We start from the raw sequence: 54,411 nt of genomic DNA, 5'->3' as shown, positions 1-54,411 counted from the left end.
ATTGATGCGGTGCAGGCCTGCAAAGCACGTGGTAATAAAGTGATCGCGGTAGGGACTACCTCGGTGCGGGCGCTGGAGAGTACGGCGCAGCATGCTTTAAGCCAGCAGCAGCCATTGGCACCCTTTCAGGGGGATACCCAGATCTTTATTTACCCTGGTTATCAATTTCAGCTGGTGGATGCCCTGATCACCAACTTCCACTTGCCTGAGTCGACCTTGATTATGCTGGTATCGGCCTTTAGCACACGAGACTATGTGATGCATGCATACCGGACGGCAGTGCAGCAGCAATACCGTTTTTATTCCTATGGCGATGCCATGTTTATTAGCTAAAACGCGGCCAAGGCAGGATGCCTTGCATCGCATTTTGCTGCCGGACAGGGTATGATAGCGCCGGCAAAGCCGGACTGTTTTTCCGGTGTACGAGGTAAGCTGTGAAATTTGAATTGTTAGCGACTGACGGCAAGGCCCGTCGAGGTCAGATGATGTTTGAGCGGGGCGTGGTCGATACGCCTGCTTTTATGCCGGTGGGCACCTATGGCACCGTTAAGGGCATGACACCGGAAGAACTGGAACAAACCGGGGCGCAAATTTGTCTTGGTAACACCTTCCACCTAATGCTTCGCCCTGGTACCGATATTATCAAGCTGCATGGCGACTTGCATGATTTTATGCACTGGCACAAACCCATACTGACGGATTCAGGCGGTTTTCAGGTATTTAGCCTGGGAGAATTGCGCAAAATTACTGAAGAAGGGGTGCTGTTTCGCTCACCTCTGAATGGCGAGAAAATCATGCTGACACCGGAGCGCTCGATGGAAGTGCAACAGGCTCTGGGCTCTGATATTGTGATGATTTTCGACGAATGCACGCCGTATCCAGCCACTGAGCAGCAAGCCAAAAAATCGATGGAATTGTCGTTGCGCTGGGCAGCCCGCAGTAAAGCAGCCCATGGTGAGAACCCCTCGGCCTTGTTTGGTATCATTCAGGGTGGTATGTACCCCGGGCTGCGGGATGTCTCTTTGCAAGGTCTGGAAGACATCGGTTTTGATGGCTACGCCATTGGTGGTTTATCGGTGGGTGAGCCCAAAGAAGACATGATCAACATTTTAAACCACACCACCGATCAAATGCCGGCGCACAAGCCGCGTTACTTGATGGGCGTGGGTAAGCCGGAAGATATTGTTGAAGCGGTGCGCCGTGGCATCGATATGTTCGATTGCGTGATGCCAACCCGCAATGCCCGCAATGGTCATTTGTTTGTTAGTGATGGTGTGGTAAAAATTCGCAATGCCAAGCACAAGGCCGATACGGCGCCTTTGGATAAAAATTGTGATTGCTACACTTGTAAAAATTATTCCAGAGCCTATCTACATCATCTGGATCGTTGCAATGAAATTCAGGGCGCTCGTCTGAACACCATCCATAATCTGCATTTTTACCAGAAGTTAATGCAGGGATTGCGTGAAGCCATTGCCACTGGTACTTTGAACCAATTTGTTGCTGACTTCTATGCCGCCCGAGGTATGGATGTACCAGCGCTTGATTGATTACGTTTATTTAAGGGGATAGTTATGAGTCTGTTTATTGCAAATGCACATGCGACAGGTGGCAGTGCACAAGGTGGCGGTGGTATGGAACTGGTCATCATGTTATTGGCCTTTGGTTTGATTTTTTATTTTCTGATCTACCGGCCACAAGCCAAACGGGTGAAAGAACATAAGAATCTGATGGGTGCATTGGGGAAAGGGGACGAGGTGCTGACTCAGGGCGGCCTGGTTGGCCGTATCAGCAAAATCTCCGAAGAAAAAGACTTTATCGTGCTGGCACTGAATGACAGCACCGAAGTCACGGTACAAAAAGCGTCTGTGTCGGCAGTATTGCCAAAGGGCACCCTGAAATCGCTGTAATCTGAACTGCAATCGATGCAAAAGGACAGTTGAGTGTTAAATCATAACCCAGTATGGCGTTATCTGTTGGTCGTCTTGGTGCTGTTGGTCGGCACCTTGTATGCCCTGCCGAACTTATACCCGGAAGATCCCGCCATTCAAGTGAGCGCCACCCGTGGTGGCGAGGTGCAGCAAGGCAGTTTGGTGTTGTTGCAACAGCGTTTTGAAGAAGAAAATATTGCACTGAAAGATATCGCGTTGCAGGATGGCCAGCTACTGGCTCGCTTCTTCAATACGGAAGATCAATTGCGTGCCCGTGAGCTGGTCAGTCGCAGTCTTGGCAATAGCTACGTTACTGCACTGAATATGGCACCTACCACGCCAGCCTGGCTTAGAGCCATTGGCGCCAGCCCGATGAATCTGGGTCTGGATTTACGCGGCGGTGTGCATTTTTTAATGGCCATCGACATGCAGGCGGCCATTGACAAACAGCTGAACGATTTAGCGCAGATTTTCCGTACCGATATGCGTGAAGCCCGTATTCGCTTTGGCAATGTTCAGGCCGATACCGATACCGGCACTGTGCTGGTGCAGCTGCGTAATGCTGAGGATTTAGCGGCTGCCCGTCGTCTGATTAGCCAGGACCGCGATTTGGAAGTGAGCGCTGGCCCTGTGGAATTCAGTCTGCAAGTGCGGATGAGTGACAGTAAAATTGCTGAAATCCGTGATTATGCACTGCAACAGAACATCACCATCATCCGCAATCGGGTGAATGAAATTGGGGTAGCCGAGCCGCTGGTACAGCGGCAGGGCGAGCGCATCATCGTGCAATTGCCTGGTGTGCAGGATACCGCTCGTGCGAAAGAGATCTTGGGGGCTACTGCCACGCTGGAATTCCGGCTGGTGGATGAGAATGTTGACCTGAATGATGCATTGGCCGGGCGCATTCCTCCAAGTGCAGAGCTGTACTATGATCGGGATGGTCGTCCGGTTGTGTTGCAACGCCGGATCATGCTCACCGGTGATCGTATTACCGGCGCTAACTCCAGCTTTGATGAGTACGGCCGGCCGCAGGTCAATATTTCACTGGATGCCCAAGGCGGCAATATGTTCTCCCAGGCCACCCGTGATGCGATAGGTCGCGGCATGGCGACCGTCTTTATTGAATACAAGCCAACTGAAGAAATTGGCCCGGATGGCAACCCTGTACTGGAAAAAGTAGAGGAAGTGATCAACGTGGCTACCATTCAGGCGCGACTGGGCCGCAGCTTCCGCATCACCGGTATTGCTAATCCGGGTGAAGCGCACAATCTGGCTTTGCTGTTGCGGGCTGGTGCTTTGCTGGCACCAACACAAATCATTGAAGAGCGTACCATAGGTCCAAGCCTGGGCCTGGAAAATATTGAACTGGGCCAAACCGCCATTATGTTGGGTCTGGCAGCCGTGCTGGTATTTATGGTGCTGTATTACAAAGCCTTCGGCCTGGTTGCCAATGCTGCTTTGGTCGCCAACCTGGTGTTGATCGTTGGTGTGATGTCGATGATCCCGGGGGCAACGCTAACTCTGCCGGGCATGGCAGGTATTGTGCTTACCGTAGGTATGGCGGTCGATGCCAATGTGTTGATTTTTGAGCGGATACGCGAAGAATTGCGCGATGGCCGCAGTGTGCAGCAGGCCATTCATCATGGCTACGACAGAGCGCTTTCTACCATCGCCGATGCCAACGTCACTACCTTGATTGCTGCTTTGATTCTGTTCGGGGTAGGTACCGGCCCAATCAAAGGCTTTGCCGTGACGCTGATGATCGGTATCGTCACCTCGATGTTTACCGCCATTGTCGGTACACGTTTGCTGGTCAACATGATCTGGGGCGGACGTCGCCTGCAGAAGTTGCCAATTTAAGGGGGCCATGATGATCGCAATTAACTTTAACAACACCATCAACTTTATGAAGTTGAAAATGCCGGCCCTGATTTTATCCGGTATTTTGATCATTGCTTCACTTGGCATTATGGCCACCAAGGGCATGAACTGGGGGCTGGACTTCACCGGTGGTACCGTGATCGAAGTAGGTTACGAGCGAGATGCAGACTTGTCTGCAGTGCGCTCTGTGCTGGCTGAAGCCGGTTACCCGGACGCAGTGGTACAGTACTTTGGTTCCAGCCGTGAAGTCTTGATCCGCATTGGTCCACGCGATGATATCGAGCAGGTAACGTTGGGCGAGCAGGTTCTGAGCTTACTGGCCGACAACGAAAGCGGTAGCGTAGATATGCGCCGAATTGAGTTTGTCGGTCCAAGTGTGGGTGCTGAGCTAAAAGAGCAGGGTGGCCTTGCTACCCTGGCAGCCCTGATTTGCATTCTGATCTATGTCGCTTTTCGCTTTGAGTGGCGCTTTGCGTTAGGTGCCGTGGTTGCTTTGGCACACGATGTGATTATTACCCTTGGCCTTTTTGCGTTATTCGGCCTGGAGTTTGACTTGACCGTGCTGGCCGCAGTACTCGCCGTGATTGGCTACTCGCTGAACGATACCATTGTAGTCTGTGATCGGATCCGTGAAGGCTTTCGCCGTATCCGCGACAGCGAGCCGGTCGAGGTGGTGAACGAATCCCTGACCGGAACCATGAGTCGTACCATCATTACCTCTTTAACGACTATTCTGGTTTTGCTGGTACTGTTTTTCAAAGGCGGTGCCTTGATCCATGGTTTTGCTACCGCCTTGTTATTCGGCGTGATTATCGGAACTTATTCGTCGGTTTATATTGCCAGCTCCATGTCGTTGTTGCTGGGCATTAGCCGTGAAGATCTGATGCCACCACCGGTAGAAAAAGAAGGCGAAAATACCGAGCCCTTGCTATAAAAGGCCGAACCTTCCACAATGCCAGTCTTCTGACTGGCATTTTTTATGGAGCTTGTTATGCAGCACTCCCCAGCTTTTCTCGCATTGGTCAACGCCGCCAAAGCCGTTATCAAGGAAATGGACATTGCGAGCCTGCAACAGCGCACTACCCCCTATGTGTTGATAGACACCCGGGAAGATCACGAATGGCAGCAAGGGCATTTGCCTGGGGCCATGCATCTTGGCAAAGGCATTATCGAACGGGATATTGAGCAAACCGTGCAAGATAAGCAGCAGGTGATTATTTTGTATTGCGGTGGCGGTTACCGCTCGGCATTAGCAGCGCAGGCGCTGCAACAGATGGGGTACCAGCAGGTATTTAGCCTGGCCGGTGGTTACCGTGCCTGGAAAGAACAAGGGTTGCCTGTTGAGCTACCGTAAAAAAATGCAGCCGTAAAACAGTGGCCAATAAAAAACCCGGCCAGGCCGGGTTTGGTAGTAAACCTTGCTTAGCGCATCAAATCTTCGGTCAGGTGTGGCCGCATGGTTTTTAGCATACCCTGCAGCACTTTCGGGCTGGCAGCGACTACATTACCACTTTTCAGTTGGTTGTTGCCGCCGGCAAAATCAGTCACCATGCCACCTGCTTCGCGCACAATCAGCTCACCGGCGGCGATGTCCCATGGTTTTAAACCAATTTCCCAGAAACCGTCTAAACGGCCTGCGGCGACATAGGCCAAATCCAAAGCGGCCGAGCCAGCGCGGCGCATATCAGCGACCAGCGGAAACAGGCTGTTAAACACACTGCTGTATACCGGCAGCAATTGCTTTTGCTTGAACGGGAAGCCAGTGCCAAGCAGTGCACCAGTCAGTTCTGGCCGGTTGCCAACCCGAATACGGCGGCCATTGAGCTGGGCGCCACGGCCACGGGAAGCCGTAAAGAGCTCGTCACGCAGCGGATCGTAGATCACGGCCTGTTCAAGCTTACCCTGAACTTTTAACGCAATGGAAATCGCTACATGCGGGATGCCGCGGATAAAATTGGAAGTGCCATCGAGTGGGTCGATGATCCATTGGTGATCGCTGTCTGCCGGTCCCTGCACGCCCAGCTCTTCACCAACCACACTGTGGCCTGGGAAGGATTTGCGCAAGGTTTGCACAATCAGTTGCTCGGCTTCACGGTCGATGTTGGTGACAAAGTCGTTGCTGGATTTCTCCGTCGATTTGACAATATCCAGTTGCTCACAAGAGCGGGCGATAAGTGTTCCAGCACTGCGGGCAGCACGGATGGCGATGTTCAACATCGGATGCATAGCGATTACCTTATTGGAAAAAGAGCGGTTAAAACTTACACAAAAGTGCGGCCGCTATTGTAGCGACTTGGCTGGTAAAGTAAAGGGGTTTTCGGCGCGGTTGTAGCTCGTAGCAGGTAATGCTCAACGCTAATGGCTTTAAAAAAGCCAGGCTGGCTAAACTAGCCAGCCTGGCAGGCAGTTATTTCGACAAGATCACTTGCTTTTGTGTTACTGGATCAAGTTGTTTTAGTGCAGCCTGACCAAGGGTTAAGAATGTACCATTGTCCAGCGGCAGTGCGTTGAAATACTCAGAGCTGTGTCCAACAATTTGACATTGGCCGGTGACGAAATCGTAGCTGGCGATTTGGCTGGCCAGAATCAATAGCCGATTGGCTGTCGCGTCGAAATTGATCTTGGATATGCCTGATGTATCAATATCAAGCACATTCTGCCCGATGCTATTTTCACAGCTATCCAGTAGTAACACCGTTTCCAGAGTTTCCAGATCCAGCCGATAAATGCTGCTTTGACTCTGGCTTGCAAGGTACAGCTGATTGGCGCCTGCATCCAAGGCAATAGCATTGAGGCCGGTAATGATGCCTGCTGGTCCTGCGCTGCCATCAAACTGCAGTAAACTTCGATCACCGCTGATAGCATCAATTTGCAAAATAGCGTTTTCTAATGGGGCTTGGGCCATGTACAGTGTTTGCGTTACTGTATCGAAATCTCCACCATTCAATGGGGCAATAGGGCTCCCTGCGCCTGTTTCAGCATCACTGATGACCGTTTTACTGTTATCGCTCAAGGAGACAGACCAAATGGCATCGCTTAGGCCAACTAATAGCGTATCATTAGTGGCATTGTAGAAAAGCCCGCTGGGGTAGGTATTGAACTCCCGATCGATTTCAATCAGTTGTGTTCTGTTGCCAGTACTCAGGTCTATTGCAAATAGCGACTCGGCTGCATTTTGGCCATCGTCCAGAACGTAGAGAGTATCGGCAGTGTTGGCAAGAGTCATAAACTGTGGTGATAGCAAACCTCTGCCAGAGCCAATGCCAGAACTTAACAGCGATGAACGTTCTCCACTACTGGTATCAACCTTCAGTACTACTTCAAAGCTGGAATCCGCAACCAGCAAAGTTGCGCTGTCCTGCAGAACCACGTCGGAAATCTGGGAGGTGGGAAACTGCGAAGATGGGCTTTCTTCCGAAATGATGGTTACTTCACGCTCCAAAAGTGTGAGTTTGGAAATATTAGTAAACCCAGCGATGAAGAGCTCATTATCCGTTGCGCCAGCCGCTAGTTTGAATGGTGAGTTCGACAGGGAAAAAATTTGATTGCGATCACCGGTTACGGGTTCAACTTCAATCAAGAGACCATTGATGGATAACCCCATTAGGCTATTATTATGCCAAATGATTTCACTAAGCGGCAGGAAAAGAAGATCATCAACCTGACTTCTAGACAGCAAATAAATGGTCTCAGCTTGCATGTCTACTCGATACAGTTTGTCGGTAAAGAAATCTGTATTGGGCTCGCTGAGACCCAGTGAGATATAAGCAATTTGGTTGTTGAAATTGATCTGAGTACGCACATGGGTGATCATTGTGCCCTCAGTTAGTTGCGGCTGATAGCTAACAATAGGGCCGATTTCACCATTGTTAAGATCCAGCTCAATCAGAAACAGAGTATCATTCATAAAGCGGCTGTAGAATAACCGTGAACCATCGGGTGCCAACACAAATTGAGAGACTTCTCCTACCGTTCTAATCACCTCGACACTAAGATCCGCTGCATCAATTGCAACTACATCACGGTTGTCCATCATACCAATATAACGTTGATTGACAGCATCGTAAGCAATGTAGCGCGGAGCTTGTTGAGTATTGGTTCGCACTTTAGCTGCTTCATCATCCTGATTACCGGATAAATCACTGACAGAGACTACCAGCTCCACATCCGTGTAAGCTTCTATTTGAATCTCTGCCGTCCAGTCGTAGGTTTCTGCACCATCAACATCATCACTTTGAGTACTAACGCTTTTGCTGCTTACACGCTGAGCCAGCACTGCTGGATTTTGGATGGATGCAGGAATACCGTTTACATTAAGTTGGCTAATACCATTCCGGCTGGTGGCAGTACCACGAACAGTAATAACTCCTGCAGATGTTTTGGACTGACTCCAGGGAAAAATGACGGTCGCCTCAGGTGGGGTGTCATTTCCAACTGGAGGAGACTGGCTACGAGTCGTGGTAACAAAGTTAGCGCTCACACCGCCAATAACCAAAGTAGTGCTTTGGCTGGTTGCAAACTGACCAGATGCCTGATGCCGTACCCGGATTTGTGCAGCGTTATTCACTGTTGCTGAATTGGAGGTAAAGTCAGCATTGTTAATTGAGTATTCACCATTTTGAATACTGATAGTTGTGGCGGTATTGATACCAGAGACAGTAATACTGTTTGAGGTGATCATTGTACCCGGCTCTACATCTGATTGGGCAGTAAAGCTGAATGGATCTGGCTGTGTTTTTACCTGAGGTGGTGAGGTCGACCCAGAATCAGAGCCGCCGCAAGCAACTAAAATTACGGTAGATAGCATCAGCAAGCATGCCCGACCAATGCGCAAAAAACTTCCCATAAGACTTCCCTTTATCAGTGTAATTATGCATGGCTAATTTATTACCAAGTGAACAATAAAGCAACAATTTTCACCTGGTTGGATTTTTGTTTTTTTATTGTAGGTTTGGTGTTTTTGGGGTTGGTAAGATGGTGCTAAGGAGCTGTATCGTTTACAGCGACCACCCTTGCCTGTGAGTTATAGCGTCAGAGGGAGAAATAGCTATTGCTTCGACGCCATGGGCAACCAGACGCATCAGTACAACAACGGCAGCCTGGTGCGTCAAATCAACTACAACGCCATCGGTAAGGCGAGTTACATTCGAAGTGAGGGCGCCGAGGCCGCCAGTGGTCGCAGCGCCGGCGAAACCCGCTTTACCTACGATGGCAGTCGCAATCAGGTACGGCGCCACAGCACCGAGCAGGGCACCACCAGCACCATCATTCAGCAAGGTGGGGTGGAGCTGATTATCGAAGGCGGTGCACGGCGTTATCGCAGAAACCTGGGCAATGCCATTGTTGAGCGCAGCGGTGACAGCATCACCACCCGATACGTCTACACCGACCATCTAGGCAGTGTCGATGTCATCACCAATGCCATCGGGCAGTTGATTGAAAAGCTGAGTTTTGATGCATTCGGGAAAAGAAGGGCAGTGTTTACCAGCTCAGGGCAATCCATCGCACTGAACCTGTCCACCCTACTGGCAATAACCCACCAGGGCTTTACCGGCCATCAGCAGGTGGACCATGCCGGTATTGTGCAGATGGGCGGGCGGATTTATGATGCACACATCGGCCGGTTCTTACAGGCTGACCCGTTCGTGCAGTCGCCATCCAACAGCCAGAACTTTAACCGCTACAGTTATGTGCTGAATAATCCGCTTAGTTATACCGATCCTAGTGGGTATTTTCACAACCCGCTCAAAAAAGTTGGCCGAGGGCTAATTCGTGGTGCCGTGAAGGTCTTTGGTGCCGATGTAGTGAACTTTGTGGGCTCTGCAGTATCGATGTTCTATGGCGGTGCTTGGGGCGCAGCGGCCTGGAACTATGAGTTTAATCGCGCCATGGGCGCATCCAGCTCGGCAGCGTTTAAAAGCGCAGCCATTGCCGGAGCCAGTGCCTGGGCATTTTCCGCGATAGGGAGTTATTACGAATTAAATGCTTCTGGCAGCATCAACTTTGGGGGCAATATGCTAACAGCAGGGCAAGTGGCCGGGCAAATCACCGCCCATGCGATGGTGGGTGGTGTGGCGGCCAGCCTGCAAGGCGGTAAGTTTGGGCATGGGTTCTTTAGCGCTGGGGTAACCAAAGGATTGGGCGGAGCTTTCCTGCCTGGTGGCTCGGAGTTATCCGCAAGCGAAGTGATGTACGGCACTGTGGTATCCGCTATGATAGGAGGCACAGCTTCTGTGGTTGCTGGTGGCAAGTTTGCCAATGGGGCTCAAACGGCTGCTATGCAGTATTTGATGAATCAGGCGGCACGAGCTGGATCTAGGAAGAGGAGTAGGGTTTGGAACCCGGTTAAACAAGAGTTTCAAACCCTGGATGCTGGCATGGTACCTAGATATATGGATAATGATTTATTGCTAGATCCTCACACTCTTGACGTTGTCGGGTGGCACGTTGACTTTGCATTTTTAGAGGCTGTTTATGGTGAAAATGCAGTGCTTTTGTCATGTCAGGCTATGATTGATACATGTAGAACAATGACAACACCTGTAACCAACTTAAATAAACCCAGAGTAAAAGTGCCCTCCGGAGGTAATGTTCCTAAACACGCAATTATTCAGGGCGCTGGTTGGAGAATTATGGCTCCTATCCCAAGCGCGGTTATGTCTGTAGGGATTGAAGGCATGACGCAAGCCTGGTGTTCAAATAATAATGCTATTGTATCTGCATGCGGAGGGTGATTTATGTCTGTAATAGTACCATATGTTGCAGTCGCACTTCTTTTTCATTCGGCATCGTTTGATATAGTTGATGCTGGTGGTTATAAAGATGTGACTCTTAGTGTCAAAAATGGGAAACCTGATCTGTTTGATGGAGTTCCTGCTGTGATTTACTATTTATCTTTGCCGGTCAAGTATGACTCTGATGTTTTAATGGCATATGAGAGAAGCGGAGGTGGGTATGAATATGTGTCGGAATTTTCTAATGCCGTTTGTCAATATGGCCATAGAGATAATATACTTTTCTTTATGAGTAAGATTGGCTATAAAGATAAATTTGAATTTGGTGGCTTGAGTAAAAATTGTGTTGATTTTATAATTGATAGGGGCGATGTTGAGCTTTTTATTGAATATGTGAATAATCAGATTATACATCATGGCTGCTCTTATGACCCAAAAATGTTATTGGATGAAGTTAATTCTAGAATTTATTTGATTGAGAGGTTTCTTGAATGATATCTAGGGTGTTCCTTGCTTTTACCTTTTTTTATTCGGTGGCCTGTGTTTCTATGGGATTTGATAAAATTCATGAAGCTGTATCTTCTGGGGAGGTTGAGAAATTTGGAATGCTTATTGATTCTGATGAGATGAAAAGTGGTCGTGGGAAGTATGTGGTCCTGCATAATTATCTTTTAGCTCATTATAATGAAGAGATGTATAACGTCTTCTACCCTGTGTTCTTTAATAACGAAGAGGCAGGGTTTATGAGTGTTTCATTCAATTACTGCTTCTCTAGCTCGCCTGTTGATTACGATGTTTATGTGAAATTGTGGGGGGTTATTGCAGAGAATTACAATGACTCCCTATCTGTTAAAGATGATGTTTTTTATTGTATTAATAAACTGTCTGATGAGGGGCGCTATCTCGATCTTTACTATTCAAGAGTGTTTTTTGAAAATTTTTCTTGGTATTCGGATTATCTTCTACATGAAAAGAATGCTCTAGAGTCAAAAATAATAAAGCTACGTGATATGAAAAAAGGTATCGAGTCTATCATATCAGCGCGCAGCAATTGTCCCGTCCAGGTGTCCAAGTAGAGTAGCCTGGAGTTTTTGGCAGCTGTTCTGTTGAAAAAAACCAGCAGTCCAGCTGTAGTTTAGGTGTCCCGTTCATACCGTTCGCATACGGATGACCGGTTTAAGCGGCCAGTTTTTGCTTTGTTTTTAAGCAAATTCTGGTTGCCAGCAGTAAAAAGTAGGCAGTTTTAGCCAGCTTTTTACTGCTTTGCTCTTTTACAACCTCGTTTTCTGTTTTTCAGGCAGGGGAAGGCGGCATTCAGTATGAACGCTGCTTTTTCCCTGCCGGAAGATGGTGGCTGCTAATCCAGCATATAATAGCCACATAACACCCCATGCTTTAAAAGGAGCATGCAGGACCCGGACAGTGGCAATTGGCAGCAATCAAGGGGTCAGAGTTGTTGAATCTTCAAAATAATCTATGCTCATAATTCGTTTTGACTATTTTACGATAGGTGTAGGCTATGGCACGCCGTCCAAGATTAAATCTTCCTGATATACCGCAGCATGTGGTGCAGCGTGGTAATAATCGACAGGTTTGCTTTTTTATGGAGCAGGATTATACGGTTTACCTGGATAAACTGAAAGAATACAGTCGCCAGTACAAGGTGGCGGTGCATGCCTATGTATTAATGACGAACCATGTGCATCTACCGATGACGCCTGAAACAGCCAGCGGTATTAGCAAGTTGATGCAGTCGTTAGGCCGTTACTATGTTCGTTATGTAAATTCGACTCACGGACGAAGTGGCACTTTGTGGGAGGGTCGCTACAAATCGTCATTGGTGGATAGTGAACATTATTTTTTGCTGGTCAGTCGGTATATTGAACTTAATCCCGTGCGTGCTGGGATGACGGAGCATCCGGCAGCATACCCATGGTCGAGCTATCAGCATAATGCCTTGAGTCGGACCATTGAGCTATTAACAGCGCACCCAGCCTATCTGTCCTTAGGTCAGGATGGTGAGACAAGAAAGACGGCTTATCAGTCATTATTCAAGCACCATATTCCAGAGTATTCACTCAAGGAGATCAGGGATGCTTTGCAAAAATCCTGGGTATTAGGTGAAGGGCGCTTCAAGCAGCAGATCGAGCAGCAACTGGGCCAACGCATAACAATAAGTACTCATGGTGGTGATAGGAAGTCCGAAACCTTTAAAAAGACAAAACTTGAAGTTTCAACAACTCTGACCCCTTGATTGCCCTTGATTGGTTAGCCATTCATATCCTTGTTAACTTGCGAAAATATATCCAGTGCGTTTCGGTCAGAGGTTGTTCCTGTCGAGAGTTGCTGGAAACCTTTAGCGACCTCTTGCTTCAGGATTTCCAACTGCTGTTGTTTGGACATATCCTTTTCAAACAACAGGCGCAGGCCATCTCTGATTACCTCGCTAGCGGAGGTATACAGACCTGAAGCCACTTTTTCATTGATCCGTTTTTCAAATTCGGGGCCAAGGGTAATATTCATAATGATACCTTAATTCATTTAATACGCATATTATGCATGTATTATGCGCATATTAGAAGTGCTCTGCGTTAATTATAGTTGCTGGGTGGCAGTAGTGAATTGCTATGTGCCGTGGCCTGTAAGTTAGCGGTATAAACTCAGCTGGTGTTGCAGCAGTCGCAGGATCTCCTCATTGCGTTTGAGCAGCCGCAGTTGGCTAAATAACTCTGCTGCCTCTGGATACTGTAGCTTTAAGTAGCTGAACCATTGTTTGATGCGGTTACTGTAGTATTTGCCTTTATCGCCGATCACTTCAAATTCTGAGTACCGCATTAGTAACTGCAGCACCTCTGGCCAGGGCATGGCGGCTTGGCCACTGCGGATGCATTGTGCCAGATTGGGTAGCGCCAGAGCGCCTCGGCCCAGCATAATATCCTGCGTAGCGGCCTCCTGTTGGCATTGCCTGGCCTGGTCGGGTGTCCAGATTTCGCCATTGGCAATGACCGGTATGGCGATGCGTTGTCGGATACGGCCTATCCAGGGCCAGTAAGCCGGTGGTTTGTAGCCATCGCTTTTGGTGCGGGCATGCACGGTCAGCACCGAAGCACCAGCGGCTTCGATGGCGCTGGCATTGTCCAGTGTCAGGGCTGTGTCGTCGTAACCCAGCCGGATTTTGGCACTGACCGGGTACTCAGCGGGAACAGCCTGGCGTACCGCCTTGACGATCTGGTACAGCTGCTCGGTTTCTTTTAACAGCACGGCACCACCGCGGCTTTTATTCACCGCTTTGGCCGGGCAGCCAAAATTCAAATCAATACCGGGTGAACCCAGCTGTACTGCCCTGGCAGCATTCTCGGCCAGCCAGTGTGGCTCTTGCCCCAGAAGTTGCACCCGCACCGGTACACCGGCTGGTGTTTTGCCGCCCTGCGCCAGTTCGGGGCAAAGCCGGTGGAATACCCGCGCCGGCAAGCGCTGATCAACCACCCGAACAAATTCGTTGATGCACAGATCAAAGCCGCCAATCTGGGTTAGCATATCGCGCATCAGATGATCAACAACGCCTTCCATCGGCGCCAACACAATCTGCATCACAGGCTCAGTTTGGGAAGTGGGCGGCAGATTATAGTGAAAGCTCTGGCAGGAATACAGTAAAATGCCACTACTGTGTGCATGAAAGGATAAAGGACAGGCATGAAATCAGGAAGCCAGGCTTTACTGGGGATGGGGTTGTTGCTGTTGATGAGCGCCTGTGAGCCTATACAGTCGCTGACGGAGGCAGAGCAGGTTGAGCGGACCATTCGCCAGGAGGTTCGCCGTGATTTGCGTGGGCTGAATGCTTTAACGGATGCTGCTGATGCAACCGTGTTCGATGGTTTCGCCTGGCGACGAGGTGAGCGCTTGCAAATCCGTCAGCGGCAAGAAGGGGAGCTGGTGCTGCTGGAACAGGCTGAGGCACCAGAGATTATTGCTACAGCTGTGGCCCAGAATATCCCCAGTTTTAGTGTGGTACGTTATCAGCAAGGCTGGTTGGTGGTATTCACAACCTATGTGAGTCCGCAGTGCCAGGTGGTCTATGCCTATGCCTACCGCGGAGCTTTGCCAGATACGCCACAGTGCTCCAATGACATTTTTGGTGAACAGGCCAATGGCCAGTGCCAAAGCCCGATTAATGAGCAATGGCAGGTTTTTAAAGAATGGTTTTTTGCCGAGTCTTTGCTGGAAGAAGGCAACCCGGCCTGCGTGCAATCGGCTATCAGGTTTGCCGAAAGCAACGGCTAACTGCGGTACAGTGTTTTAATTAAGTGAAAGCCAAACTGAGTTTTGACAGGGCCGTGCACTTCCAGCACGGCTTTTTTAAATACCACCTCATCGAAAGCTCGTACCATCTGGCCCGGGCGGAACTCGCCCAAATCCCCGCCCTTTTTGCCGGAAGGGCAGAGTGAGTGCTTCTTGGCAAGCAGGCCAAAATCGGCGCCTTTCGCCAGTTGTTGCTTCAGCTTTTCTGCTTCCGCTTTGGTTTTGACCAAAATATGCAGGGCACAGGCTTTAGCCATGGTGTCTTTCCTCAACCGATTTGCGTTGTCGGCGACAGCGCTCAGAACAGTATTTTACTTCATCCCAGCACTGTTGCCATTTTTTACGCCAGGCAAAAGTACGCTGACAGACGGGGCAGATTTTTTCAGGCAAATGCAGCTTTTGATGGGCCATGCTGCTTAGCCTGTGTAGATGGTCGTTAGCTCATTTTGCCGCAGCACTTCGGCTAGTTCAGGAAGTTGGAACAGCTCCAGCTGCAATACATCAAGTATTGGTGGTGCAAACTGCTCCCACTCCGGGTCCAGGTTTATATCAAGCAATACCCGGCTCTCGCCACTCATATGCTCGGCCAGCTTCAAGATGGCAAACAGCCGTTGCTCCAACTCGTTGTCCGATTCTAAAATCAAGGCCGGGCTATGGTGATAAGCGATGACATTGCACAGCTCAGCGGGCAGCCCCCAGGATTGAGCAATCAAATAGCCCAAAATTTCATGGCAGGTGTGAAAGCGGTGTTCTTCGGCCTCGCTGTAGCTCTGGCCGGCTAGTACGCCCACTTTAACTAAGTCGGCGTAGTTTGGAGCCTGGGCCGTAATCAGGGCAATACCGGCATTACGAAATAAACCCAGCGTGTAGCAATCGTCGCACAACTCCTGTGGCCATTGCAGGTGCCGGGCCAGGCTGGCAGCACTGTTGGCAACCAGCAGGGCGTTGCTCCAGAGTTTTTGCGAGAAAGGATCTTTCTGCTGGCCCTGCTCCAGGGTGAAACGGAGTAAAACACTGCGTATCAATTTAACAACCCGGTTTAACCCAAGGAACTTACAAGCGTGCTCTATGGAAGTAATTTTGCTGCGTAAGCCAAAATAAGCCGAATTGACCACCTTCAGGGTAAAACCAGCTAAGCCAATATCCATATTAATCAGAGTAGCCAGCCGCTGAATATTTGGCTCTGGTTGTTGGATCAGTTGCTGAATATGCAACAATACATCGGGTTGAGGGGGTATGGTAAAGCCTTGCAGCGCCTGTTCGACGGCGTTCATATCCAATGGCTGAACCATCCTGAATTCTCCAACCTTAAAAGGGAATGCTGCCAGTATTAAAGCAAAGTCCGGAGGCTTTGCCAATATAGCTTGTTTAAGAATCGAGGTAGGGTCTGCCGCTAATAAGGCTGCGGGCTAGCTGCCACTCTGCATCCGGGTCATTTTGTTCATCACCACTGAAGTGCACTTCGAACTGCAAATACTCATCGTTGCTGTCCTGGCTGCTTACCAACTGCTCTGGTACCTGGCCAACCTGACGATAGGCATGAATGGCCACCTGAGCGGCCTGCTCCATCAAGCCAAGAAAGTGCCCCAACGGCAATTGCTGGAAAATGTCGGCTTCCAGATGAGCCCAGCCCAGTAAGTCGGCACTGATCTGGCCATCTTTATGGTCGGTGAATAGCATGGATACTGCGGCTGAGTCTGGATTTTCGCCACTCTGATAACTGGCCACATCCTGCTCATTAAATAGCATGACGTAGCCATAGGCCGGGCAGCCTTCGGCATCCATGTCGTCAAAGGATGGATCGTAAACCAGAAAAAAGCGCCGCTCAGACATCAATGCCCCTGTACAGAAACAAAACGCTATTGTACCGAACGAAACGTCAGAGCTAAAGTGCTAATTGCTGTGTTGTCTGAATCCTCGGCCATCTTAGCTTGGCAGATCCGGCTGGTAGGGGATTTCCAGCAACAGGGATAGCGCTAACAATTGCACCTGTTGCTGCTCCGATAATTGACCATCTGAGAGTGCAGAGGCCTGTATCCCTTGCCAAAGTTGCTCTTTTACCTTAGGGCTGGCGGCCATCAGTTTAGGCAGCTGAGCCTGGACGGCCCGGTAACTGCTATCCGGTTGCGCAGTATCCGCTGGCAGTTGCAAGCTGGCCAGGCCAGCCTGAAAGCTCTGCTGGCAGCCGGCACTATCCTGACTGGTAGCATTGGCGACCAGGCTGAGCAACTGCAGCGCTGCCGGGGTGATATCAGCAAACCTGGTGACCGAGGTGTGGCGCAGTACCTCGCTGCTGCGGAACTGACTGGCGACTATGTGATCGACCAATTGTGCGATGGCCCATTCCAGCAGGTGCAATTCACCATCAGCTTCGATCAACTGAGTCAGCAATTGCTCAAAGCGTTCAAACCGAATGCTGGTCAGGGTTTTCAGGCTAGGAATACTTAACTGGGCCAGCATCAGCTTTTGCCGCTCGGTTAAGGGCTCAATCTGGCTAAGTAAAGGATCCACATCCTGCAACAGGGCAACTGAGCCCTGCTCACGAATACAGAGCAACTGCTTTTGACGGCTGGTTTCGTCGTCACTGATAAGTAAAGCCAGCAATAGCGGCTCGGCTTGCAATGGTTGATGCGCACTTTGCAGCAGTAATACAGGTAAGGCGGCCAGTAAACGTTGGCCTGGGCTGCTGGCTTTGCTGGTATCTGTTGTTTCATTTTCCCGGGCAGGCTGTACCTGGTTGGCATCTTCACTGCGTGCTACGGGCAGCTTGCCATTCCAGCCGGGCTCCAGCCGCTTGATCCGATCGGTGAGGGGCGGATGGGTGGCAAAAATACTGGCCCAGCGGCTGATAGCTTCACCAAAGAACAGGTGGCTATTTTCATCCGCATTGTGATTGCTAATTTTGGTACCTCGGGAGCTGGCTGCAATTTGTTTCAGGGCTCCGGCAATGCCGGCTGGATTACGGGTAAACTGGACGGCAGAGGCATCTGCCAGGTATTCACGTTGGCGGCTGACTGCCGACTTGATGAGGTTGCCAAAGAAGGCGCCCAGATAGCCAAGAATGGTAAAACCTAACCCAAGCAGCAAAATAGCGGCAGCTCCGCCACCACCTTTGTTGTTGCGGCTGCTGCGGGCGGCGATATGGGCACCCCGGCTACCGCGTAGCAACAGATAGCCAACATGACCAACAAATAAAATGCCGTTGAGCACGGCAATCATTTTGATATTCATCCGCATATCGCCATTAAGAATATGGCTGAACTCATGGGCAATCACCCCTTGCAGTTCATCGCGGCTTAATTGTTCCAGGCAGCCTTGGGTCACACCTATCACGGCATCGGCCGGGCTGTAGCCGGCTGCAAAAGCATTGATACCTCTCTCCGGCAAAATATACACCGTAGGAACCGGCAGATTGGCCGCCAGCGCCATTTCTTCAACCACATTGAGGAGTTGGCGCTGCCTGGGATCAGCGGTATCGGGTGCAACCCGCTGTCCGCCCAATGATTCGGCAACCACACGGCCGCCCTTACGTAGCTGCATCCATTTGAACAGCATCGCGCAGCCAATGGCACCAAGCACTACCAGGCTGGTCCATAGCAATAGCTCGGGTTGAAACAGGCCGCGCTGCAAGCCGGATTGGATGGCTTCAGTATCGGCAAAACCAAACGTCAGCGCTACCAACAGATTGGTTAATATCAGCAATAACAACACAGCCACTGTAAAGAGGGCAATCAAGAGGCGGGTATTGCGTCTGGCCAGATCTTGCTGGCTGAAAAAGTTACTGGCCATCTGGTTTTAAAAGCTGACTTTCGGTGCAGCCTGTATGGCCTGAGAGTCTTCAAACTCAAGCAGCTTGGCATCCACGCCATGGCCAAAACTGGGTGCCAATACCACTTGCGGAAAGCTTTGTTTGTAGCTGTTGTAGCTGGTAACTGCGTCATTGAATGCTTGCCGGGCAAAGGCAACCCGGTTTTCTGTGCTGGTTAGCTCTTCGGAGACTTGCATCATGTTTTGGTTGGCTTTTAAATCCGGGTAAGCTTCCATCACCACATTTAAACGGCTCATGGCACCTTGCAGCATGGATTCGGCTCCAGCCAGTTGGCTCATGGCTGCGGCATCGCCTGGGTTATTGGCGGCAACTTTTAAGCCAGCCGCCGCGGCGTTACGGGCATTGATCACTGCTTCTAAGGTGTCCCGCTCATGCGACATGTAGGCTTTGGCGGTTTCAACCAAATTTGGGATCAGATCGTAGCGGCGCTTTAGTTGCACTTCTATTTGAGCAAACGCATTCTGATAGCGGTTTTTCAGTTTAACTAAGGTATTAAAAATACTGATCACAAAGAAAAGCAGGATCAGGATGACTGCAAATACAATCAAAGATGTCATGATGGGTCCTCGTCCAAAGCGAAAGCTAAAATTTTGCTGAGTGTAGTGTTAACTTTCCTTTAACCCTTTGTCCAGTCTTACCAGCCAAAAAGTGATAAAAAAACGATATTCTGCGTTTTTAGTCAATATGCGGCTGTCTCTGAATGGAACTTGCCATGGTATACTGCATGCAAGCAGCAACAGGAGTTTGTATGTCTGAATTTAAACATATCACGGTGGAGGAAACGGCTGAACGTTTGCAACAAAAGCAAGTGTGCATAGCCGATATCCGCGATGAGCAAAGTTACCGCAATGGTCATATCGAAGGCGCCTGGCACCTGACCTCAGCTAGTTTACCGCAGTTTATACAACAAGTGGGGGTTGCAAGGCCGGTGGTGGTGGTGTGTTACCACGGTAACTCCAGCCAGGGAGCGGCTCAGTATCTGGCACAGCAAGGCTTTGCCGAGGTGTATAGCATGGATGGTGGTATGGCGTTGTGGCAACAGCATCATCCGGTGCAATCCGGCCATGGTTAAACTGGGTGAGCTGAACTCAGTAAAGGCGGCCAGAGTTTTTGCTGATTATTGTGTGACTCAAGGCTGGTCGGTGCAGGCAGTTGTGGAAGATGCACAGCGGGCGGCTATTTATGTGGATGAAAGCCAGTTGCAACCGGTAAACCAGGCTTTGCAAGAGTTTTTACATAATCCTGGCCACCCCCGTTATGATGCAGCTGCCTGGCAGCGCAGCCAAACGGTGTCTGGTTTTGGCGGGGGGCAGTTGTGGTCTGGCTTGCAGTTTAAAGACGTCAGTGGGCCTTTTACCGTACTGGTTTTATTGCTGGCTCTGCTGGTGTATGGCTGGCAGCAAGTTGCACCACAACAGGCATCTGCAGCTTTAGGGATTTTTGTACAGTTTGCTGCCATTAATGTGCAGGAAAGCTGGCGCTGGTTCAGTCCGGCCTTGCTGCACTTTTCACTAACGCACCTGGTGTTTAATTTGATGTGGTGGTGGCTGCTGGCTGGGCAGTTTGAACGCCGTTTAGGGACTGGGCAATTGGTTTCGCTGGCCCTTAGCAGTGCCTTGATTGCTAATGTGGCGGAATATCTGTTGGTTGGGCCACATTTTGGCGGTTTGTCTGGTGTCGTTTATGCGCTGTTTGGCTATTTCTGGTGGGCAGGCCGCTTGAACCCGGCACAGGGGTTGTATCTGGAAAAGGGCATGGTGGCTTTTATGCTGATTTGGATGTTGCTTGGTTTTCTGGATGTACTCTGGGTATCAATGGCCAACTGGGCACACCTGGGCGGCTTGCTGGCTGGTTGTGGCTGGGCCTGGTTGTTGCGTCATAAAGCAGCCCGGCCTGACTAGTTCGGGCTGCTATCTAACCAGCGGTTACTGATACAAGTACTTGGTAAAGAGCAAATCATGCAGCATGTCTTTGCCGGTTTCGCGCTTTAGCACAACTTGTAACTCCTGCAGGATGGTTTGGCGAATTTCTTCGCGGCCGGTCAGGGATTTGATTTTGTCTTCGTGCTGCTGGTTAAAAATCCGGATAATGGTATTCAGGATCAGCGGCTCGTGGTGTTCAATATCCGCCAGGTGGCTGCGATCCGCCACCATCAGCTCGATGGTAACCCGGATATAGCCCAGTGAGCGGCGACCAGAGGTGACATAGTTGGTGACTATGTCTGGATCGAAACCATAATAGACAATATCCTGCTCACCACGTTGTGCCTGAGCTGGCGCTGTGTATAGGGTGCATGAGAGCAGTAAGCTGGCCAGAAAAAGTGCGGTGTACTTCATAAGTTTCTCATCCCCGATGAAACAGACCAGAGTCCGGTCTGATGTCGCTGTTGCTCAGATCATAGCAGTTTCTGTTCTATCGTCTATCGGCAAGATGCAGAATTACTGAAATCTGAGTATGAACTTGGTATCATGCGCCGGCTTTTATGACGATACGAGTGCTATGCCAATACCCACTGCGAACTATTTATTGCATGCCAACTGGCAGCTCCCTCAGACTGAGGAGCTGTCAACAGAGCAAAGCTCCTGGTTGCTGGAAACCGACTCATTGACGGCCCGGTTGAAAAGTCGTTGCCATCTGTTTCGCTTGCAATTACTGAGTGAGCAGCAGCTGGCACTGCCGTCATTGTTGCATAAGGAGCTGTCCTGTACAGGGACTGCGATACTGCGGGAAGTGATGCTACTTTGTGATGAGCAACCGATGATTTATGCACAAAGCTGGTTGCCGGCATCGACACTGGCGGCGATTGAACCCCTGGCGCAGCTGGGAGAGCAGCCGCTGGGTGAGTTTATTTTCCGTCATCCGGCCATTACCCGTGGCCCCATTCAGTTGGCTAAGCTTGATAGCCGTCAGTTGGCCCTTGGGGTGGCATGCCCGGAAGCAAGGATATGGGCACGACGTTCGGTGTTTCGGCTGGCGGAGTATCCTTTGCAAGTGGTGGAGGCTTTTTTGCCAGGGATTTACCGCTTATGAGCTGGCAATTACGCCGTACCAACTGGCCTTACTACCGACAGCTGATGCGGCTGGATAAACCTATTGGCATTTATTTGCTGCTGTGGCCTACCTGGTGGGCGCTTTGGCTGGCAGCCGAGGGAATGCCGCCGTTGTCGCTGTGGTTGGTGTTTACCCTTGGGGTGGTGCTGATGCGGTCGGCCGGTTGTGTGATCAATGATTACGCCGATCGAAACTTCGATGGTGCGGTCACGCGTACCCGGCTCCGGCCGCTGGCAGCTGGCAAGGTCACCTCTGCTGAAGCCCTGCAACTCTTTATTGTACTGTTGCTGCTGGCTGCAACCTTGTTGTTGTTTCTAAATTGGCAAACAGCCCTGTTATCTCTTGGTGCCGTTGTCCTTGCTTCACTTTATCCCTTTATGAAGCGCTATACCCACTTGCCGCAGCTGGTGCTGGGTGCTGCTTTTAGCTGGGGTATGCCGATGGCTTTTATGGCGATTCAGTTGCAGTTACCGGCACAGGTCTGGTGGCTTTATCTGGCAAATTTATGCTGGACTGTGGCCTACGATACTTATTATGCGATGGTGGATCAGCCGGATGATGAGCAGGTGGGGATCAAGTCGACAGCCATCCTTTTTGGTCGCCATGGCTTCAGCGCCATTTTGTTGTTGCAGGGGGCAACTCTGGCGTTGCTGTGGTATGTCGGTCAGTTGGCGGGCCTTGGCTGGCTGTATCAGCTGGCTTTATTGCTGTGCCTGCCACTGTTTGCCTACCAATTAAAGCTGGCAAGACAAAGCCGCGCTCGGTGTTTTCAGGCCTTTTTACACAATCATTACGTCGGTCTGGTGGTCTTTGTTGGCATCGTCGCGGATTTACTGCTGCTGGCTTAATTGCAGAGCCTGTTTAAAGGGGTGTGCGATCACAGCGAAACCAGCCCGCAATACTGTAGCGATCCTGCCTGGTGGGTAATACTTCGTGTGGAAAGCGATAGCTTTCAAACAGCACTAAGCTCCCCTGGCGCGGTGGTAGCTGCATCAAGGCTGTGTGTTGTTCATTGTACAGCACTAGCTCTCCTCCGGCCTCAACATCATTCAGGTAACAGACACTGGTCACCCGTCGGCTGGCTTGTTGGTTAAAGGCATCCAGATGGGTGCGGTAAAAGTCGCCTGGTTGATAATGGGCAAAATGGCATTCGTAACCAGTTAACCCAAGGAAAAAATGCCGGTTCAGAAGGGTCTGAATGCTATTAAGTTCCAGCATATAACGCTGCTGTGCCACGCTGCTCCCATTCAGCCAACTGGTTTTATCGCGCCGGATATCACTGGCATGCTGCCGTTGTTGGCCCCGGCCTATGGCTGCAGGAGTAAGCTCGGTTTGTTGTTGCACTTCCTGCAGCAACGCCTGAGCTAGCTCTGGGGCCAAATAGTTGGGTAGCAGCACCCAGCCTTCTTGCTCGAAGTGATGCAGCCAGGCCGGATCTTGTTCTGGCAAGTCAGGTTGCGTCTGTAACAGGGGTTCTGCCGGCAGCATAATGCGCTCCTTCAACTGGATGCGCTCTTATACTGTGCTAGTTCAGGGCTGTCTAACAAAGAAAACTTGTTCTGAGGATAAAAAAAATCACTGATTGAGCCAAAGTTGCTTCCTTATCGTATCAAGGGGGATAGGGGATACAGAGGAGAATAGGATGAAGCGACTAGGGTGTGTGCTACTGTCATTGACGTTGTTGTCTGCTTGTAGCCGGTCGGTGCTGGACTATCGGGCAGAGTTGCCCGAGTTACGGTTGGAGCAGTTTTTCCAGGGCTCTGGCCGTGCCTATGGCGTGTTGCAGGATTGGCGTGGTCGTCAGACTTTACGTTTTCATGCCGATTTGTGCGGTGTCTGGCAGCAAAACCGCGGAGATTTGTACGAAGTGTTCTATTTCAGTGATGGCCGGGTTGATTACAGGCATTGGCAGTTGCAGCTGCATGCCGATGGACGGGTCAGTGGCCGGGCGCATGATGTGGTAGGGGAGGCCTCGGGTCAACTGGCCGGCAACTCATTGTATTGGGAATATAGGCTGCAGATCCCATACCAGGGGGATACCATGGATGTGCAGGTACGGGACTGGATGTATCTGGTGACACCGCAGCAGATCATTAACCGCACCAGCTTGCATAAATTCGGCTTTAAAGTAGCCGATCTGACACTTTCATTGCAGCAACTGGATGTGAATGCTGACTGTACTGACTTACGTTTACAGCTTGAACAACTGGCCGAGGCCGCTGCGGTTTAATGCTCTTTTCTGTCTTGCATCGACTCCAGCTCAATGTTGATCGCATCGCAGGAAATCTGAATTTCATACAAAGATAAGGCGAGGCTAAGAAGTAAAGCAACTAAACTGGCTGCAAAGCTAAGCTGACCGGCCAGCTCCCACTGCAGAAACAGAAAGAACATCGACAAGGTACAGAGCAAAAAGCTAAGCACACCGTAAGCTTGCATTGAGCGTATAAGCACAATGCGTTTTTTTAGATTGGCAATCTGTCGAACCACCAACTTGCGTACTTGCTCTCCTTCCCGCTCATTCAGTTCCCGGATCAGTTGTGCTAAGACTAAAAAGCGGTTGGTGTAAGCCAGCAATAAGAGCGAAATGGCCGGAAAAAGTAGTGCTGGTGTCGTCAAAGTCATCGCTGAATACCCTCTGTTGGCAGATTCGCATATTTTGCCTGAAAGGATTACACTTAGTCGAATTTTAACGCAATGCGATCGCTCTGTCTGGCCGACCAGCAACAGAGTTTTTTTGTGTAGTAAAGAAGGCATCTTGGTTTGAATATGGCAATAAAACAAAAGCAACAAGCACCTGCAGTCCAGCCAGATACGCAACTTGAAACTTTGCTTGGTACCATGGAGACAGACTTAAGCAAGCTACTGGCAGATTTTTCAGCTCAGTTGGTGCAGCAGCAGCGACAGCAGTTGCAGCGGCTCAGCGACCAATTAAAGCAAAGCAGTCAGAAGCAATGGCAACAGCGCCTTATTGAGCAGGAGCAGGCCTATCAGAAGCTGTTTAAAGATTGGCAACAGGCAAGGCAGCAGTTGGATATGGCCATCCCCGAGGATCCGGCCCAACTGGAGACACTCAAGAAATCCCAACAGCAACTGGATCAGGCTATTCAGCAAAAAAAGCAGCTTGAGCAGCAGTTAAAGGAATTGCAGCAGGCGTTTGAAGCCCGGCAGCACAGCAGTAGCCAGGAACAGCAGCTAAAAAAGCAGTTGGATGAATTTAAACATCAGCAAGTGGCAGAGCAAGCGCAACTGCAACACAGCAAAGAGGATGTAAAAGCTTTACGTCAGCAACTGGCGGAAGAAAAAAAACTGCGGCAGCAGGCAGAGCAAGCATCGGCTGACCAGGAAAAAGCGCTGAAATCAGAGCAGGAACGGCACACCAGGCAGCTGCAACAAACTCAGTCCGAGCTACAACAACTTCAGAATAAACAGGCTCCGGTTGAGCAGGCACTGGCTGAAATGACACAACAGTTTGAGCAGTTGCGTAAGGCCTATGCGGAGTTGCAGACACAGCAAGATGCGCAAGCGGAAGCGCAAAAAGAAAAGCTGCAGGCGCTGGCAAAAGTGCAACAGGAGTTGCAAGACCTGAAGAAGCAATATGACCAGCTTCAGTTACAACACCAGCAAGCGACGGAACAGGCTGAGCAAGTCGCTGCAGAAAAGCTGCAGTTGCAACAGCAGTTGACAGCATTGCAGCCCGAACTTCAGGCCAGCCAGCAACAGCGACAAAGGTTAGAACAGCACAATGACCAGCTGCAGCAACAGATGCAGCAGCATTTGCTCCAGCAACAAGAGTTGCAGCAACGCTTTGATAAAACCAAAGAGCAACTACTGCATACGCAGAAACGGCTGGAAGTGCATGAACAGAAACAATTGGAGCAGGCAGACAATTCGCGCGAAACCATTCGGGAGTTGCGTCAGGAATTAGAACACAGCCAGCAAAACCAGCAAGAGCAATTGAACGCGCTGCAAGAGCAACTGATAGAGTACAAATTGAAGTTCGAGTACGCGCAGAAACAATTGCAACAAAGCACTTAAAAAAGGCCGGTGGATGCGTGAGCCCGATTGGCAACTGGTGTATCATGCCGCCTCCGAGTTTGAGGCGGCTCTGCTGGTTGGTTTATTAGCCAGCTATCAAATAGCAGCGCATTATCAGGGGCAGCTGTTGCTCGGTGCCGTCGGAGAGCTTGCACCTACCGATGTTCAGGTTGGATTGTGGGTGGCGCCACGTCATGTTGCACAGGCACAACAGATCTTGCAGCAAACCCGGCAATCGGGTGGCGCAGATTGGTGCTGCCCGTGCGGGGAAGACAATGCTGCAGGGTTCGAGTTATGTTGGGCCTGTGGTCGGGATAAAGATGAAAGCAAATAATTTTCAACGCTTGCGGGAGCTTGGTTTGTACCAGCAAGTAGCAGTTGCGGCTACGCTGATGGAGCGAATGCTGCCCAATTACCAGCTGTTTGCCGAGCTGATGAACTTTGGCAATAGCACATTGGTTCGTCATAGCCTGGACTTGGTCTGGGAATGGCTGGCCGTTAAAAAAGCCAAGATTAATTTTGCTCGCCTAACAGATGAGTTGGCCGAGGTGATCCCGGAAGTGAATCATTACGATTGTTTTGGCGTTTATCCGGCAGTGGATACCGCTACAGCGCTGGAAACCTTGTTGACTGGTATAGAGCAACGTGACAGTGCCGATATTATCAATGTGGCGAAAATTTCCCAGGCTTCAGTTGCCCGACTGATCGAGCATGAATCGGCTGAACTGGATATCACCAGTGAAGCTGAGTTGAAGCAACATGTCCGCAAACACCCCTTGATGCAGTACGAAATGGAGTGCCTGGCAGAATTGATTGATTGGGTGTCTGAAATTCGTCAGTTTGATTGGGAGCAGGTAAAAAAGCTGAAGCTTTGGGTTGCCGAGCAAGGGGTCAGTAATCTGGGGATGGAATTAACTGTTGAGGATGGCAGCGATGAGCAATGATTTTGTCTTTGGATTGCACGCAGTGCAAGCCATCGTAGAGCGCTCTCCTCAGGATGTGCTGGAAGTCTTTGTCAGCAAAGAGCGGGATGATAAACGGATGCATCCGCTGGTGCAGCAGCTGCGCCAGCAGGGTATTGCGGTGCAGTTTTGTCACCGCAAAACGCTGGATAACCTGGTGCAGGGCCAGCATCAGGGCATTGTCGCCAAAGTGCGGTTGGCGCAAGCCGGCAGCGATGCTGATTTAATGGCCATTGTTGAGCAACAAGCGGCCCCTTTATTGCTGGTGCTGGATGGTGTCACGGACCCGCACAATTTAGGCGCTATTCTACGCAGCGCCGATGCTGCTGGCGTGCATGCCGTGGTGGTGCCCAAAGATCGCTCGGTTAAACTCACCTCCGTAGTGCGCAAAGTGGCCTGTGGGGCAGCAGAAACTGTGCCCTTTATTGCGGTGACCAACCTGGCCCGAGCCCTGCGCCAACTGCAGGAAGCCGGTGTTTGGGTGATAGGTACTGCCGGTGAAACCGAGCAAACCCTGTACCAGACTGAACTGACTGGTCCGTTGGCTATTGTGCTGGGTGCAGAAGGCGATGGACTTCGGCGTTTAACCCGCGAAACCTGCGATGCGCTGGTGAAAATCCCGATGCATGGCAGTGTTTCCAGCCTTAATGTGTCGGTAGCCGCTGGCATTTGCTTGTTTGAAGCCGTGCGGCAGCGCCTATTGTCGTAGTTGATTCCGTCATCAGCACAGGTCTTGTACTTGTGTTTGATGGCATTCCCCGCTATAATTCGCGCCCTTCGGCCAACACCAATGTTCCTTGCCTCCATGCAGGTCCGGCCGAGCCTGATCGAGGCTAATTAACCGTAAGGAGCTGCAATGCGTCATTACGAAATTATTTTTATGGTCCACCCGGATCAGAGCGAGCAAGTCCCTGGCATGATCGAGCGTTACACTGGCTCTATCACTGAAGCTGGTGGTACTGTTCACCGTTTGGAAGACTGGGGCCGCCGTCAACTGGCTTACCCAATCGAAAAACTGCACAAAGCGCATTACGTGCTGATGAATGTGGAAGCTCCACAGAACGTGATCGACGATCTGGAAACAACGTTCCGTTTCAACGATGCTGTGCTGCGTAACATGATCATGCGTACCAATGGTGCCGTGGTTGAGCCGTCACCAATGGCTAAGGTTCGTGAAGAGCGCCGTGAGCGTGCTCCTCGTGATTCTGAGCATCAGGCTGCAGCGTCAGAAGAGTAAGGGGTCATGGACAATTTGCTGGTGTGTGCTGGGCAAATTTGCCGTCAGCCTGCGCGCAGTGAAAGTCCGGCCGGTATCCCGCAGTTGAGCCTGGTGCTAGAGCATCGCAGCCAACAACAGGAAGCCGGATTAAATCGCCAATGCTATGTTCGCCTTCAGGTGGTCTGCAGTGGGGATTTGGTACAACAAACTCAGCATTTATTGTTGGGAGATATGGTGCGGGTGCAGGGCTTTTTAAACCGGCATCAGCAGCGCAACGGCCAGGCAAAACTGGTGTTGCATGCCCAACACATTGAACAAATTCGTTAGGAGATCGTGTTATGTCACGTTATTTTCGTCGCCGTAAATTCTGCCGTTTTTCTGCAGAAGGCGTTAAAGAGATCGATTACAAAGATATCGCTACTCTGAAAAACTACGTCACTGAAAGTGGCAAAATTGTACCCAGCCGTATTACGGGTACCAGTGCGAAGTATCAACGTCAGCTGGCTCGTGCTATAAAGCGCGCTCGCTACCTGTCTTTGCTGCCTTACAGCGATTCACACAGCTAATCGCCTGGTTTAACCGAATACTGAAGAGGTATCCCAATGAACATTATTCTATTAGACAAGGTCGCTAACCTGGGTAGTCTGGGTGACCAGGTCGCAGTGAAAGCCGGTTACGCACGTAACTTCCTGTTCCCACAGGGTAAAGCTGTTCCTGCAAACAAAGCTAACATCGAAAAATTCGAACTGCGTCGTGCAGAGCTGGAAGCCAAATTGGCTGAAGGTCTGGCCGCTGCGCAAAAGCGTGCTGAGCAAATTGCTGCGCTGGAAGAGGTGACCATCGCTTCGAAAGCCGGTGATGAAGGCAAGCTGTTCGGCTCTATCGGTACCCGCGATATCGCTGACGCTATCACCGAAGCTGGTGTAGCGGTTGCTAAGTCTGAAGTCAAGCTGCCACACGGCACGCTGCGCGAGACTGGCGAGTTCGACATCGACCTGCAGCTGCATGCTGAAGTCACTGCAACCGTGAAACTGGTTGTTGTTGCTGAAGCCTAAGCCGTCTGGTTTGAAAAAACAGGCAGTCTCTTCGGGGCTGCCTTTTTTTATGGCTAATTTTTCCTGCCTTGCTTTTTATTCGCTGCACCTCGGGGTAGGATGGCAAGGTCACTTCATCGTATTTTGGAATTATGCAAAAGCAAAAAGATAAGCAGGTTGCTGCGATAAAAATGCCACCTCACTCCATCGAAGCCGAGCAGTCGGTGCTGGGTGGTCTGATGCTGGATAACGAAGCCTGGGATCGGGTGGCGGAAAAAGTGGTGGAGCAGGATTTCTACCTGCGTGCACACCGGATGATCTTTAATGCCTTAACCAAGCTGGCCGAACAAAACCAGCCGATGGACCTGATTACAGTGTCGCAGGCACTGGAACAAAATCAGCAACTGGACGATGTTGGCGGCTTTGCTTATTTGGGCGAAATCGCCAAAAATACGCCCAGTGCTGCCAATATTCTGGCCTACGCCGACATCGTGCGTGAGCGGGCGGTGATCCGTGACATGATAGGCGTGGCGCACGATATTGCCGATGCCGGCTATGATCCCCAGGGACGTACCAGCGCCGAATTGCTGGATTTTGCCGAAACCCGGGTGTTTAAAATTGCCGAGCAGCGGGCCAATGCCAACGAAGGGCCTGAGCCAATCCACGATATTCTTAGTAAAACCATTGAGAAAATTGATGAGCTGTTCAGTAAGCCACACGATGGGGTGACCGGGGTGTCGACCGGCTACGTCGACCTGGATAAAATGACCAGTGGCTTGCAGCCATCTGATCTCATCATCGTTGCAGCCCGTCCATCGATGGGGAAAACCACCTTTGCGATGAACCTGTGTGAGCATGCGGCCATCACCAGCGATAAGCCGGTATTGATTTTCAGCCTGGAGATGCCCTCTGAACAAATTATGATGCGGATGCTGGCCTCGGTAGGCCGTATAAACCAAACCCGCATTCGAACCGGTCAACTGGAAGATGAAGACTGGGCACGGCTGTCCTCAGCCATTGAACTGCTGAACACCAAAGGCAAGATGTACATCGACGATGCATCCGGCCTGACACCGACCGAAGTGCGCTCCCGTGCCCGACGGGTGGCGCGCGAGCATGGTGGTCTGAGCATGATCATGGTCGACTACCTGCAATTGATGACGGTACCAGGGCTAAGTGAAAACCGGACTCTGGAGATTGCCGAAATTTCCCGCTCCCTAAAAGCGCTGGCCAAAGAGCTGAAAGTTCCGGTGGTGGCGTTATCCCAGTTGAACCGAAGTCTGGAGCAACGGGCGGATAAACGGCCGGTGAACTCGGATTTACGGGAGTCCGGCTCTATTGAGCAGGATGCCGACCTCATTATGTTTATATACCGGGATGAGGTGTACAACGAAGACAGTGCAGATAAAGGCTCGGCCGAAATTATTATCGGTAAGCAGCGAAACGGGCCTATTGGCCGGGTGCGGCTCACTTTCCACGGCCAGTATTCCCGCTTTGATAACTATGCCGGCAGTTACCGCTTCGACGAGGATTAAGCATGCTGCGTAAACCGGTCGCTCGGATTGATGTATCGGCGTTAAAACACAACCTGGCGCGGGTGCGTGAGGTTGCTTCAGGCTGCAAGGTATTGGCGGTGCTAAAAGCCAATGCTTATGGCCATGGCATGCTCAACGTTGCTGAGCAGTTGCAACAGGCCGATGCCTTTGGTGTGGCCCGGCTTGATGAAGCGCTGGCGCTGCGGGCCGGTGGTATTGTGAAACCCATTGTGCTGCTGGAAGGATTTTTTGATGCCGACGAGTTGCCACAAATCGTTGCCAGCAACTTGCAGGTGGTGGTGCACCAGCAAGAGCAAATCGACGCCATTCTGGCCGCCGAACTCGATGCACCGATCCGGGTCTGGCTGAAAATGGATACCGGTATGCACCGGCTTGGCTTGCCGCCAGAATACTACCAGGCTGCGCATCAGCTCTTATCACAAAGCCCGAACTGCTCACCTGGTATCCGGCTGATGTCGCACTTTGCCTGTGCAGATGATCTGGCCTGTCCGGATACCACAGAGCAGCTGCAGCGCTTTCACCATTGGACACAGGGACTCCGTGGAGAGATCTCGCTGGCCAATTCTGCTGCAGTGCTTGGCTGGCCGCATAGCCATGGCGACTGGGTTCGCCCTGGGCTGATGCTGTACGGCGTGTCGCCTTTGCTATGCAAGCAAGGCGCTGAACATGATTTGCAGCCGGTGATGACGCTGTGTAGCCGGGTGATTGCCGTGCGCGATGTGGCGGCTGGTGAAACCGTTGGCTATGGCTCGGCCTGGCAGGCGCAGCAAGCAACCCGGCTGGCTGTGGTGGCGATAGGCTATGGCGATGGTTATCCGCGTAATGTACCCAATGGTACTCCCGTGCTAATGCAAGGCCGTCGCTTTCCGGTGGTTGGGCGGGTCTCAATGGATATGCTCACTGTCGATATCGGCGATGCCATGATCAGGCCTGGTGAGCAGGTGGTGCTGTGGGGGCAGGGCTTGCCGGTGGAGGAAATTGCGGCCCTGGTTGGGACCATTCCTTATGAGTTGCTGTGCAATATCACCCCAAGGGTAGATTTTAGTTATATGGGCGGTAATTAACCGCCCATATTATCGAAGCTGACTTCAATATGTACCTTGCCAAAATCAGAAGTAAAGGGCATTAAAATTTTGGGGCCATCGCATTTATGGGTAATGGTGTGTTCACGGCCTGAAACCACCACCGGTGTGGCCATCGAAAACTCATAGCCTTTCTCACCCAGGATCCGTTTGGCACCACCTGTCACCATATTGGTGATTTCGCCCACCATATCGGTCACTTCTTCGTTGATTTTTGCTGGCCGCTCGCCAAGCATGCGGAACATAATCTCCAATGCCAGTGACTCTTCAAAGGTAATGGAAAAAGAGCCTTTGGTTTCATTACCAACCATACCAATGAGACCGGAAACATCACCCCGCGCCACTTCATCTTTTTTAAGCCGTGGTTGGCCTGGGACTATTTTAGTGTTGGCCATGGTGCCCAGCACATTGACCAGGGACGATAGAAAAGGATTAACGAATTCAACATTCATGGAAAATAGGCCTGTCTGGTTAATTTAGATAATTCACAACAAGTTACTGATTAAGCGTAATAGAGTTTAGCCAATACACAAGTTTCCGTATACGGGAATACAGGACTAATGGTTTGCCTGGCAACGATGACAAATACCGTGTGCTTCTATCGTTTGTCGGCGGATACGAAAGCCTTCTTTAGCAGCTTGCTCGGTAAAAGCGTGATCCAGGCTGTGCGAGTGCAGTTCAGTGACATGGCCACACTGCTCGCAAATCAGCAATTGCGCCGGGTGTTGATGATCAAAATGCTGACACAGCATAAACGCATTGCTGGATTCAATCTTGTGAATAAAGCCCTGCTCAGTCAGGAAGTCCAGTGCCCGGTAGATGGTGGCTGGTTTAGCTCCCGGCTCGGTTTGTTTTAGCTCTTCCAGCAGCTCATAGGCGCCAACACCGCTTTCTGTTTTTGCCAACAGACGAAATACTTTCTCGCGGATAGCTGTAAAACGACTGCCTTTTTGCATGCAGACCAAACGCGCTTTATCAACCAGAACTTCAACCGACATTACAGGCTCCTGTAGATTACTTCATTCAGTTTAACATAGTGGGCTAAAGTTGCATCTGGCAATTTCATGACAAAGTGCAGGGTTAAAAGCAAAGGGTTAAGCTGCCAGGTATACAAGCAGTTATGAGCAGTGATGGTTTAAACGGCTGAGGTATTGTCTGATTGTGAAAAGCAGCAGGGGCCAGAGCCCCCTTAGCTTTATTATGGGTTGATGCGAATACCACCATAGGACTTGATGGCTAGGTTAGCATTACCTTTTAAACGTGCCGCTACTTCTTCTTCAAAGTCTGCCATGTATTGGTGGACATCATCGCGAAACTGTTCGTCGGCCTGAGTACGAGCAGTCACATCTGGGATGATATCAATTTCACAGGCCCGTTCGCAGAGCTTATGCGATCTGGGTAGCATGGCCTGCGCGACATCCATTTCGATTGTTGAGAGAATTGCTTGTTTGCAGCTAAGTTGCCGATAAAGGTAAAAACAGGCAGTCACACTGCACATAATTGTTGTTGAAACAATAAGTGCTAACATTGATAAGCTTCCTTAATTTTATAAGATAGCAATGAGAAAATCCAAAGCCCAACTGCCAGCACAACCGCAATATTGATGGCTGGAACTCCATATTTGTAAATACTAGCAAGCAGATCGGTCTGGAAGATAATACGATCAAAATAACGTGCTGCTTGTAATGAAGCTGAAGCAACCATGCACAGCGCAATGTATTTAGTTAAGGGTTCGACCACCCACTTATTAGATGAATGGGTAATTACAATCACAGCTAATGCTATAGTATCAATCACAATCCAAGTCAGATACCACAAGTTTCTGGCCAAGTATTGATCTGACATCTGCAAAATCATAGGGGCTAATTTATCCATAACTAGAACTGCTATAACCCAGATCAGTAGTGTGAATCGTGATGACTTTCCAGCAGTTAAAAACATGGCTAATATCAATGAAATCACACAAAATAGCCAAAAATAGCTGGCTGCACCAGTGATAAAAGACCCCATGTATTCTCCTTAAGTTATCCGCTTTTCGCGGGTGGTTCATTACCCCAGCCGTGTCCAAGTGGTTGTGCTTGCTGACCACCTGAATCAGTACTTTTGGCTTCTGCAGACAGCTTTTGCAGCGCTTCTGCAGACAAGGTCACTCTATCGCTCTGGGTTGCAGGCTGTTGTTGGATGACGGCAGCATTCTGTTGTGTCTCTACTTTGGTGCTGTTAGTCGGGTTTTGCAGCGTCTGTAACGACGGGTTATTACTGATCTCCATAAATACTCCGTAGCTTGGTTAGAACATGACAACAGCACTACTGTACACCAGTACCAGGTAAATTGGTTCCGATAAAAATCTGATATTTTCCTGCGCAGCATGTTTTCGTCATGCTGGTGCTTTGGTGTACTCGCTTCAGTGCGCCGTTCAGTGGTAAAATAGTCAGCTGTGTTGTTGTCTGAGAGATTGTTTTGACTACCGCCATTGATCACACCTTTTCCATTGCCCCGATGCTGGATTGGACAGACCGGCATTGCCGCTATTTTCACCGCTTGTTGTCGCAGCGGGCGGTACTTTACACCGAAATGGTCACTACGGGCGCTATTATTCATGGCAAAGGCGATTATCTGGCGTACAACGAGCAGGAACACCCACTGGTGTTGCAACTGGGCGGCTCGGACCCTGCGGATATGGCGCACTGTGCCAGAATGGCTGCCGAGCGTGGCTACGATGAGGTCAATATCAATGTTGGTTGTCCGTCGGACCGTGTTCAAAACGGCATGTTTGGCGCTTGTCTGATGGCGCGTCCGGAGCTGGTAGCGTCTTGTGTAGCAGAAATGAAGCTGCGGGCCGATATTCCGGTGACGGTAAAAACCCGTATTGGTATTGACGAGCAGGACAGCTACGAGTTTTTAACTACCCTGATAGAACAATGTGCAGCGGCTGGTTGCGAACATTTTATTATTCATGCCCGCAAAGCCTGGTTAAAAGGCTTAAGCCCGAAAGAAAACCGTGAGATCCCACCGCTCGATTACCCTCGGGTGCATCAATTAAAGCGGGACTACCCGCATTTAAGCTTTTCGCTCAATGGCGGCCTAAAAAGCATCGAGGCTTGCCAGCAGCAACTGACTGATTTGGATGGCGTGATGGTGGGCCGTGAGGTGTATACCAACCCCTGGCTGCTCAGTCAGGTCGATGAACAGCTCTATGGTGAGGCTGCTTTTGCTAAAACGCCCTTTGAGGTGGTGGAGCAGATGATACCTTACATTGAGCAGCACATGCAGCAGGGAGCACGTTTTTGGCAGATTGCCCGCCATATGTTAGGGCTATTTCAGGGCGTGCCTGGTGCCAGGCAGTGGCGGCGTACCTTATCGGAGCGAGGTCACTTGCCGGAATCGGGACCTGAATTGCTGTTATCCGCATTGGCACAAGTGCGCCGTTAAGCGGGCTGTTACATTCTTCCCATTCTGTGGTGAATTTGACTAATTCAGTGGTCATATTCGCTAATCATGAATAGTGCAACTGGTTCATCATCAGTAAAAAAAGTCATGGTCGATTGTAATGTATTGATTTTTATGGATAAACATCAGTATCCAAAACTTGGCACAGCGCTTGAAATACCTTGATTGTCATAGTGACCAAACAATCAAGGAGAACGACCATGAACCCCAAAATGATGCTAACTGCCGCTGTTGTTTTTTGTGCCACTGCTTTTGTACCGGCCCAAGCCAATGAGATCAATATCAGTCAGTTGATGACAGATTTACTGCAAAAACAAGCAGTAGAGTTGCAAGAGCAGCTAAGTCGCTCAGTCAAACAGAGTTTGCAGCAAATGATTGAGCAGGCCGCTCCACAAGTTGCAGAAAAAGTAGAGTTGTCGTCCGAAACAAACAAGCAAGAGGCTGCTGAATAATGCCATTTATTGACGAGCTGCTCTTGTTGCTATTAATACCGGTAGTGAGCATGCTGCCACTGGTTGCTGTATGCTCCTGGTTACTACCCAAGGCGGAAGGTTAAGCCCACAATTGCAGTACGGGCTTAACCGGTAGTGCCTACTTAGGCTTCTAATGCATGCTAGTGTTCTGACTTTTTCTTCGCTTGTGTTGTGCGAAGACTAGTACCCCGGCAACAGAAAGGATATGCTGTAGTCCTCTGTATTTCATAATAAAGAGGGTGCTATGAAAGTACTAGGTTTGTTATTCCTCAGCTGTTTACTTCTTTTACTACATCCAGCCATTGCAACGCAGCCTGTTTCTATTGAGGCAGATGATGTTCTGGTGCGGGTACCTATGCCTGGCCGGACAGTCACGGCTGGCTACCTGACCCTACGTAATAACAGCACCCAAATGCGGCAGCTGGTCGCAGTGCAGTCGGATGCTTTTAACCGGATCGAACTCCATACCCATACTCACGTAGATGGCATGATGCGAATGGTTCAGGTAGATGCAATTGATATCGCGGCAGCGGGGGAGACCGTATTACAACCCGGGGGCTTGCATTTAATGTTGTTCGAACCGACAACATCCCTGGAAGAAAATGAATTGGTGACATTGCAACTGCAGTTCGATGATGGCACTCAATTACAGGTTGATGCCAGATTAGTGTTACCACCACGTCGTTAAGGGACTCTTGATGAAAGCAAAACATGCGATGTTTATACTGCTTCCTGCGCTACTGAGCGCACCAGCCTATGCCGATTTTTTTGCCGTTAAAGTACAGCTGGATAGCTGGCAAGCCAGTGCTGATGGTTCTTTTGGGCAAACCGGGGCCAGCAGCCCCTTTGATTTTCGTAGTAAAAACCAACTCAGCCTGGGCATGGCGCTGGAACATCCTATTCCTTTGTTGCCAAATCTGGCGGTTCGTTACCAAAACCTGAAGCACTCAGGTAGAGCAGAGTTGGCACAAACCTATGCGCTGGGCGGGCAAAGCTTTGCGGTAGGATCTCAGCTGAATTCAACACTGGATGTATCACACCTGGATGCGATCTTGTACTACGAGCTACTGGATAACAGTTTGTTTGAGCTGGATTTTGGGGCTATGGTTAAGCGTGTTCATGGTGATGCTAAAGCACATAATCAGGCTGGGCTTAGCGGTGAGCAGTCGATCAAGGGCAGTATCCCTATGCTTTATACGGCTGCACGTCTTACCTTGCCGGGTACTGGTTGGCAGCTGTTTGCTGAGGCAAATGGTGTGACCCCCGGCCGGCATCAGGTGCGTGATATTTCGGCTGGCCTGGCATTTCAGTTGGTCGATATGATGCTGATGGATGCTGGTGTTCGCTTGGGGTACCGTTCCAGCAAGGTGGAGCTGGATAATATGCAGGGAGTGTCGACCAATATGGATTACTCGGGGGTTTTTGTCGGCTTTGCCGTCAACTTTTAAGAGCCGGATAAAGCGGTATTGTCATGGGTAGAGGGCTGGATGAATAGATTACTCGGCATGGGGTTGCTGTCTGTGGTGCTCTTTACCGCCTCTTTATCTTTTTATCAGATACATCAGCAAGTTCGTCTGGATTTTCAACAGCAATTGCAAAGGATGAATCAGCTACTGGCAAAGGCGACGACTCTGTTGTTGCTGGATGGAGGGGAGCAGGATATTAATATGCTTTACTCGGTCGCTCAACACCAGGCATCTTTTCCGGTGGTGTCCATCACTATGTTCGACAATGAACAAGCGGTGATCAGCTCGACAGGATTAAATCCTTTGCTAGAACAGCCTGATGCCAGTTGGTTTGCAGAGCAGCATCAACTGCATTGGTTGCATCAGGATCGAGTGTTATCCAGCCTGCCAATTCGTGTTGAGCAGCGTATCGAGGGATACTTGCTGCTCGAAGCTGGTAGTCCACCATTTCCATGGTCTTTGTGGCTATGGCAACTTGTGATTTGGTTAGGGTTGCCCTGTTTGCTGCTGGGGTTGTGGCTGCATGCCAACCGTCAGCGTCATCAGTTGCAGCAAGGCTTGAGTGACACTGAGCAGGCTGCAATGCGTTGGTTAGCCGGTGAGTCTTTGCTGCCTTTAAGCCGGCAGCAGCCTTTTGCGGAAACCTTGTACCAACTGACAGACTCTATAGAGCAAAAGCAACTGGCACAAGAAAACAAGCTGGCACTGTTGTCTGAGCAGCAACTGCAGGCCAGGGAGTTGGAGCTAAGCTTTACAGAGCAATCTCAGCGCTATGAGCAACAGCAGCAGCAACTGAAAAACACACTGACTCAGTTGCAACAAAACCATGCGCTGTTATTGCGTCAGTTGCTGCTGACACCTGCTCCCTGGCAAAGTCCGATGCTGGCCGACCTGGTCAGTAGTGAAGAACTCACTGCAACAAAGCAGCGGATCATGCTGGCAGACTGGATTGCAGCACAAGCGCCCGGCTGGCGAGACTCTGTGCGTCCTGAACAGCTCTTAACGCTGGAAGAAGACCTGCTTGCTTTTGAGTTTGAGCTGGATTGCGTTTCAGCAGCGCTTGCACTCTGCTGTCGGGCTTTAGTGAGGTTATGTTGCCAACATACGCTGCATAGCCAGTTAAGTATGCAATGGCAGTTGCGTCCGACTGAAAACTTATTGCACTTTCGCTTGGTGTTGCGGGGAGAGTCGTTACCTGCAGCAATTTGCCAGCAGTTAGAGAGTAGTATTCAAGCAGAACAAGCAGCGTTTTTACCTGATACCCAGCTATTCCTTCGTGCCCGTAGCTTGCTGCAGGCAGAGTTGACCGTTTCTACGCTGGATGAACTGGGCAGTTCGATACAGCTTACAATACCTTGCGTTTATCATACTTGCAGCCCAGTCAATAGTGAAGATAAGCTCTATGTCTTGTCTGAGCCTGTGCCATCAGTAACCCCGCAATTGCAAAGCCTCAAATGCTTGAGTCGACAATTGGTGCATTGTCAGAATCTGTCGGAATGGCAAGATATTACGAATCAACCACATAGCCTTAAGGTGCTGCTATTACCAGAGCCTGACTCTGCCCACACCGAGCAATGGCTTGCCTGGCTAAAGGCAAGCAATACCATAGGGCTAAGTAGTGCTTCGCATTTCGCGTACTGGCATGCAAAGCGGCCAGGCTATGTTTTGGCCATGCCAGTGAGTGCTGTCGAGTTGCTACGTGCCCGTCAAAGCCTGCTGCCAACCCAGGCAAACCCGTTCCGGCTTTTGGTGGTGGACGATAATGCGACAAACCAAGCCTTTATTCAAGCGATGCTGGCTTCTACTTCGATTGAGTTGTCGGCAGCAATCAATGGCCAGGATGCGCTTCAGCAGTGCCAACAGAGCGAGTTTGAGCTGATTCTAATGGACATTCAGCTGCCAGATATGTCCGGCATGGAAGTTACCCGGCAATTACGTCAGTTGCCAGCTTTTCAGCAGATCCCTATCCTTGCTTTTACCGCTCATGCACTACCAGACGAAATTGAGCAATTTAAGCAAGCCGGTATGGATGATGTACTGATTAAGCCTCTGGATGCTGAAAAAATAGCTCTGCTTATGAACTGGTGTCAGCGCCAAGCGGACACTCAGTAATGGTAAAGTAACGGCTTAACAGCTGCTGCAAGGCATCAAGGTAATGGGGTTGAGGTTGCAGGCTAAGCAGAGGCAGTAACTCGTCGCCCAACGGACTGAATTTGTAATATTGCAGCACCAAGCCACTTTTTCGGGCCACACATAGCATATGCTGCTGCTGGATTGTTAGCTGAAAGCTGTCCCCTTTTGCCAGCTCACCACTTTCAATCTCGGCATGATGCAATAACCCCGTATCCATCAGGCTAAGAATATCCGGATAGCTGAGTTTAAATTGGCTGAGATTAAGCAGAGCCTGACCCCGTCCGGTTAACAGCTGATACAAGGAAGGGCGCTGGAAAACACCGAAATAAATACGACCCGAGCCTTCGGCACTGTTTCGGCTGCACAGGCTTGCTGCTTGCTGCAAAGCCAGGGCTTCTTTGTGACTCATCTGTTTTAGCATGTACAGGGTTTTCAATGAGAACTGACCTGGCTCTGCAATTTCACATGCCAGAATTTTTGCCCATATCTGTTGCATATTACGATTTGCGATATTGAGCGCCAGTTCACAGTAATGATGAAACCAATCCGGATCTACTTCTCTGTCTACAACGTATTCAGGTGCATAGTCTGCGCTTAATGCGATAATACGCTCAAGGTTTAATTGCTGCCGCTCTTGCTGCATTCGCAGACGCCTTTGCAGACGTTGTTGCAAAGGTAAATGATCGATACCGGTTTGCTGGCTCAGTTGTACACCGGCATAAGCCGCAAGGCGCTGGTACTTCATTGAGAACGGTTGTTTTCGTTTGGCTGGGCGGGTTTTTTGTTGAGTGGCCTGCCTGGGCTTGGATGAACCAGTTGCTGGTTGTACCGCAGCCAGTTCATTTGTTGCTTTTGAAGGAGTTACTTTAGTCATTTATCTAAAGATTGTGGCAAGCTCGCATACTGTTGATACTCGCAGTTGAGTCAATATTATGCAAGTGTTTAAGGGGTTGGGATGCAAAGTGTTCTTTGCAGGCCCTAAGCAGAGGATCCGGCATTAATTCCGTGATATTTATAATGAAACAGGCTGTAAGACATTGCGATTAATGGATCTGAGTATATTATTAGTAAGACGTGGTATGGTTATCAGTGCTCGATAACAGCTCGAATGTGGTAAATAAGGACTTTGCATGGCATCAGAAGCAAACCAAGATGATTTTCTGTTCCTGGCGGATGATGCCGAGGAAGCAGATGCACAGGATCATCCAACGGGTGAATGGCATCTCCTTATTGTGGATGACGATGATGAAATCCATACGGTAACCAAATTAGCACTGTCTGATGTGGTGTTGGAAGGCAAGCGCCTGGTCTTTCATCATGCGTACTCAGGGAAAGAAGCCATTGAGTTTCTGCGCCGACACGACAACATTGCCCTGGTGTTGTTGGATGTCGTGATGGAAACCGATGATGCCGGCTTAAAAGTGGTGGAACAAATTCGGGACGAGCTTGGTCTGGAGGATACCCGTATTATTCTTCGAACGGGCCAGCCGGGTTATGCGCCTGAAGAAAGTGTGATCAAAGAGTACGACATCAATGATTACAAAACCAAGACAGAGCTGACTCGCAGTAAGTTGGTAACCACCATTATCGCTTCGTTACGTTCGTACCAGCAAATTCGAACCATCAATCAAAATCGTGTCGGCCTGCAGAAAATTATTAATGCGGGTGCCAACTTGCTAGAGCAGCATTCACTGCATGAATTTTCTGAAGGCGTGGTTACTCAAATTGCTTCTTTGATTGGCTTAGATGCCGAAGGGGTGCTCTGCGCTCAAATTGAAGATGATGGCAGCAATGCTGATACCATCTACGTACTGGGTGCCGCAGGGCACTATGCGCCTTTTATTAAGTGTCGGTTGGAGCGGATAAACAACAAGCGTATTATTCAGCAAATCAATACTTGTCTACAGGATAAAAAAAACATTTTTACCGAGAAAGACACTACCCTGTATCTGGGAGCAGAACACCATTGTGCGGCGGTGTACCTGGAAACCAACCGGCCGATTGAAGACTTTGATCGCCAACTGATGGAAGTTTTTCTGAGCAATATTTCTGTTGGCTATGAAAATGTCACCTTATTCCAGCAATTACGCCATGCAGCCTATATAGATCCCCTGACTAAAACCCCAAACCGAAACGAATTTACTGCCCTGTTAGCCGAAACACGTAAGTTGGGGGCCAAAGACAGTGTGGCAGTGCTGATTGATATTAATCATTTTTCCGATGTGAATGATGGTTTAGGGCAAGAAGTTGGTAATGAGTTATTAATTGCTATTACACAGCGGTTGGTGCAGGAATTTGGCAACGATGCACAAATTGGACGAATTGGCGCCGATGTGTTTGGCATGATTGGGTCGGAGAAAGTACTGACCCCAGAGGCGCTGGATGTACTCTTTCTGGAGCCGTTTCAAGCTTCTGAACACAGCTTACAGGTGGATGCAACCTATGGCTTTTGCCGCTTAACCGAAAGTAGTGAGCAAGGCTTAACGATTTTAAAGCATGTCTATATTGCGCTAAATCGGGCGAAGAAAAGCATTAGCCGTAATTATGAGTTCTACCAGCAGCAGATGGAGGATGAAACTGCAGAGCGTCTTGCTTTACTGCGCACCTTGCGGCAAGACTTTGCTCAAAATCGTTTGCAGTTGTGGTATCAGCCACAAATTTGTCTGAAAAGCCGCAAAGTTATTGGTATGGAAGCGCTGCTACGTTGGCCACAACAAGGTGGAGGCTTTGTTTCGCCAGCCGTGTTTATTCCTTTGGCCGAGTATTCCGGCCTTATTGTTGAAATTGGTGCCTGGGTGCTGCAGCAGGCTTGTCTGCAGTTAAAAGAATTAGAGCGGCTGGGCTACAAAGGGCTGCGTATAGCGGTTAATGTCTCCATGCCACAATTCCGTAGTCCGCACTTTGTTGAGTCGGTGATCCATTGTGTCAATGAGCTCCAAGTCCGGCCTGAGTTATTGGAGCTGGAAATTACTGAGTCGGTGGTCATGGACGATCCGAAAGTCGTGATTTCAGCACTTAAAGAACTGCAAAGTTTTGGTATTAAAGTAGCAATTGATGACTTTGGTATTGGTTTTTCCTCACTGAGTTACTTACAGCAACTCCCCTTGGATCGGATTAAAATTGACCGGACTTTTGTCAATGACATTGAAAAAAGCAATGGCGCAGCGATTGCCGAGACCATCGTAAACTTAGGAAAACGCTTAGGCTTGCACACTATTGCTGAAGGTGTGGAGACCCTTGCTCAGGAGCGGGCTATTTTAGCCATGGGCTGTGATGAAGTGCAGGGTTTTTTGTATGCTAAGCCAATGGCTAAGGATGAACTGCAGGCTTTTATTGCACAACAAAAGCAATGAGGTACTTAGTAAAAAGCCGGCAGAGCAGAGAGCTTTGCCGGCTTTTTTGTGCGCTCACTTATACCCTGAACTGTCGCGCCACCTGCTCTAAGCTTTGAGCCAGACTTGCCAGCTCACTACTGGCTTTTGCGATGTTGTTGGTACTGGCTGCGCTGTGCTCGGTATGGGTATAAATATCATCCACGTGATTCACAATGGTGGTTGCCATTTGCTGTTGCTCTTTGGTTGCATCTGCAATCTGTTGATTCATCAAGCGGATCTGATGAATGCTCTGGGTTATCAGGCTTAATGCTTCCCCAGCCTGATTGGCTGATGCGACACTTTCATCTGCCTGGCTGGTGCTTTGATCCATCTTTTGCACTGCTGAGCGTGCTGCACTTTGCAATTGCTCAATGGTCTTTTGAATTTGTTCGGTAGATGCCTGGGTCCGGGATGCCAGCGTACGGACTTCATCCGCGACTACTGCAAACCCTCTGCCTTGCTCACCGGCTCTGGCTGCTTCAATGGCCGCATTCAGTGCCAGCAAGTTGGTTTGCTCAGCAATGCCTTTGATAACATCCAATACGGCCCCTACTTTGTTGGCATCGTTTTCCAGCTGGGTAATAACGGTGGAAGCTTCTTGCACATTACCAGCAAGCAGCTTTATGTTGTCTACTGTCTGGGTCACGGTTGTCTGTCCACGATTAGCGGCTTCGCCGGAGTCATTGGCTGCATGCGAGGCTTCATTAGCACTACTGGCGCCAGACATGACGCTATGGTTCATCTGATCGACAGCTTGTCGGGCCTGGTTAGCTGCTTGTTGTTGCACCTGAATGGTTTTGTTCGTATCGTCCGTCAGTGCATTAAGGTCTTTAGCCAGTGATGAAAGCGGCAGCGCAGTGTTGACGACATCTTTAACAATGCCCTGCAGTTTTTCCATAAAAGTATTAAACCAGTAGCCGAGATCGCCAAGCTCATCCTTGCTTTGTATGGTAATGCGCACCGTAAGGTCACCATCCTCTTTGGCCAAATCCCGCAGGGAGGCAATGATGCTGTTCAGGTTATTGCGAATGGCCAACACTATAGGAATGGCGGTACCAAATAGGACCACAGTGGTGATAAGGCCCATGAAAATACCTACCATGATCAAGCGGGACGCTTGCTGACTGGCCGCATCAATGGCAGCAGTAAAGTCTGCTTCTTTGACATCGCGAAAACTGGATAATAATTGCAGCGTCTGCTCATAGCTTTCATTCATTCGCTCACTGCGCTCTGCCAGAGTGGTGAAGTCAGCAGTGTTGTTAACCATTTCTTCCGAAATGGTATAAGCCGCCCGATAGTAACTATCAAAGCTTTGACTGATGGCACGAAGCTCCTGAGCAAAGCGTTGATCAAGTTGGCCAATACGCTGCAAGCTTTGCGTTAATTGCCCGGAAAATTGCTGGGCCACTAGCAATGAGTCTTCATCCCCTGTGGTGACGGCGCTGGCCAGTGACTCACTGATCCGCTCCAGCAACACCAGGCTGTTTTCTGCTGCCTGCAACACCGGGAATTGTACATCACGGGTGTTTTCAAGAGTGCGGGCGTTATTTTGAGCGGTGTTGGTAGCCAGTGCCAGATAAATTAAGAAACTGATGGTACCGATCAGCGGTATTAAGTAGATTTTCTTGGCGATTGAGAGCTGTTTCAAAAATTCCATAGAGTATTCGCCTCTTCAGACTTCGGGTGGGCTGTTTTTGTGCTTTTATCAGTATAGTCAGAAAGATGCGTTACGCGGCATGAAAGCCGGAAAAAATGAATAAAAGTTTGTCGTAGCAGATTGGCAGGTGATTGGCAGAGGTCACAGTGACACTCTGCCAAGGCAAGGCTTATGCTTTATTCGCACGCTCAAAAGAAGTGAGGATCTCAGCTTTGGCAGCGGCCGCATCGGCCCAGCCAGTCACTTTGACCCACTTACCAGGCTCCAGCTCTTTGTAGCGCTCAAAGAAGTGTTGAATTTGCTGCTTCAGCAGCTCAGGCACATCGTTGATGTCCTGGATATGGTCGTACAGCTTGGTCAGCTTACTCACCGGGACTGCAATGACTTTGGCATCTTCACCAGACTCATCCGACATATTCAGCACGCCAACCGGGCGGCATTTGATCACAGCACCTGGTACCAGTGGATATGGGGTGGGTACCAGCACATCGACCGGGTCACCATCCAGCGACAGGGTTTGATTGACAAAGCCGTAGTTGCACGGATAAAACATAGGCGTTGCCATAAAACGGTCTACCCAGACAGTACCGGTATCTTTATCTACTTCGTACTTGATCGGGTCGGCATTGGCCGGAATTTCAATGATGACATTGATTTCATCTGGCAGGTTCTTACCTGCTGCTACATCGCTTAAGCTCATGGTGCTATCCTATAGTGAATGAAATGTCGGCTATTATAGCGACAGCCATCGAAATGGCTATCCTCAATTGGTCGAAAGTGCCTTTTGATGGTAGGCCAAACAGGTCTCCACCTCATGGCGCGAGCCTAAAATGACTGCCACCCGCTGGTGGATGTCGTCCGGCTGAATTTCCAGAATACGTTCGGTGCCAGTGATGCTAAGGCCGCCGGCTTGTTCAATCAGCAGGCTCATCGGGTTGGCTTCGTACATCAGTCGTAATTTATACGGCTTGTTGGCATCCTTGTTGTCGGCCGGGTAGGCAAAAATGCCGCCACGGCACAAAATGCGATGCACGTCACCCACCATGGCAGCAATCCAGCGCATGTTGTAATTCTTGCCACGCGGACCTTCTTTGCCCAGCAGCAAATCCTGAATGTAGCCTTGCATCGGTGCCTGCCAAAAACGCTGGTTCGACATATTGATGGCAAACTCCGAGGTGTATTTCGGCAGGGTGACCTTATCTTCTGTCAGCAAAAAGCCGCCGTAGGTTTTATCCAGCGTATACATGCGGGTGCCCTTGCCGGTGGTCAGGGCCAGCATGGTAGACGGACCATAGAGCACATAACCGGCAGCGACCTGAGCGGTTCCTGGTTGCAGGAACATGCTGGCATCGTCGGCTTCTTTATCGGCTGGTGCCGGTAAAATGGAGAAAATAGTGCCAATCAGGCTGTTGATATCGGTATTGGAGGAGCCATCCAGCGGATCAAAGGTCACCAGATAGCGGCCCCTGGGGTTGCCGGCGACAATATCGTCTTCTTCTTCCGAGCTGATGGCTTTGACCACGCCGGTTTCCAGAATCACTTCTTTCAGCAACTCATTGGCAATCACATCCAGCTTTTTCTGTGTTTCACCCTGCACGTTTTCCGACAAGGTGGAGCCAAGCACCCCGGCCAATTCGCCCTGACTGACCCGAAAGGATATTTCGCGGCAGGCCGCCAGAATGGTTTTTATCAGGGAAATCAGGTCGCTATCGACACCATCTTGCTGCAGGACCGGAGAGATACGGCGCATGGGAATTCCTTTTTTTACTGTGTAGGTGAGGTACTGGTATTTTTACCCGCTAGTTTAAAGAATTTTTGCCAAAATTGCAGTTTCAATCGCAGCCAGCCGCAGTTTTGTTACAATGGGTGTCACCTGCATTATGAGTTGATAGCATGCATATTCACATTCTGGGAATTTGTGGCACTTTTATGGGCGGCATCGCGGCCCTGGCCAAAGCCTTAGGTCACCGGGTGACGGGCTCTGATAGCAATGTGTATCCACCGATGAGCACTCAGTTGGAAGCGCTGGGCATTGCGCTGACCAGTGGGTTTGAACCGGCTCAGCTCGACCCTGCCCCTGACCTGGTGATTATTGGTAATGCCTTGTCCCGCGGCAACCCTTGTGTCGAAGCGGTACTGGATCGGCAATTGCCTTACACCTCCGGTGCCCAGTGGCTATCGGAACAGGTGCTGCAACAGCGCTGGGTGCTGGCTGTGGCTGGCACCCATGGCAAGACCACTGGCAGCAGCATGCTGGCCTGGATTTTAGAGCAGGCCGGCTTAAAGCCTGGTTTTTTGATTGGCGGAGTGCCGCCTCAGTTTGAGGTCTCGGCCCGGCTTGGGGAGAGCCCGTTTTTTGTGATTGAAGCCGACGAGTACGACACGGCATTTTTTGATAAGCGCTCCAAGTTTGTTCATTACCGGCCCCGTACTTTGGTGATCAACAACCTGGAGTACGATCATGCGGATATCTTCCCCGATTTAGCCGCCATTCAGCGCCAGTTTCATCATCTGATCCGAACGGTGCCTGCCAGTGGTTTGATCCTGACACCAGCGCAACAACCTGCTATCGAACAGATGCTGGCGGAGGGCTACTGGAGTAAGCGGCACAGCTATGCGGCTCAGGCCAGTGCAGGTTCAGCGACCGAAGCACAGTGGCAAAGCCGGTTACTGAAAGCTGATGGTTCGGCTTTTTCGGTGTGGCTGCAAGGTGAGTTGCAAGGTGAAGTGCACTGGGACTTACTGGGCCAGCACAATGTCGATAACGCCATGATGGCCATTGCAGCTGCCCGCCATGTTGGAGTGCCGGTCAGCGTTGCTATCGAGGCACTGTGCATTTTTCAGGCACCGAAACGACGACTGGAGCTGCTTACCGAGGCGTGCGGGGTGCGCTTGTACGATGATTTTGCCCATCACCCCACAGCCATTCAAACGACCTTGCAGGCACTGCGTGCTAAAGTGGGCCAAAACCGTATTCTGGCCGTACTGGAAGCGCGCTCCAACACCATGAAACGTGGGGTGCATCAACAGGCGTTGCCAACCGCGTTGGCTGCTGCCGATCAGGTGTTTATTTTTCAGGCCAAAGGCGCCGCCGATGGCATGCAGCAAGTGGCGGCAGTTTTGGGCGAAAAAGCCCGGCTGTTTGATGAGCTAGGTTTGTTAGAGCAGGCGGTACTGGCGGAGCTTAGCAGTGGCGATCAGCTGCTGATCATGAGCAATGGCGGCTTTGGCGGTTTGCATCAGCGGCTGCGTAAGGCCATCGAATTAAGGGAAGCAGAGCATGTCGGATAAACCCATACAGCAAATTACTCTGGCCTTTACCGGTGCCAGCGGGGCACCTTATGGCTGGCGCTTGTTGCAGTGTTTGCTGCAACAGCAGGTGCAGGTCCATTTGCTGATTTCCAGCGCAGCCCGGGTCGTTTTTGCCACCGAGCATGGCACTAAGCTATCGGCAGCACCGGAAAAATGCCAGGCGCAATTGGTTGAATTGCTGCAGTGCTCACCCCATTTACTCAAGGTCTATGGCAAAGACGACTGGTTTTCACCGGTAGCCTCGGGGTCGGCGGCGCCTAAGCAGATGGTGGTCTGTCCCTGCTCAACCGGCACCCTGGCAGCGATCGCCAACGGTGCCAGTGAGAATCTGATTGAGCGTGCCGCCGATGTGGTGCTAAAAGAACGTGGTCAGCTGATTCTGGTACCACGGGAAAGCCCGCTCAATGCCATTCATCTGGAGCATATGCTTAAGCTGGCCCGGCTCGGCGTAACCATTATGCCTGCCGCACCCGGCTTTTATCACAACCCAAGCTCGATTGACGATCTGGTGGACTTTATGGTGGCCAGAATGCTGGACCATCTGGGGCTGGAACAACAACTGTTGGCCCGTTGGGGCTATCAGGGAGAAGCGCATTGACACTGGCACTGAATATTAAGCAACTAAGCAAGACCTACAAAAACAAGGTAGAGGCGCTCAAAGGCATTGACCTGGAAGTAAAGCAGGGGGATTTCTTTGCGTTACTTGGCCCCAATGGCGCCGGTAAAAGTACCACCATTGGCGTGATCAGTTCGCTGGTAAATAAGAGCGGTGGCACTGTCGAGGTATTTGGCCACAATATCGACCAGCAGTTAGAGCTGGCGAAAAGCCAACTGGGCTTGGTGCCGCAGGAGTTTAACTTCAACCAGTTTGAAACCGTGCTGCAAATTGTGGTGAATCAGGCTGGTTACTATGGGGTGCCAAAAAAGTTGGCCTTAGTTCGCGCCGAAAAATACCTGAGTCAGTTAGGGCTTTGGGACAAGCGCAACAGCCGGGCACGGGAGCTATCCGGTGGCATGAAGCGCCGGCTGATGATTGCCCGCGCTTTGATGCACGAGCCCAAACTGTTGATCCTGGATGAACCGACCGCCGGGGTAGATATTGAGCTGCGCCGCTCAATGTGGGAGTTTTTGCGTCGCATCAACCAGCAGGGCGTCACCATTATTCTGACCACTCATTATCTGGAAGAAGCCGAGATGCTGTGCCGTAATATCGCCATTATCGATCAGGGCCAGATCATTGAAAACACCAGCATTAAAGCCTTGCTTAGCAAGCTAAGCCAGGAAACCTTTGTGCTGGATGTCGACACCAACCCGGCTGAATTGAAGCTGGATGGTTTTCATTACCGGCTGCTGGATGATCACAGTCTGGAAGTGGATGTGGAAAAATCAGCCGGCTTAAACGATATCTTTAGTCGCTTAACCGAGCAACAGGTCAAGGTACTGTCGATGCGTAACAAAGCCAACCGGCTGGAGGAGCTGTTTGTGACATTGGTCGAGCAAGGGCGGGGAGAGCAAAGCGCATGAGTCAGCAGACCTTTTCCAAAGCCAACTACCTGGTAGCACTGAAAAGTATTTTAAATAAAGAAACCAACCGTTTTCTTCGGATTTGGGTGCAAACCCTGGTACCACCAGCCATTACCATGACACTGTATTTTGTCATTTTTGGCAGCCTGATTGGCTCACGCATCGGTGAGATGGGGGGCTTTAGCTACATGGAGTTTATTGTCCCTGGTCTGATTATGATGTCGGTGATCACCAGCTCCTACGCCAACGTCGCTTCCTCGTTTTTCAGTGCCAAGTTTCAGCGTAATGTCGAAGAACTACTGGTGGCACCGGTGCCCAATTACATCATTGTGCTGGGCTATGTCGGTGGTGGCATGGCGCGCGGTATTCTGGTAGGCCTGATTGTCACCCTGGTGTCTTTGCTCTTTGTCAGTGTGCAGTTGCACAACATCGGTATCATTGTGCTGACAGTGCTGCTGACCTCCATGGTGTTTGCCTTAGGGGGCCTGATCAATGCGGTCTATGCCAAGACCTTTGATGATATCAGCATTATCCCAACCTTTGTGCTGACGCCACTGACGTATCTGGGCGGAGTCTTTTATTCGTTGCAATTGCTGCCTGGTTTCTGGCAGCAGGTGGCGGCGCTCAATCCAGTGGTCTATATGGTTAACGCCTTTCGCTTTGGTTTTTTAGGCATCAGTGATATCAGTTTGTGGCTGGCCTTTGGCCTGCTGTTGCTGTTGATTGTGCTACTGTTTAGTTATGCGATGTATTTGATCAACAAAGGCATTGGTTTACGTAGTTAGTGTTGATGCGGCGGAGGCTGGCTATATGACAACCTTGCCAGCCGGGCTTTGCAGTTTTTTGCAGACTTTTCGCATGGCATGCAGTAAAGTAAATGCCCTTTTTTGTAGCACCCTTACCGGCCAAAGAGCCGGGGTCAACGAGCAGGATAGATGTGAGTAAACGGCAGGCGACAGCATCGGAAGAAGCACTCTGGCGGATTTTTACCGTGCCGGAAGCGCCGGATTCCACGCTCAGCAAAATTGAGCAGAATATATCGCAGAATCTGGCCGGATTCCTGCGCGAAAGCATTGTGGCGGTGGAAAAACCGCTGTGGCAAATCGAGCGTGACTTTCAGGATTTTCAGATCCCGTTGGCGCCACAATTTGTTTCTGATTATGCCGATGCCATGATGGAAAAGCTGGTGGCGCATTCGGTGCACACTGCTTCGCCCAGTTTTATTGGCCATATGACTTCGGCCTTGCCATATTTTGTGCTGCCACTGTCGAAAATGATGGTGGGGCTGAATCAGAACCTGGTCAAAATTGAAACCTCCAAAGCTTTTACGCCGTTGGAGCGTCAGGTGCTGGGCATGATGCACCACCTGGTGTATCAGCAAGAGGCTGGTTTTTACAGCAAGTGGATGCACAGCGCCAATCACGCGCTGGGGGCTTTTTGCTCGGGTGGCACCATCGCCAACATCAGCGCTTTGTGGATTGCCCGAAACCGCTTATTAGGACCAGATGGCGACTTTAGAGGCATCGCCCGTGAAGGCTTGTTCCGTGCGATGAAGCACTATGGTTACGATGGTTTGGCGGTGTTGATCTCCGAGCGCGGCCATTATTCACTGGGCAAGGCCACCGATGTGCTGGGCCTTGGCCGTGATGATTTGATTGCAGTTAAAACCGATGGCAACAACAAGGTCGATATGGCCGAGATGCGCCGCATTTGCGCCGAGCTGCAAGCCAAAAATATCCGGGTGCTGGCGGTGATTGGCGTGGCTGGTACTACCGAGACTGGCAACATCGATCCCTTGCATCAACTGGCTGATTTGGCGCAAGAGCTGCAATGTTGTTTCCATGTCGATGCAGCCTGGGGTGGAGCAACCTTGTTGTCGGAAAAATACCGCCACCTGCTAAGCGGCATTGAACGGGCCGACTCGGTCACCATCGATGCCCATAAACAGATGTATGTGCCGATGGGCGCCGGCATGGTGGTGTTTAAAGACCCATCCAGCGCTCATGCGATTGAGCACCACGCCGAATACATTTTGCGTAAAGGCTCGAAAGATTTGGGTAGCCAAACGTTGGAAGGCTCCCGTCCCGGCATGGCAATGCTGGTGCATGCCTGTTTGCAGGTCATTGGCCGCGATGGTTACGAAATTCTGATCAATCGCAGTTTGGAAAAAGCCCGTTACTTTGCAGAGTTGATTGAGGCACATAACGAGTTCGAATTGATCAGCGAACCTGAGCTGTGTCTGTTGACGTATCGTTACGTGCCAGCCGAAGTCCAGCTGGCTTTGCAGAAAGCCAGCCCGGAGCAGCGTGAAAAAATCAACGAGCTGCTAAATAGCCTGACTAAATTTATCCAAAAGCGGCAACGTGAGCAGGGCAAATCCTTTGTGTCCCGTACCCGCTTAACACCGGAGCAGTACCAGCGTCAGGAAATGATCGTATTCCGGGTAGTACTGGCCAACCCGCTAACTACCCGGGATATTCTGCACGATATCCTGCAGGAGCAAACTGAGATTGCCCGCCAAAGCCGGCAGGTATACCCCAAGCTGATGCAGTGGGTGAAAGAGCTGGCGGCTTAAAGGCGACTGTTCTGTAACGATGAATGCATGGAGACGTGGGTGAAGAAAGTACTCTGGCTGCTGGGCGCTGCACTGTTGCTGGTGTTCTGGTGGCTGCAAAGTCGCCAGGAGCTTCCGCAGCAGCAAAGAGTACCAGCTCCACTTTCAGAGCCGTCACTCGCTGTTACGCAAACTTCCCCAGCTGTTTCTACACTGTCTCAGCTTGACTCTGAGGTGTCGCCGGAGTGGGCTGGCGCTCGGACTGATCGTGAATGGCACGAGAATGTTAGCCCGCCTGAAACAGCAGACCAAAGCGCTGCAGAGTCACTGCATTGCCCTGGCGTGGAAGAGTTACATGCGCACCCTGGACGCTCTGAGCTGGACACCTGGTTTCAGCAGGACCTGATGTTTAATAACTGGAGTGAAGACTTTTTCTGGCAAATGGGCGAAGCTGGTATGTTGCTTGAAGCGCAGGCTGGCAATGTCTTGGCGATGCGTGCTTTGGCTCTTTATTATGGCGAGCCGGGCGTTGAACTGACCGACACTGAGCAACAACCAGAGCGAGAACCGGATCGACATCAGGCCCGGTTTTGGTTGTATCAGGCAGCATTGGCGGATATGCCAACCACCTTCACCATCAATGCATTGCTTTTTCTGGATGAGGCAAATCAGCTGGAGCTTACTTATTCTGAGGGTGGTGTCTTACCAGAGCCATACTTCAGTCAACATCGTGAGCTGCTGATTGCTGCGCTGGCTCAGAAAAAATTCGATCTCTGGGTAACTCCTGTGTTGCAGCAGATGTCCGCGGGTTCTGGTTCCTGGTTAGCGCATTTAGCATTCTCGGAGGACGAAGTTCAGCAGGCAGAAGAACAACTGGCGGCTCTGAAAGCTGAGTGGCGTTTTCACCGCAGCCAGCGTGGTCAGTCAGAGCACATTGAAATACAGATGCCCCCTGAAGTAGCCGAGTGGTTTGAGTTATCCCGATTGGCCGCGGAATGCTGGTAGTAGCTGAGGCCTGCTAAGACAGCACCGACTATCTTAAAAGGCGCTGAGTAGCCAGAGTGCTATCGCCACTGTACTCAACACGATTGCACTGCCATAACACAGCCATTTAGCCAGCTGGCCATGGGCCAGCTTCAGATCGTGCAAGCCGTGGTGAATGCGATGCATGGCATGAAACAGTGGCAGCACCAAGGCCCCCAGCACCACCCCCAGCCCCAGCGGATGAAACACCAGCGCATGCAGCCGCTGATAGCTGAGCTGCTCTGCACTGACAAGCCCAAGCGGGATGCCCAGCAGTACCAGCAAGGCGATGGCCGGGACCAGCATCGCCACGCAAACACCGCCGGCACTAAACAGCGACCACCAGATAGGCTCATCCGAGCGGCGTGGGGTTGTCTGAGGGGTGTCTTGCTTATTGGTGCGCATCCAAACCTCCTAACAGCCACCACAGCGCCACGAAAACCAGCAACACCCCGGCCCACTGGGCACTTACCATCAGCCAGGCTGGCAAGGTGCGGCTGCCAAGGCGCAGCGGCATCACTTGTGGAAAGAGCACAAAGAAAGTCCAGGCATGAAACAAGCTGGCCACCAGCGCCAGGCTATTCAGTGCGATGACCCAAGGCTGTTGCAACCAGCTAAGGTACTGCAGCCAGCTGGCTTCGCCTTGCCCCAGTGCATAGAGGCCATACAGCAGGCTGGCGACAAAAAACAGCAGTGGCAGTACGGTAGCTTCACGCAGCATGTAAAAGCGGTAGGCCGGATGCTTTAACCACCAGCTGGCCGGCATCGGTGGCTGATAGGGTTTTCGGCTCATTTGCTTTGCTCCTTAGCCGGCTTGAACCACTGAATCACCCCATCCAGTGTCGAGGCGATCTTGCCCTGATTCACGGCCGCAGCAGGATCCACGCCCTTAGGGCAAACGGTCGAGCAGTAACCAACAAAAGTACAGCCCCAGACGCCGTTGTCGCTGTTTAGCTGGGCCATGCGCTCAGCCTTGCCGCTATCGCGACTGTCCAGATTGTAGCGATGCGCCAGCGCAATGGCGGCCGGGCCCAAAAAATCCGGTTTTAAGCCAAACTGTGGGCAGGCAGCATAGCAAAGGCCACAGTTGATGCAGTTGGAAAACTGCTTATAGCGCGCCAGCTGGGCCGGTGTTTGCCGGTGGGGTTGGCTTGGTGGCGCTGCCTCGGCAATCAGGTAGGGCTTTATGGCGGTTAAATGGTCCAAAAAGCGCGACATGTCCACGATCAGATCTTTTTCCACCGGGAAATTACCCAGTGGAGCCAGTTGCAGGCCTTTGGGGTAATCGCGCAAAAAGGTTTTGCAGCCAAGCTTGGGTACGCCATTGACCATCACACCGCAGGAGCCACAAATCGCCATCCGGCACGACCAGCGGTAGCTTAAGCTGCTGTCCTGCCCGGCTTTGATTTGCTCCAGTGCATCCAGCACCGAGGTACTGTCGTCGTACTCGACACGAAAATCTTGCCAGTGGGGGGCGTTGTCCTGCTCTGGCTGGTAGCGTTGCAACCGGATCGCTAGGGTTGGCATTAACAGCTCTCCTTGGGTGGCTTGTCCGTTTGTGGTTGACCGCCATAGCGGCGCTCAGCCGGTGGCGATAAACTGGTATCCACTGTCTGCCATTCAATGCGGGCTCCGGAGCCCGCTTGATAAAAGGCCAGACTGTGGCGCAGAAAGTCCTGATCGTTGCGGTTGGTAAGGCCTGGCTCCTGACGCTGATGGGCACCCCGCGACTCTTTGCGCTCAAGCGCTGCCTGACACATAGCTTCGGCTACATCCAGCCCAAAACCAAGCTCAAGTGCATGCAGCCGCTCGGTATTAAAGGCTTTGCCGG

Annotated in this window: 64 protein-coding genes (2 of these 64 only partly in view); 38 read left to right on the top strand and 26 right to left on the bottom strand. The window is 50.7% G+C overall.

The window, feature by feature from the left end; all coding sequences use genetic code 11:
• The 6 genes from queA to ABC502_RS03860 all read left to right on the top strand — a co-directional run.
• A protein-coding gene (gene queA / locus ABC502_RS03885) for a tRNA preQ1(34) S-adenosylmethionine ribosyltransferase-isomerase QueA (RefSeq protein ID WP_345914934.1) crosses the window boundary here: on the top strand, positions 1-333 show its 3' portion. Its footprint begins 702 nt before the window's first position; the window shows 333 of its 1,035 coding nt (coding positions 703-1,035); its start codon lies beyond the left edge, outside the window; the stop codon is at positions 331-333.
• 101 nt (positions 334-434) lie between these two features.
• The gene (gene tgt / locus ABC502_RS03880; protein WP_345914933.1) at positions 435-1,550 is read left to right on the top strand and encodes a tRNA guanosine(34) transglycosylase Tgt; all 1,116 of its coding nucleotides are present in this window, start codon (positions 435-437) and stop codon (positions 1,548-1,550) included.
• Positions 1,551-1,574: 24 nt separating this feature from the next.
• Entirely contained in the window at positions 1,575-1,910 is a 336-nt protein-coding gene (gene yajC / locus ABC502_RS03875) for a preprotein translocase subunit YajC (protein ID WP_091343433.1), read from the top strand.
• A gap of 33 nt (positions 1,911-1,943) precedes the next feature.
• Positions 1,944-3,791 (top strand): protein translocase subunit SecD, encoded by a 1,848-nt coding sequence (gene secD / locus ABC502_RS03870; RefSeq protein WP_330086613.1) that lies wholly within the window; start codon positions 1,944-1,946, stop codon positions 3,789-3,791.
• A 10-nt stretch (positions 3,792-3,801) separates the two neighbouring features.
• Complete coding sequence (secF, locus tag ABC502_RS03865; protein WP_330086832.1) at positions 3,802-4,746, top strand: protein translocase subunit SecF; 945 nt, start codon at positions 3,802-3,804, stop codon at positions 4,744-4,746.
• Between the two features lie 57 nt (positions 4,747-4,803).
• Positions 4,804-5,166 (top strand): rhodanese-like domain-containing protein, encoded by a 363-nt coding sequence (locus ABC502_RS03860; RefSeq protein ID WP_345914932.1) that lies wholly within the window; start codon positions 4,804-4,806, stop codon positions 5,164-5,166.
• Positions 5,167-5,234: 68 nt separating this feature from the next.
• Here ABC502_RS03860 and suhB read toward each other — a convergent pair whose 3' ends face one another.
• Together suhB and ABC502_RS03850 are read right to left on the bottom strand one after the other, a co-directional pair.
• Positions 5,235-6,038, bottom strand: a complete 804-nt coding sequence (gene suhB, locus ABC502_RS03855; RefSeq protein ID WP_345914931.1) for an inositol-1-monophosphatase — start codon at positions 6,036-6,038, stop codon at positions 5,235-5,237.
• A 181-nt stretch (positions 6,039-6,219) separates the two neighbouring features.
• Positions 6,220-8,658 carry a hypothetical protein gene (locus ABC502_RS03850; protein WP_345914930.1) on the bottom strand — a complete coding sequence of 813 codons (2,439 nt, stop codon included), beginning with the start codon at positions 8,656-8,658 and terminating at the stop codon, positions 6,220-6,222.
• A gap of 217 nt (positions 8,659-8,875) precedes the next feature.
• Between ABC502_RS03850 and ABC502_RS03845 the strand changes: the two genes are divergently transcribed.
• The 4 genes from ABC502_RS03845 to ABC502_RS03830 all read left to right on the top strand — a co-directional run bounded on the left by ABC502_RS03845 (position 8,876) and on the right by ABC502_RS03830 (position 12,800).
• Positions 8,876-10,546, top strand: a complete 1,671-nt coding sequence (locus tag ABC502_RS03845) for an RHS repeat-associated core domain-containing protein (protein WP_345914929.1) — start codon at positions 8,876-8,878, stop codon at positions 10,544-10,546.
• Positions 10,547-10,549: 3 nt separating this feature from the next.
• Complete coding sequence (locus ABC502_RS03840; protein ID WP_345914928.1) at positions 10,550-11,041, top strand: hypothetical protein; 492 nt, start codon at positions 10,550-10,552, stop codon at positions 11,039-11,041.
• A gap of 53 nt (positions 11,042-11,094) precedes the next feature.
• A complete protein-coding gene (locus tag ABC502_RS03835) occupies positions 11,095-11,622 on the top strand; it encodes a hypothetical protein (protein WP_345914927.1) in 528 nt (175 codons plus the stop codon).
• Positions 11,623-12,065: 443 nt separating this feature from the next.
• Positions 12,066-12,800 (top strand): transposase, encoded by a 735-nt coding sequence (locus ABC502_RS03830; protein WP_345914926.1) that lies wholly within the window; start codon positions 12,066-12,068, stop codon positions 12,798-12,800.
• Positions 12,801-12,814: 14 nt separating this feature from the next.
• On the opposite strand, the gene ABC502_RS03825 is transcribed toward ABC502_RS03830, so the two are convergent.
• Both ABC502_RS03825 and dusC read right to left on the bottom strand, forming a co-directional pair.
• Positions 12,815-13,069, bottom strand: coding sequence for a type II toxin-antitoxin system ParD family antitoxin (locus tag ABC502_RS03825; RefSeq protein WP_345914925.1), 255 nt, complete (start codon positions 13,067-13,069; stop codon positions 12,815-12,817).
• Between the two features lie 123 nt (positions 13,070-13,192).
• Positions 13,193-14,137: a tRNA dihydrouridine(16) synthase DusC gene (dusC, locus tag ABC502_RS03820; RefSeq protein WP_345914924.1), complete on the bottom strand. Its 945-nt coding sequence runs from the start codon at positions 14,135-14,137 to the stop codon at positions 13,193-13,195.
• A gap of 102 nt (positions 14,138-14,239) precedes the next feature.
• On the opposite strand from dusC, the gene ABC502_RS03815 reads away from it, so the two are divergent.
• Positions 14,240-14,827: a hypothetical protein gene (locus ABC502_RS03815; RefSeq protein ID WP_330086626.1), complete on the top strand. Its 588-nt coding sequence runs from the start codon at positions 14,240-14,242 to the stop codon at positions 14,825-14,827.
• Here the strand turns inward: ABC502_RS03815 and ppiC are convergent.
• The 6 genes from ppiC to ABC502_RS03785 all read right to left on the bottom strand — a co-directional run bounded on the left by ppiC (position 14,824) and on the right by ABC502_RS03785 (position 19,231).
• Positions 14,824-15,102: a peptidylprolyl isomerase PpiC gene (gene ppiC / locus ABC502_RS03810; RefSeq protein ID WP_330086627.1), complete on the bottom strand. Its 279-nt coding sequence runs from the start codon at positions 15,100-15,102 to the stop codon at positions 14,824-14,826. The genes ABC502_RS03815 and ppiC overlap by 4 nt on opposite strands.
• Positions 15,095-15,256, bottom strand: coding sequence for a DUF2256 domain-containing protein (locus tag ABC502_RS03805; protein ID WP_330086628.1), 162 nt, complete (start codon positions 15,254-15,256; stop codon positions 15,095-15,097). The genes ppiC and ABC502_RS03805 overlap by 8 nt, the downstream gene beginning before the upstream one ends.
• Before the next feature lie 5 nt (positions 15,257-15,261).
• A complete protein-coding gene (locus tag ABC502_RS03800; RefSeq protein ID WP_330086629.1) occupies positions 15,262-16,137 on the bottom strand; it encodes an HDOD domain-containing protein in 876 nt (291 codons plus the stop codon).
• 76 nt (positions 16,138-16,213) lie between these two features.
• A complete protein-coding gene (locus ABC502_RS03795) occupies positions 16,214-16,678 on the bottom strand; it encodes a hypothetical protein (RefSeq protein ID WP_330086630.1) in 465 nt (154 codons plus the stop codon).
• A gap of 93 nt (positions 16,679-16,771) precedes the next feature.
• The gene (locus tag ABC502_RS03790; protein ID WP_345914923.1) at positions 16,772-18,634 is read right to left on the bottom strand and encodes a M48 family metallopeptidase; all 1,863 of its coding nucleotides are present in this window, start codon (positions 18,632-18,634) and stop codon (positions 16,772-16,774) included.
• Positions 18,635-18,640: 6 nt separating this feature from the next.
• On the bottom strand, positions 18,641-19,231 hold the full coding sequence (locus ABC502_RS03785; RefSeq protein ID WP_330086632.1) for a LemA family protein: 591 nt from the start codon (positions 19,229-19,231) through the stop codon (positions 18,641-18,643).
• Between the two features lie 191 nt (positions 19,232-19,422).
• On the opposite strand from ABC502_RS03785, the gene glpE reads away from it, so the two are divergent.
• Complete coding sequence (gene glpE, locus ABC502_RS03780) at positions 19,423-19,746, top strand: thiosulfate sulfurtransferase GlpE (protein ID WP_330086633.1); 324 nt, start codon at positions 19,423-19,425, stop codon at positions 19,744-19,746.
• Positions 19,739-20,575: a rhomboid family intramembrane serine protease GlpG gene (glpG, locus tag ABC502_RS03775; protein WP_345914922.1), complete on the top strand. Its 837-nt coding sequence runs from the start codon at positions 19,739-19,741 to the stop codon at positions 20,573-20,575. The genes glpE and glpG overlap by 8 nt, the downstream gene beginning before the upstream one ends.
• A gap of 24 nt (positions 20,576-20,599) precedes the next feature.
• On the opposite strand, the gene ABC502_RS03770 is transcribed toward glpG, so the two are convergent.
• Positions 20,600-21,010: a flagellar basal body-associated protein FliL gene (locus tag ABC502_RS03770; protein WP_330086635.1), complete on the bottom strand. Its 411-nt coding sequence runs from the start codon at positions 21,008-21,010 to the stop codon at positions 20,600-20,602.
• A 163-nt stretch (positions 21,011-21,173) separates the two neighbouring features.
• Between ABC502_RS03770 and ABC502_RS03765 the strand changes: the two genes are divergently transcribed.
• Positions 21,174-21,704, top strand: a complete 531-nt coding sequence (locus tag ABC502_RS03765) for a chorismate lyase (RefSeq protein WP_330086636.1) — start codon at positions 21,174-21,176, stop codon at positions 21,702-21,704.
• Positions 21,701-22,573 carry a 4-hydroxybenzoate octaprenyltransferase gene (gene ubiA, locus ABC502_RS03760; protein WP_330086637.1) on the top strand — a complete coding sequence of 291 codons (873 nt, stop codon included), beginning with the start codon at positions 21,701-21,703 and terminating at the stop codon, positions 22,571-22,573. Before ABC502_RS03765 ends, ubiA begins: the two co-directional genes overlap by 4 nt.
• Positions 22,574-22,586: 13 nt before the next feature.
• Here the strand turns inward: ubiA and ABC502_RS03755 are convergent, their stop codons facing one another.
• Positions 22,587-23,213, bottom strand: coding sequence for a 2OG-Fe(II) oxygenase (locus ABC502_RS03755; RefSeq protein ID WP_345914921.1), 627 nt, complete (start codon positions 23,211-23,213; stop codon positions 22,587-22,589).
• 154 nt (positions 23,214-23,367) lie between these two features.
• Here ABC502_RS03755 and ABC502_RS03750 point away from each other — a divergent pair, with 154 nt between their 5' ends.
• Positions 23,368-23,955: a DUF3833 family protein gene (locus tag ABC502_RS03750; protein ID WP_330086639.1), complete on the top strand. Its 588-nt coding sequence runs from the start codon at positions 23,368-23,370 to the stop codon at positions 23,953-23,955.
• Here the strand turns inward: ABC502_RS03750 and ABC502_RS03745 are convergent.
• Positions 23,952-24,347, bottom strand: coding sequence for a DUF2721 domain-containing protein (locus ABC502_RS03745; protein WP_330086640.1), 396 nt, complete (start codon positions 24,345-24,347; stop codon positions 23,952-23,954). The two genes, ABC502_RS03750 and ABC502_RS03745, sit on opposite strands and share 4 nt — an antisense overlap.
• A gap of 144 nt (positions 24,348-24,491) precedes the next feature.
• On the opposite strand from ABC502_RS03745, the gene ABC502_RS03740 reads away from it, so the two are divergent.
• The 10 genes from ABC502_RS03740 (at position 24,492) to alr (ending at position 31,595) form a co-directional block, all read left to right on the top strand.
• Entirely contained in the window at positions 24,492-25,760 is a 1,269-nt protein-coding gene (locus ABC502_RS03740) for a hypothetical protein (protein WP_345914920.1), read from the top strand.
• Between the two features lie 13 nt (positions 25,761-25,773).
• Positions 25,774-26,094 carry a DUF2007 domain-containing protein gene (locus tag ABC502_RS03735; RefSeq protein ID WP_330086642.1) on the top strand — a complete coding sequence of 107 codons (321 nt, stop codon included), beginning with the start codon at positions 25,774-25,776 and terminating at the stop codon, positions 26,092-26,094.
• Positions 26,081-26,704: a YjaG family protein gene (locus tag ABC502_RS03730; protein ID WP_330086643.1), complete on the top strand. Its 624-nt coding sequence runs from the start codon at positions 26,081-26,083 to the stop codon at positions 26,702-26,704. The genes ABC502_RS03735 and ABC502_RS03730 overlap by 14 nt, the downstream gene beginning before the upstream one ends.
• On the top strand, positions 26,694-27,431 hold the full coding sequence (rlmB, locus tag ABC502_RS03725; RefSeq protein ID WP_345914919.1) for a 23S rRNA (guanosine(2251)-2'-O)-methyltransferase RlmB: 738 nt from the start codon (positions 26,694-26,696) through the stop codon (positions 27,429-27,431). Before ABC502_RS03730 ends, rlmB begins: the two co-directional genes overlap by 11 nt.
• 147 nt (positions 27,432-27,578) lie before the next feature.
• Positions 27,579-27,959, top strand: coding sequence for a 30S ribosomal protein S6 (gene rpsF, locus ABC502_RS03720; RefSeq protein WP_091343369.1), 381 nt, complete (start codon positions 27,579-27,581; stop codon positions 27,957-27,959).
• A gap of 6 nt (positions 27,960-27,965) precedes the next feature.
• Positions 27,966-28,268, top strand: a complete 303-nt coding sequence (gene priB / locus ABC502_RS03715) for a primosomal replication protein N (protein ID WP_330086645.1) — start codon at positions 27,966-27,968, stop codon at positions 28,266-28,268.
• A gap of 11 nt (positions 28,269-28,279) precedes the next feature.
• Positions 28,280-28,507 carry a 30S ribosomal protein S18 gene (gene rpsR / locus ABC502_RS03710; RefSeq protein WP_091343326.1) on the top strand — a complete coding sequence of 76 codons (228 nt, stop codon included), beginning with the start codon at positions 28,280-28,282 and terminating at the stop codon, positions 28,505-28,507.
• A gap of 36 nt (positions 28,508-28,543) precedes the next feature.
• Positions 28,544-28,996: a 50S ribosomal protein L9 gene (rplI, locus tag ABC502_RS03705; RefSeq protein WP_330086646.1), complete on the top strand. Its 453-nt coding sequence runs from the start codon at positions 28,544-28,546 to the stop codon at positions 28,994-28,996.
• Between the two features lie 131 nt (positions 28,997-29,127).
• Positions 29,128-30,510 (top strand): replicative DNA helicase, encoded by a 1,383-nt coding sequence (gene dnaB / locus ABC502_RS03700; protein WP_330086647.1) that lies wholly within the window; start codon positions 29,128-29,130, stop codon positions 30,508-30,510.
• Positions 30,511-30,512: 2 nt separating this feature from the next.
• Positions 30,513-31,595, top strand: a complete 1,083-nt coding sequence (gene alr, locus ABC502_RS03695) for an alanine racemase (protein ID WP_345914918.1) — start codon at positions 30,513-30,515, stop codon at positions 31,593-31,595.
• Here alr and ABC502_RS03690 read toward each other — a convergent pair.
• The 5 genes from ABC502_RS03690 to ABC502_RS03670 form a co-directional block, all read right to left on the bottom strand.
• Entirely contained in the window at positions 31,592-32,065 is a 474-nt protein-coding gene (locus tag ABC502_RS03690; protein ID WP_330086649.1) for a chemotaxis protein CheX, read from the bottom strand. The two genes, alr and ABC502_RS03690, sit on opposite strands and share 4 nt — an antisense overlap.
• A 105-nt stretch (positions 32,066-32,170) precedes the next feature.
• Positions 32,171-32,611, bottom strand: coding sequence for a transcriptional repressor (locus ABC502_RS03685; protein ID WP_330086650.1), 441 nt, complete (start codon positions 32,609-32,611; stop codon positions 32,171-32,173).
• Positions 32,612-32,811: 200 nt separating this feature from the next.
• Positions 32,812-33,141: a hypothetical protein gene (locus ABC502_RS03680; protein ID WP_330086651.1), complete on the bottom strand. Its 330-nt coding sequence runs from the start codon at positions 33,139-33,141 to the stop codon at positions 32,812-32,814.
• Entirely contained in the window at positions 33,135-33,623 is a 489-nt protein-coding gene (locus ABC502_RS03675; protein WP_330086652.1) for a hypothetical protein, read from the bottom strand. The genes ABC502_RS03680 and ABC502_RS03675 overlap by 7 nt, the downstream gene beginning before the upstream one ends.
• 14 nt (positions 33,624-33,637) lie before the next feature.
• Complete coding sequence (locus tag ABC502_RS03670; RefSeq protein ID WP_330086653.1) at positions 33,638-33,883, bottom strand: hypothetical protein; 246 nt, start codon at positions 33,881-33,883, stop codon at positions 33,638-33,640.
• 191 nt (positions 33,884-34,074) lie between these two features.
• Between ABC502_RS03670 and dusA the strand changes: the two genes are divergently transcribed.
• From dusA to ABC502_RS03645, 5 genes are all read left to right on the top strand, one after another.
• A complete protein-coding gene (dusA, locus tag ABC502_RS03665) occupies positions 34,075-35,046 on the top strand; it encodes a tRNA dihydrouridine(20/20a) synthase DusA (RefSeq protein ID WP_345914917.1) in 972 nt (323 codons plus the stop codon).
• A gap of 218 nt (positions 35,047-35,264) precedes the next feature.
• Entirely contained in the window at positions 35,265-35,516 is a 252-nt protein-coding gene (locus tag ABC502_RS03660; RefSeq protein WP_330086655.1) for a hypothetical protein, read from the top strand.
• Positions 35,517-35,781: 265 nt separating this feature from the next.
• Positions 35,782-36,225, top strand: coding sequence for a copper chaperone PCu(A)C (locus ABC502_RS03655; protein WP_330086656.1), 444 nt, complete (start codon positions 35,782-35,784; stop codon positions 36,223-36,225).
• Positions 36,226-36,235: 10 nt separating this feature from the next.
• On the top strand, positions 36,236-36,985 hold the full coding sequence (locus ABC502_RS03650) for a TIGR04219 family outer membrane beta-barrel protein (RefSeq protein WP_345914916.1): 750 nt from the start codon (positions 36,236-36,238) through the stop codon (positions 36,983-36,985).
• 39 nt (positions 36,986-37,024) lie between these two features.
• On the top strand, positions 37,025-39,115 hold the full coding sequence (locus ABC502_RS03645; protein WP_345914915.1) for a response regulator: 2,091 nt from the start codon (positions 37,025-37,027) through the stop codon (positions 39,113-39,115).
• Here ABC502_RS03645 and ABC502_RS03640 read toward each other — a convergent pair.
• Positions 39,078-40,010 carry a TIGR03899 family protein gene (locus ABC502_RS03640; protein WP_345914914.1) on the bottom strand — a complete coding sequence of 311 codons (933 nt, stop codon included), beginning with the start codon at positions 40,008-40,010 and terminating at the stop codon, positions 39,078-39,080. The two genes, ABC502_RS03645 and ABC502_RS03640, sit on opposite strands and share 38 nt — an antisense overlap.
• A 256-nt stretch (positions 40,011-40,266) precedes the next feature.
• On the opposite strand from ABC502_RS03640, the gene ABC502_RS03635 reads away from it, so the two are divergent.
• Positions 40,267-42,489 (top strand): EAL domain-containing protein, encoded by a 2,223-nt coding sequence (locus tag ABC502_RS03635; RefSeq protein ID WP_330086660.1) that lies wholly within the window; start codon positions 40,267-40,269, stop codon positions 42,487-42,489.
• A gap of 58 nt (positions 42,490-42,547) precedes the next feature.
• On the opposite strand, the gene ABC502_RS03630 is transcribed toward ABC502_RS03635, so the two are convergent.
• From ABC502_RS03630 to ABC502_RS03620, 3 genes are all read right to left on the bottom strand, one after another.
• Positions 42,548-44,167: a methyl-accepting chemotaxis protein gene (locus tag ABC502_RS03630; protein ID WP_330086661.1), complete on the bottom strand. Its 1,620-nt coding sequence runs from the start codon at positions 44,165-44,167 to the stop codon at positions 42,548-42,550.
• A gap of 169 nt (positions 44,168-44,336) precedes the next feature.
• Entirely contained in the window at positions 44,337-44,867 is a 531-nt protein-coding gene (ppa, locus tag ABC502_RS03625) for an inorganic diphosphatase (RefSeq protein WP_330086662.1), read from the bottom strand.
• Between the two features lie 63 nt (positions 44,868-44,930).
• Positions 44,931-45,917, bottom strand: a complete 987-nt coding sequence (locus tag ABC502_RS03620) for a class 1 fructose-bisphosphatase (RefSeq protein ID WP_345914913.1) — start codon at positions 45,915-45,917, stop codon at positions 44,931-44,933.
• A gap of 143 nt (positions 45,918-46,060) precedes the next feature.
• Here ABC502_RS03620 and mpl point away from each other — a divergent pair, with 143 nt between their 5' ends.
• The 6 genes from mpl (at position 46,061) to ABC502_RS03590 (ending at position 52,562) form a co-directional block, all read left to right on the top strand.
• Positions 46,061-47,458, top strand: coding sequence for a UDP-N-acetylmuramate:L-alanyl-gamma-D-glutamyl-meso-diaminopimelate ligase (mpl, locus tag ABC502_RS03615; protein WP_345914912.1), 1,398 nt, complete (start codon positions 46,061-46,063; stop codon positions 47,456-47,458).
• The gene (locus tag ABC502_RS03610; protein ID WP_345914911.1) at positions 47,448-48,077 is read left to right on the top strand and encodes a flavin prenyltransferase UbiX; all 630 of its coding nucleotides are present in this window, start codon (positions 47,448-47,450) and stop codon (positions 48,075-48,077) included. Before mpl ends, ABC502_RS03610 begins: the two co-directional genes overlap by 11 nt.
• A complete protein-coding gene (locus tag ABC502_RS03605; RefSeq protein ID WP_345914910.1) occupies positions 48,074-49,003 on the top strand; it encodes an ABC transporter ATP-binding protein in 930 nt (309 codons plus the stop codon). Before ABC502_RS03610 ends, ABC502_RS03605 begins: the two co-directional genes overlap by 4 nt.
• Positions 49,000-49,788, top strand: coding sequence for an ABC transporter permease (locus tag ABC502_RS03600; RefSeq protein ID WP_330128240.1), 789 nt, complete (start codon positions 49,000-49,002; stop codon positions 49,786-49,788). The genes ABC502_RS03605 and ABC502_RS03600 overlap by 4 nt, the downstream gene beginning before the upstream one ends.
• A 92-nt stretch (positions 49,789-49,880) precedes the next feature.
• A complete protein-coding gene (gene panP / locus ABC502_RS03595) occupies positions 49,881-51,578 on the top strand; it encodes a pyridoxal-dependent aspartate 1-decarboxylase PanP (RefSeq protein ID WP_330086668.1) in 1,698 nt (565 codons plus the stop codon).
• Positions 51,579-51,617: 39 nt separating this feature from the next.
• Positions 51,618-52,562: a hypothetical protein gene (locus ABC502_RS03590; protein ID WP_345914909.1), complete on the top strand. Its 945-nt coding sequence runs from the start codon at positions 51,618-51,620 to the stop codon at positions 52,560-52,562.
• 33 nt (positions 52,563-52,595) lie between these two features.
• Here ABC502_RS03590 and frdD read toward each other — a convergent pair whose 3' ends face one another.
• The 4 genes in view from frdD to frdA are tightly spaced (each overlapping or abutting the next) and all read right to left on the bottom strand, a layout consistent with a single transcriptional unit that may run on beyond the window.
• Positions 52,596-52,985 (bottom strand): fumarate reductase subunit FrdD, encoded by a 390-nt coding sequence (frdD, locus tag ABC502_RS03585; protein WP_345914908.1) that lies wholly within the window; start codon positions 52,983-52,985, stop codon positions 52,596-52,598.
• Positions 52,972-53,373 (bottom strand): fumarate reductase subunit C, encoded by a 402-nt coding sequence (locus ABC502_RS03580; RefSeq protein ID WP_345914907.1) that lies wholly within the window; start codon positions 53,371-53,373, stop codon positions 52,972-52,974. Before ABC502_RS03580 ends, frdD begins: the two co-directional genes overlap by 14 nt.
• The gene (locus ABC502_RS03575; RefSeq protein WP_345914906.1) at positions 53,370-54,107 is read right to left on the bottom strand and encodes a succinate dehydrogenase/fumarate reductase iron-sulfur subunit; all 738 of its coding nucleotides are present in this window, start codon (positions 54,105-54,107) and stop codon (positions 53,370-53,372) included. Before ABC502_RS03575 ends, ABC502_RS03580 begins: the two co-directional genes overlap by 4 nt.
• On the bottom strand, positions 54,107-54,411 hold the 3' portion of the coding sequence (frdA, locus tag ABC502_RS03570) for a fumarate reductase (quinol) flavoprotein subunit (RefSeq protein ID WP_345914905.1). The gene runs 1,498 nt beyond the window's last position; the window shows 305 of its 1,803 coding nt (coding positions 1,499-1,803); its start codon lies off the right edge, out of view; the stop codon is at positions 54,107-54,109. Before frdA ends, ABC502_RS03575 begins: the two co-directional genes overlap by 1 nt.

It is taken from the genome of Alkalimonas sp. NCh-2 (genome assembly GCF_039631345.1).
Lineage (GTDB): Bacteria > Pseudomonadota > Gammaproteobacteria > Enterobacterales > Alteromonadaceae > Alkalimonas > Alkalimonas mucilaginosa.
The sequence above is the reverse complement of the archived record's forward strand: the minus strand, read 5'-3'. Positions and strand labels throughout refer to the sequence as shown.

Excerpts from the sequence above, each read along its gene's own strand:
- yajC (WP_091343433.1), top strand. The coding sequence starts at position 1,575 with ATGAGTCTGTTTATTGCAAATGCACATGCGACAGGTGGCAGTGCACAA.
- secF (WP_330086832.1), top strand. The coding sequence starts at position 3,802 with ATGATCGCAATTAACTTTAACAACACCATCAACTTTATGAAGTTGAAA.
- ABC502_RS03860 (WP_345914932.1), top strand. The coding sequence starts at position 4,804 with ATGCAGCACTCCCCAGCTTTTCTCGCATTGGTCAACGCCGCCAAAGCC.
- suhB (WP_345914931.1), bottom strand. The coding sequence starts at position 6,038 with ATGCATCCGATGTTGAACATCGCCATCCGTGCTGCCCGCAGTGCTGGA.
- ABC502_RS03850 (WP_345914930.1), bottom strand. The coding sequence starts at position 8,658 with ATGGGAAGTTTTTTGCGCATTGGTCGGGCATGCTTGCTGATGCTATCT.
- ABC502_RS03845 (WP_345914929.1), top strand. The coding sequence starts at position 8,876 with ATGGGCAACCAGACGCATCAGTACAACAACGGCAGCCTGGTGCGTCAA.
- ABC502_RS03840 (WP_345914928.1), top strand. The coding sequence starts at position 10,550 with ATGTCTGTAATAGTACCATATGTTGCAGTCGCACTTCTTTTTCATTCG.
- ABC502_RS03835 (WP_345914927.1), top strand. The coding sequence starts at position 11,095 with ATGGGATTTGATAAAATTCATGAAGCTGTATCTTCTGGGGAGGTTGAG.
- ABC502_RS03830 (WP_345914926.1), top strand. The coding sequence starts at position 12,066 with ATGGCACGCCGTCCAAGATTAAATCTTCCTGATATACCGCAGCATGTG.
- ABC502_RS03825 (WP_345914925.1), bottom strand. The coding sequence starts at position 13,069 with ATGAATATTACCCTTGGCCCCGAATTTGAAAAACGGATCAATGAAAAA.
- dusC (WP_345914924.1), bottom strand. The coding sequence starts at position 14,137 with ATGCAGATTGTGTTGGCGCCGATGGAAGGCGTTGTTGATCATCTGATG.
- ABC502_RS03815 (WP_330086626.1), top strand. The coding sequence starts at position 14,240 with ATGAAATCAGGAAGCCAGGCTTTACTGGGGATGGGGTTGTTGCTGTTG.
- ppiC (WP_330086627.1), bottom strand. The coding sequence starts at position 15,102 with ATGGCTAAAGCCTGTGCCCTGCATATTTTGGTCAAAACCAAAGCGGAA.
- ABC502_RS03805 (WP_330086628.1), bottom strand. The coding sequence starts at position 15,256 with ATGGCCCATCAAAAGCTGCATTTGCCTGAAAAAATCTGCCCCGTCTGT.
- ABC502_RS03800 (WP_330086629.1), bottom strand. The coding sequence starts at position 16,137 with ATGGTTCAGCCATTGGATATGAACGCCGTCGAACAGGCGCTGCAAGGC.
- ABC502_RS03795 (WP_330086630.1), bottom strand. The coding sequence starts at position 16,678 with ATGTCTGAGCGGCGCTTTTTTCTGGTTTACGATCCATCCTTTGACGAC.
- ABC502_RS03790 (WP_345914923.1), bottom strand. The coding sequence starts at position 18,634 with ATGGCCAGTAACTTTTTCAGCCAGCAAGATCTGGCCAGACGCAATACC.
- ABC502_RS03785 (WP_330086632.1), bottom strand. The coding sequence starts at position 19,231 with ATGACATCTTTGATTGTATTTGCAGTCATCCTGATCCTGCTTTTCTTT.
- glpE (WP_330086633.1), top strand. The coding sequence starts at position 19,423 with ATGTCTGAATTTAAACATATCACGGTGGAGGAAACGGCTGAACGTTTG.
- glpG (WP_345914922.1), top strand. The coding sequence starts at position 19,739 with ATGGTTAAACTGGGTGAGCTGAACTCAGTAAAGGCGGCCAGAGTTTTT.
- ABC502_RS03770 (WP_330086635.1), bottom strand. The coding sequence starts at position 21,010 with ATGAAGTACACCGCACTTTTTCTGGCCAGCTTACTGCTCTCATGCACC.
- ABC502_RS03765 (WP_330086636.1), top strand. The coding sequence starts at position 21,174 with ATGCCAATACCCACTGCGAACTATTTATTGCATGCCAACTGGCAGCTC.
- ubiA (WP_330086637.1), top strand. The coding sequence starts at position 21,701 with ATGAGCTGGCAATTACGCCGTACCAACTGGCCTTACTACCGACAGCTG.
- ABC502_RS03755 (WP_345914921.1), bottom strand. The coding sequence starts at position 23,213 with ATGCTGCCGGCAGAACCCCTGTTACAGACGCAACCTGACTTGCCAGAA.
- ABC502_RS03750 (WP_330086639.1), top strand. The coding sequence starts at position 23,368 with ATGAAGCGACTAGGGTGTGTGCTACTGTCATTGACGTTGTTGTCTGCT.
- ABC502_RS03745 (WP_330086640.1), bottom strand. The coding sequence starts at position 24,347 with ATGACTTTGACGACACCAGCACTACTTTTTCCGGCCATTTCGCTCTTA.
- ABC502_RS03740 (WP_345914920.1), top strand. The coding sequence starts at position 24,492 with ATGGCAATAAAACAAAAGCAACAAGCACCTGCAGTCCAGCCAGATACG.
- ABC502_RS03735 (WP_330086642.1), top strand. The coding sequence starts at position 25,774 with ATGCGTGAGCCCGATTGGCAACTGGTGTATCATGCCGCCTCCGAGTTT.
- ABC502_RS03730 (WP_330086643.1), top strand. The coding sequence starts at position 26,081 with ATGAAAGCAAATAATTTTCAACGCTTGCGGGAGCTTGGTTTGTACCAG.
- rlmB (WP_345914919.1), top strand. The coding sequence starts at position 26,694 with ATGAGCAATGATTTTGTCTTTGGATTGCACGCAGTGCAAGCCATCGTA.
- rpsF (WP_091343369.1), top strand. The coding sequence starts at position 27,579 with ATGCGTCATTACGAAATTATTTTTATGGTCCACCCGGATCAGAGCGAG.
- priB (WP_330086645.1), top strand. The coding sequence starts at position 27,966 with ATGGACAATTTGCTGGTGTGTGCTGGGCAAATTTGCCGTCAGCCTGCG.
- rpsR (WP_091343326.1), top strand. The coding sequence starts at position 28,280 with ATGTCACGTTATTTTCGTCGCCGTAAATTCTGCCGTTTTTCTGCAGAA.
- rplI (WP_330086646.1), top strand. The coding sequence starts at position 28,544 with ATGAACATTATTCTATTAGACAAGGTCGCTAACCTGGGTAGTCTGGGT.
- dnaB (WP_330086647.1), top strand. The coding sequence starts at position 29,128 with ATGCAAAAGCAAAAAGATAAGCAGGTTGCTGCGATAAAAATGCCACCT.
- alr (WP_345914918.1), top strand. The coding sequence starts at position 30,513 with ATGCTGCGTAAACCGGTCGCTCGGATTGATGTATCGGCGTTAAAACAC.
- ABC502_RS03690 (WP_330086649.1), bottom strand. The coding sequence starts at position 32,065 with ATGAATGTTGAATTCGTTAATCCTTTTCTATCGTCCCTGGTCAATGTG.
- ABC502_RS03685 (WP_330086650.1), bottom strand. The coding sequence starts at position 32,611 with ATGTCGGTTGAAGTTCTGGTTGATAAAGCGCGTTTGGTCTGCATGCAA.
- ABC502_RS03680 (WP_330086651.1), bottom strand. The coding sequence starts at position 33,141 with ATGTTAGCACTTATTGTTTCAACAACAATTATGTGCAGTGTGACTGCC.
- ABC502_RS03675 (WP_330086652.1), bottom strand. The coding sequence starts at position 33,623 with ATGGGGTCTTTTATCACTGGTGCAGCCAGCTATTTTTGGCTATTTTGT.
- ABC502_RS03670 (WP_330086653.1), bottom strand. The coding sequence starts at position 33,883 with ATGGAGATCAGTAATAACCCGTCGTTACAGACGCTGCAAAACCCGACT.
- ABC502_RS03660 (WP_330086655.1), top strand. The coding sequence starts at position 35,265 with ATGAACCCCAAAATGATGCTAACTGCCGCTGTTGTTTTTTGTGCCACT.
- ABC502_RS03655 (WP_330086656.1), top strand. The coding sequence starts at position 35,782 with ATGAAAGTACTAGGTTTGTTATTCCTCAGCTGTTTACTTCTTTTACTA.
- ABC502_RS03650 (WP_345914916.1), top strand. The coding sequence starts at position 36,236 with ATGAAAGCAAAACATGCGATGTTTATACTGCTTCCTGCGCTACTGAGC.
- ABC502_RS03645 (WP_345914915.1), top strand. The coding sequence starts at position 37,025 with ATGAATAGATTACTCGGCATGGGGTTGCTGTCTGTGGTGCTCTTTACC.
- ABC502_RS03640 (WP_345914914.1), bottom strand. The coding sequence starts at position 40,010 with ATGACTAAAGTAACTCCTTCAAAAGCAACAAATGAACTGGCTGCGGTA.
- ABC502_RS03635 (WP_330086660.1), top strand. The coding sequence starts at position 40,267 with ATGGCATCAGAAGCAAACCAAGATGATTTTCTGTTCCTGGCGGATGAT.
- ABC502_RS03630 (WP_330086661.1), bottom strand. The coding sequence starts at position 44,167 with ATGGAATTTTTGAAACAGCTCTCAATCGCCAAGAAAATCTACTTAATA.
- ppa (WP_330086662.1), bottom strand. The coding sequence starts at position 44,867 with ATGAGCTTAAGCGATGTAGCAGCAGGTAAGAACCTGCCAGATGAAATC.
- ABC502_RS03620 (WP_345914913.1), bottom strand. The coding sequence starts at position 45,917 with ATGCGCCGTATCTCTCCGGTCCTGCAGCAAGATGGTGTCGATAGCGAC.
- mpl (WP_345914912.1), top strand. The coding sequence starts at position 46,061 with ATGCATATTCACATTCTGGGAATTTGTGGCACTTTTATGGGCGGCATC.
- ABC502_RS03610 (WP_345914911.1), top strand. The coding sequence starts at position 47,448 with ATGTCGGATAAACCCATACAGCAAATTACTCTGGCCTTTACCGGTGCC.
- ABC502_RS03600 (WP_330128240.1), top strand. The coding sequence starts at position 49,000 with ATGAGTCAGCAGACCTTTTCCAAAGCCAACTACCTGGTAGCACTGAAA.
- panP (WP_330086668.1), top strand. The coding sequence starts at position 49,881 with ATGCCCTTTTTTGTAGCACCCTTACCGGCCAAAGAGCCGGGGTCAACG.
- frdD (WP_345914908.1), bottom strand. The coding sequence starts at position 52,985 with ATGCGCACCAATAAGCAAGACACCCCTCAGACAACCCCACGCCGCTCG.
- ABC502_RS03580 (WP_345914907.1), bottom strand. The coding sequence starts at position 53,373 with ATGAGCCGAAAACCCTATCAGCCACCGATGCCGGCCAGCTGGTGGTTA.
- ABC502_RS03575 (WP_345914906.1), bottom strand. The coding sequence starts at position 54,107 with ATGCCAACCCTAGCGATCCGGTTGCAACGCTACCAGCCAGAGCAGGAC.